Source organism: Actinacidiphila paucisporea, from assembly GCF_900142575.1.
GTDB classification, from domain to species: Bacteria; Actinomycetota; Actinomycetes; order Streptomycetales; family Streptomycetaceae; genus Actinacidiphila; species Actinacidiphila paucisporea.
In genome coordinates this window covers 1-57,671 of the sequence record NZ_FRBI01000032.1, presented here as the reverse complement: position 1 = coordinate 57,671, position 57,671 = coordinate 1, and the positions used below count along the sequence as shown (strand labels likewise).

The window sequence follows — 57,671 nt, the reverse complement described above, 5'->3', positions numbered from 1 at the left end:
GCACGCGCCCCCGAGATGCGCAACATCGCCCGCCGGGCCTTCACCGAGCCCGCCGCGATGGACATCTTCCCGCCCGAGGACCGGGAGACACAGGCCCGCAGCCAGGTCGCGAACCTGCGCGCGGTGCTCGCCGCCCGCCCCGACGACCCGCGGGCCGCCGGCCTGGTCGCCGAACTGCGGGCGGCCAGCGAGCTGTTCGCCCGGCTGTGGAGCGAGCACGAGGTCGCGGTGCGGCGCTCGGACACCAAGCGCATCAGGCATCCGGTCGTGGGGGACATGGAGCTGGACTGCGAGGTGCTGCTCAGCTCCGGGCACGACCAGCGGCTGATCGTCTACACCGCCCGCCCCGGCACCGACGCCTACGAGCGACTGCAACTCCTGCGGGTGGTCGGCCTGCAGGACCTGTCGGTCGGTTGAACGCGGCGCGCGCGACGGTCGACTCCCCTTCCAGGGGCGCGAGGTGGCGGCGCGCGTGTGCCATGGCGTAATCCCGCGGAATGAATTGCCCGTTGCGGGCTCCCCGAGGGGTGGGACGCGCCGGTAACGTGGTTCTCGGTTCGGCGGGCGCGATTCCCCCGTGCGCGTCCGCCGAACTCTTCCTCTGACCTGCCGCGATGTGGCCATTCCCGCGGCAAACCGCAACCCTGCGCCGACCGCGTGACCCGCCGGGCGCGCGCGACCCGGCCGCCCGGCCACGCCGCCTACGTTGAGACCCCACGGGTCGACGGGCGGCGAGGAGCGGGGCACATGGTGCGCGGAGTGGGCTGGACAGTGCACGGCGACGGCCGTAGCCCGGCGCCGGGGGCGGTGGTACGTCCCGACGAGCGGCTCAGCTGGGGCCGCACGCTGGGACTCGGCGCCCAGCACGTGGTCGCGATGTTCGGCGCCACCTTCGTCGCCCCGGTCCTGATGGGCCTCGACCCGAACCTCGCCGTCCTGATGTCCGGCGTCGCCACCGCGCTCTTCCTGCTGGTCACCGGCGGGCGGGTGCCCAGCTACCTGGGCAGCAGCCTGGCCTTCGTCGGCGTGGCCGGCAGCATCCGCGCCCAGGGGGGCGACAGCGCCACCCTCACCGGGGCGCTGCTGGTGGTCGGCGCGGTGCTCCTCGGCTGCGGCCTGGCCGTCAAGGCGCTCGGCCCGCGCGTCGTGCACGCGGTCCTGCCGCCCGCGGTCACCGGCGCCGTGGTGCTGCTGATCGGCTTCAACCTCGCCCCGGTGGCCGCCAAGACCTACTGGCCGCAGGACCAGTGGACGGCGCTGCTCACCCTGCTCTTCACCGGCTTCGCCCTGGTGGCGCTGCGCGGCTTCTGGGGCCGGATCGCGATCTTCCTCGGGCTGCTGTTCGGCTACGCGGTCTCCTGGCTCTTCGACCGCGTCTTCGGCCGCATCGGCGTGAAGGACACCCCCACCGGGCACACCGGCGGCCACTGGCGGCTCGACCTGCACGAGGTCGGCGGCGCCCCCTGGTTCGGCTGGCCCAGCACCCACGCACCCGCCTTCGACGGGTCCGCCGTCCTGGTCGCGCTGCCGGTGGTGATCGTGCTCATCGCGGAGAACGCCGGACACGTCAAGGCGGTGGGGGAGATGACCGGCGACCGGCTCGACGCGGTGCTCGGCACCGCGATCGCCGCCGACGGCGGCACGACCGTACTGGCCACCGCGCTCGGCGGCCCCGCCACCACCACCTACGCCGAGAACATCGGCGTGATGGCCGCGACGCGGATCTACTCCACCGCCGCCTACTGGGCGGCCGCCGCCTTCGCGATCCTCTTCGGCCTGTGCCCCAAGTTCGGCGCCGTCATCGCGGCGATCCCCGGCGGGGTGCTCGGCGGCATCACCGTCATCCTCTACGGCATGATCGGCCTGCTCGGCGCCAGGATCTGGGTGGAGAACTCCGTCGACCTCGGCAACCCGCTCAACCTGGTCCCGATCGCCGGCGGCGTCGTGGCGGGCATCGGCGACGTCACCCTGCGGATCACCGACACCTTCTCGCTGACCGGTATCGCGCTCGGCACCATCCTGGTTCTGGCCGGCTACCACGCACTGCGCCTGGTCGCCCCCACCCACCTGCGCGAAACGGGGGCGCCGGGCGGCGGGTGACACCGGACCGGCTCCCACTCCGGTCGGGGTCGCCCGCCGCCCGGCGGGCTCAGTCGGCGGCCACGGGGGCCGGCGCGGGCGGGCCCGCCACCTTCGCGGAGGCCGGCCTGAGGACCCCGGCCCCCACCACCAGACCCAGCGTCAGCACGGTGACCAGGGCGAAGGACGCGGTCAGCGAACTGGCACCGGCGATCCCGCCGATCGCCGCGGGAGCCACCAGACCCGAGGTGTACGTGACGGTGGCGACACCGGCGATGGCCTGGCTCGGATTCTGCCCGCTGCGCCCGGCCGCCGCGAAGCACAGCGGCACCACCACGGATATACCCACTCCGATCAGCGCGAAGCCGGCGATCGCCGGGACCGGCGCGTGCGCCAGCACCACCAGCAGCCCGCCCGTGGTGGCGATCATTCCGCCGACCCTGACCGCGGTGACCGCGCCCAGCCGGCGTACGGCGAAGTCGCCCAGCAGCCGGGCCGTCGCCATCGTGCAGGAGAAGGCCGTGTACGCGAGGGCCGCCACCGCGGGGGAGGCGTTGGCGATGTCCCGCAGGTAGACCGCGCACCAGTCGGCGGTGCCGCCCTCGGCGAAGACCCCGCAGAAGCCGATCGCCCCGATCACCAGCGCCGTACGCGGCGGCAGCGCGAACCTCGGCGGCGCGTCCTCTTCGGGCGCCGGATGCAGATCGGGCACCTTGGCGCACACCAGGAAGCCGGTCAGCACCAGCGCGCCGGCCATCACGCCCAGATGGACCCGGCCGTCGAGCCCGGCGTGCGCGGCCGGCACGCCGATCGCGGCTCCCGCCAGGGTGCCCACGCTCCACATCCCATGCAGCCCGGACATGATCGACTTGCCCTTGTGCTCCTCGACGGCCACCCCGACGGCGTTCATCACCACGTCCGCCATACCCGCGCTGCCGCCGAAGACCAGCAGCGCCACGCACAGCCACGGCAGCCCCGGCGACAGGGCGGGCAGCGCCAGCGCCGCGCACCACATCCCGAGCAGCAGCCGCAGCGCGGTCCGCGACCCGAGCCGGTGCATCAGCCGCCCGGCCAGCGGCATCGTCAGCATCGAGCCCACCGCGGGGCACACCAGCGCGAGCCCCAGGGCGCCCGCGCTGAGCCCGAGATGGTCCTTGATCCACGGAATCCGGGTGGCGAACGTGCCCGACACCGCGCCGTGCACGGCGAAGACGGTGGCGATGGCCACATGGGCCGTACGGACCTTGGCGGGCGACCACCCGACGTCTGGAGCACTCATGAGCCGTAAACTATCAGGAAGCCTGCCTGAAAGTTAGCCATCAACGGCCACCGGTCTGGAAGGATCGCCCGCATGACCGCCACCCGCGCGCAACCCGGCAGGAACGCCTCCCCGCGTACGGCCAGGGCCATCAACGACCGGCTCGCCCTGCGGCTGCTCCAGGAGGAAGGGCCGCTCACCGCCGCGCAGTTGAAGGAACTGACCGGCATGTCCCGGCCCAGCGTCGCCGACCTCGTCGAACGCCTCCAGGACTCCGGCCTGATCGAGGTCGTCGGCGAGTCGGGCGCCGCCAGGCGCGGCCCCAACGCCCGGGTCTACGGCATCGTCGCCGACCGCGCGCACGTCGCCGGGCTCGACGTCCGCATCGACAGTATCGGCGTCGAGATCGCCGACCTCCTCGGCCGCACCCTGTCCCGAGCCGAACTGGCGGTCCCCGCCGACGCCGACCCCGCCCGCACCATCGAGGACGGCATCGCCCTCCTCCTCGGCGCCGCCGGCGGCACCCCCCTGCACACCGTCGCCTGCGGCGCCCCCGGCCTGATCAACCCGGTCACCGGCCGGCTCACCGTCACCGGCGAGCTGCCCACCTGGCACGGCGACCTCGTCGACGAGGTACGCAGCCGGCTCGGCGTCCCCGTCCTGCTGGAGAACGAGGTCAATCTCGCCGCCGTCGCCGAGCAGCGGGTGCGCGGGGCCGCCGAGGGCGACACCTTCGTCCTGCTCTGGATCGGCGGCGGCGTCGGCGCCGCCCTCGTCCTCGACGGCCGCCTGCGGCGCGGCAATTCCGGCGGCGCCGGCGAGGTCGGCTTCCTCCCCCTCTCCCACTCAGGACGCATCCCCAGCTCCACGAACTGCGACGACGGCTTCCACGGCCTCGCCGGCAGCCGGGCCGTCTGCGAGCTGGCCCGCGCGCACGGTCTGCCCGTCCCCGGCTCCGACGCGGCCGCAGCCGCCGCCGCCGTCCGGGCCGGCACCCCCGCCTTCCGCTCCGAACTCGCCGCACGCATCGCCCTCGGCGCCGCCGCCGTCTGCGCCGTGCTCGACCCCGGCCAGGTCGTCCTGGCCGGCGAGGTCGGCTCCGCCGGAGGCCAGGACCTCGCGGACCGGGTCTCGGCGACCCTCGCCCGCCTCTCCCCTCTGCGCACCGACGTCCGCCCCACCGCCGTCCCCACCGGCCCCATCCTCCGCGGCGCCGTCATCACGGCGATGGACTCCGCCCAACAGGCCCTCTTCCCGCCTTCGGCGTGACCCCTGCACCACCGTCGGCGAGTGCACGCCCGTGCGGGGTTTGCCCGCGCCTGGCGGCGCGGGAGCGATGGTCGGTGCCCCCGAAGCGGCACCGACCCACCCACCACCGGCACCCGCACCCGACCAACCACCCGCACGGGTGGGGCGGGCGGGCAAAAACACCCACCCGGCCAACAGCCAAAACCCGAACCCCCTGGAGCCCAGCATGGAACCCGTGGCAGACTGGACCCCGTACCAGTGACGTTTGCGCACTCCGGGGTCGGTGTAATTCCGAACCGGCGGTTATAGTCCGCGACCCGTCCGCAACCAGCGGCCGGTTGACCAGGTGAAATTCCTGGACCGACGGTGAAAGTCCGGATGGGAGGCAGTGCGCGGCGGGCGTTCACACCGGTGCGCCGCCTTGTGGCGGGCCGCTCAGGCCCGCGTGACCGCGGTGCGTCACCGGATGTGCAGACGTCCGCTCGCCCCGGAGTCCGTGCCCGATGCGGCAGGAGGACCCGGTGGCCACCACCACAGAGATCGATGCGATGCGCCGAGCCGTCGCGCTCTCGGCTCGCGCGCTCGGCGCCACCGCCCCCAACCCCGTCGTCGGCTGTGTGATCCTCGACACGGCGGGCGCCGTCGTGGGCGAGGGCTGGCACCGCAAGGCCGGCGGCCCGCACGCCGAGGTGCACGCGCTGCGCGCGGCCGGCGAGGCGGCCCGCGGCGGCACCGCCGTGGTCACGCTGGAGCCGTGCAACCACACCGGCAGGACCGGCCCGTGCGCCCAGGCGCTGATCGAGGCCGGGGTGGCGCGGGTGGTGCACGCGGTGTCGGACCCGAGCGCGGCCGCGTCCGGCGGCGCGGCGACGCTGCGGGCGGCGGGCGTCGACGTCGAGGGCGGGGTACTGGCGGCCGAGGCCGAGGCGGTCAACGTCGCATGGCTGACCTCGGTGCGACAGGGGCGCCCGTTCGTGCGCTGGAAGTACGCGGCCACACTGGACGGCCGGATCGCGGCCGCCGACGGGACCAGCCGCTGGATCACGTCGCCGCAGTCCCGCGCGGACGTGCACCGGCTGCGCGCGGAGGCGGACGCCGTGGTGGTCGGCTCGGGCACGCTGCTGGCCGACGACCCGCATCTCGCGGTGCGCGGCATCGAGGGCGCGGTCCAGCCCCTGCGGGTGGTGGTGGACTCCCGGGCACGGATCACCACGAAGGCCCGCGTCCTGGACGGGGCGGCGCCGACCCTGGTCGCGGTGTCCAAGGACGCCGACACGGCCCACCTGCCGGGTGTGGACGTCGTACGCCTCCCGTACGCGGCAGCCGGGCCGACCGAGCCCCTGACCACCGCGGCCGGTCCCGCCGAGCCCACGACCACCGCGGCCGGTAGCGCCCCGGCCGCTACCGCCCCCCGCGGCCTGGACGTTCCGGCGCTGCTGGCCGAACTGCACGCCCGCGGCGTCCGCTCGGTCCTCCTGGAGGGCGGCCCGACTCTCGCCGGCGCGTTCGTGAAGGCGGGAGCCGTGGACGCGGTCCTCGGCTACCTGGCCCCGGCGCTGCTCGGCGCCGGCCCCACCGCCCTCGGCGACGCAGGAATCAGCACCATCGCGCAGGCGTTGCGGCTCGACGTGACCGACATCGCCCGCCTCGGGCCCGACCTGCGCATCACCGCCGTACCCGCCGGCCCGGACGGTCCCGCCGTACCCGCCAGTCCCGCCGTCCCCACTGCCGCACAGGAGAAGTGACGTGTTCACCGGAATCGTCGAAGAACTGGGTGAGATCACCGCGGTCGAGGACCAGAACGAGGCCTCCCGCTTCACCGTACGGGGCCCGGTCGTGACCGAGGGCGCCAAGCACGGCGACTCGATCGCGGTGAACGGCGTGTGCCTGACCGTGGTCGAGCACGGCGGCGGCACCTTCACCGCCGACGTGATGGCCGAGACGCTGAAGCGGTCCAGCCTGGGCGCGCTGCGGCCCGGCTCGCGGGTCAACCTGGAGCGCCCGATGGCGCTCGGCGGGCGGCTCGGCGGGCATCTGGTGCAGGGTCATGTGGACGGTACCGGCACGGTGCTCGAGCGGATCCCGGCCGAGCACTGGGAGATCGTGAAGGTCTCGCTGCCCGCCGAGCTGAGCCGCTACGTGGTGGAGAAGGGCTCGATCACCGTCGACGGCATCAGCCTGACCGTCGTGGACGCGGCGGCCGACCACTTCACCGTCAGCCTCATCCCGACCACCCTCGCGCTGACCACGCTGGGCATCAAGCAGCCCGGCGACCCGGTGAACCTCGAAGTCGACGTCATCGCCAAATACGTCGAGCGCATGATGACGCCGGGCCTGCCCGGCGGCACCCTGGGGGACCCGCGATGAGCAGCGCACTGCACTGGCTGGACAGCGAGGCCTTCACGGCCTTCGACCAGCACGTCATCTGGTCCGACATGATCGGCAACCTGCTGGGCCTGGGCGCCCTCGCGCTGGGCTGGCGGCGGGCGATGCTGACCTGGCCGGTCCAGCTGCTCTCCGGAGTCGTGCTGGTGGCGGCCTTCTGGTCGGCACACCTCGGCGGCGGCGTCGGCAAGCAGTTCGTGGTCATCACCGTCGCGGTGTGGGGGTGGTACCGGTGGCGTCGCGGCCGGGACGGCGGCGGGCAACTGGCCATCAGGTTCGCCACCTGGCGCGAGCGCGCGGTGCTGGTGGCGGCCACCGCGGTCGGCACCGTCGCGGTCGCCTCGCTCTTCCTGGCCTACCCGAAGCTGTCCTGGAACCCGTGGCCGGACGCGTACATCTTCGTCGGCACGCTGGCCGCGATGTACGCGCAGGCCCGCGGCTGGGTGGAGTTCTGGTTCGCCTGGCTCGCCGTCGACCTGGTCGGGGTGCCGCTGAACTTCCACAGCGGCCTGCCGTTCTCCGGCCTGGTCTACATCGTCTACTTCGTCCTGGTGATCGCCGGGATGTACGCCTGGTGGCAGCAGACCCGCAGGGCCGTACCGGCCGCGGACCGGCAGTCCCAGGCGAAGCCGAGCACCACCGCCGCGGAAGGAGTGACGGCATGAGTGCCGTGACCGCACTGCAGGACGACTGGTACGACGAGGCCGACCTCGGGCTCGACCCGGTGGAGCGGGCCATCGCCGAGATCGCCGCGGGGCGCCCGATCGTGGTCGTCGACGACGAGAACCGGGAGAACGAGGGCGACCTGGTGGTCGCCGCGGAGAAGATCACCCCGGAGATCGTGGCCTTCATGATGACGGAGTGCCGCGGGCTGATCTGCGTCCCCCTGGAGCCGCCGGACGTCGACCGGCTCGACCTGCCGCAGATGGTGGACACCAACACCGAGTCGATGCGCACCGCCTTCACCGTGTCGGTGGACGCCGGTGCCGCGCACGGGGTGACCACCGGGATCTCCGCGGCCGACCGGGCCGCCACCATCCGGCTGCTGGCCGAGCCGACGTCGGTGGCCGCCGACTTCGTACGCCCCGGGCACGTCTTCCCGCTGCGGGCCAGGACCGGCGGGGTGCTGGTGCGCGCCGGGCACACCGAGGCGGGCGTGGACCTGGCCAGGCTGGCGGGGCTGCGGCCCGCCGCGGCCATCGTGGAGATCGCCCGCGAGGACGGCACGATGGCACGGCTGCCCGAGCTGGTGCCCTTCGCGCGCAAGCACGGCCTGGCCATCATCTCCATCGAGGACCTGATCGCCTACCGCCGCTCGGCGGAGCCCACCGTCCGCCGGGAGGCGGCGACCACGCTGCCCACCGCCTTCGGCGACTTCCGCGCCTACGGCTACCGCAGCACCGCCGACGGCGTCGAGCACATCGCGCTGGTCGCCGGCGACGTCGGTGACGGCACCGACGTGCTGGTGCGGGTGCACTCGGAGTGCCTGACCGGCGACGTCTTCGGCTCGCAGCGCTGCGACTGCGGCCCGCAGCTGCAGGGCGCGCTGCGCCGGGTCGCCGAGGAGGGCCGCGGGGTGGTGCTCTACCTGCGCGGCCACGAGGGCCGCGGCATCGGGCTGCTGCCCAAGCTGCGGGCGTACGAACTGCAGGAGCGCGGCCGGGACACCCTGGACGCCAACCTCGAACTGGGCCTGCCCGCCGACGCCCGCGACTACGGGGTGGCCGCGCAGATCCTCACCGACCTCGGGGTGCGTTCGCTGCGGCTGATCACCAACAACCCCGCGAAGACCGGCGCGCTGGTCAGGCACGGCCTCGACGTGCTCGGCCGGGAGCCGATGCCGGTCGGCGCCGGGGAGCACAATCTGCGGTACCTGCGGACCAAGCGCGACCGGATGGGCCACGACCTGCCCTGGCTGGAGACCGCGGGCCGCACCCACTCGGCCGTCGGCACCGCCGGCGGCAGCACAGGCACTGAGCACCGAGGAGAGAAGTGAGCGGTAAGGGCGCCCCCGAGCTGACGGTCAAGAACTGCGGCGACCTGCGGGTCGCGGTGATCGCGGCCCAGTGGCACGACCAGGTGATGGACGGCCTCGTGGACGGGGCGATGCGCGCCCTGCACGACCTCGGGATCGAGGAGCCGACCCTGCTGCGGGTGCCCGGCAGCTTCGAACTGCCGGTCGTCGCCCGGGCGGTGGCGGGCCGCGGCTACGACGCGGTGGTGGCACTCGGGGTGATCATCCGCGGCGGCACCCCGCACTTCGAGTACGTCTCGCACGGCGTCACCGCGGGCCTGACGCAGGTCAGCGTGGACAGCGGTGTCCCCGTCGGCTTCGGCGTGCTCACCTGCGACACCGAGGAGCAGGCGCTGGACCGGGCCGGACTTCCCGGGTCGAACGAGGACAAGGGGCACGAGGCGGTCACCGCGGCGGTGGCGACCGCGGCGGTGATCCGCTCACTATCCGAACCGTGGCGCTGAACGGCGGGCGGTTCCCCGTAGGCTAGGACCACCATGGCCAACAAGACATTCGAGCAGCTCTTCACCGAGCTGCAGCACAAGGCCGCCACCGGCGACCCCAGCACGTCACGCACCGCCGAGCTGGTCGGCAAGGGCGTGCATGCGATCGGCAAGAAGGTGGTCGAGGAGGCCGCCGAGGTGTGGATGGCAGCCGAGTACGAAGGCGCCGACGCCACCGCCGAGGAGATCTCCCAACTGCTGTACCACGTTCAGGTGATGATGGTCGCCCGCGGCATCTCCCTGGACGACGTCTACGCCCACCTGTGAGCCGTACGGCCCGCGCACCGCGTGCACGGGCCGTACGCCCGCGCCCGGAACCCCACGAACCCGCCCCACAGCGAAGGAACCCGACCCCATGCTGCGCATCGCCGTCCCGAACAAGGGCTCACTGTCCGGACCCGCGGCGGCCATGCTCCATGAGGCCGGATACCGGCAGCGCAAGGAGTCCAAGGAGCTGGTGCTCTTCGACAGCGCCAACGACGTGGAGTTCTTCTACCTGCGCCCCCGCGACATCGCCATCTACGTCAGCTCCGGCCGCCTCGACATCGGCATCACCGGGCGCGACCTGCTGCTGGACTCCGCGGCCGGCGCCGAGGAGATCCTGCAGCTCGGCTTCGCCCGCTCCACCTTCCACTACGCCGCCAGGCCCGGCACCGCGCAGGGCGTCGCCGACCTCGCCGGCATGACGGTGGCGACGTCCTACGAAGGCGTCGTCGAGAAGCACCTCGCCGACCACGGTGTGGCCGCCACCGTCGTCCACCTCGACGGCGCCGTCGAGACCGCCATCCAGCTCGGCGTGGCCCAGGTCATCGCCGACGTGGTGGAGACCGGCACCTCGCTGCGCAACGCGGGCCTGGAGACCTTCGGCGAGCCGATCATGGCCTCCGAGGCGGTCGTCGTCCGCCCCACCGGCGCCTCCACCGACGACCCCGAAGTGCAGAAGTTCCTGCGCCGCCTCCAGGGCGTCCTGGTCGCCAGGCGCTACGTGATGATGGACTACGACATCCGCGCCGAGCACGTCGACCAGGCCGTCGCCCTGACCCCCGGCCTGGAGTCGCCGACCGTCTCCCCGCTGCACCACGAGGGCTGGGTCGCGGTCCGCGCCATGGTCCCCACCAGCGACGCCCAGCGCATCATGGACGAGCTGTACGAGCTGGGCGCCCGGGCCATCCTCACCACCGGCATCCACGCCGCCCGGCTGTGAACCCCGCCGACGACGACCGAGCCCTGGCCGCCGTCGCGCGGCTGCCGGTCACCTTCCGACCGCTGCTCACCCGTGTGGTGCTGCTCACCATGGGGACGCTGCTGCTCGCCGTGCTCAGCACGCTGGCCGTGGTGATGCCGCACGAGGGCGCGTCCCCGTGGACCACCGGCGACCGGGTCACCATGGTGGTCGTCGGGGTGCTGGCCATGGCCCTGCTGACGCTGCTGAGCCGCCCCAAGGCGGTCGCCGAGGCCGACGGCCTCACCGTGGTCAACCTGACCGTGAAAAGGCGGCTGGCCTGGGCGGAGGTGCTCGCGGTACGGCTGCGGCCCGGCGACGCCTGGGTCCATCTGGACCTCGCCGACGGCACCACCCTGGCGGTCATGGGCATCCAGCCCGGTATCGCCAGGCAGCAGGCCCTCGACGACGCCCGGCGGCTGCGCGCTCTCGTCGAGGCACTCGGCGAGGCACCAGGCGACGGCCGGGGCGGCGGGTGAATTCCCCGCTGAAACGGGTGCCCGCCGTCCTTCGCGGCCGCGACCGCAATGATTACTCTGGATCCGGGCGGTGCCGTGACGGCGCCGCCCGCCGAACCGCCCGACCGACCGAGGAGTGACACTCACACCCCGATGGACGAACCGTCCGGTAGTACCTGCGCCGCCCCTCCCGCCCAGTCCCGTGGAGCGGCGGCCTCATGAGCACGTCACTGCTGCTGCTCGCAGCGGCCCTTGTCCTGATCCTCGCCAACGGCTTCTTCGTCGCCGCCGAATTCGGCCTGGTGACCGTGGAGCGCCCGGCCGCGGAACGCGCCGCCGCGGCAGGCGACCGCCGAGCGGCCGGCGTCGTCGCCGCCCTGCGCAGACTGTCCTTCCAGCTGTCCGGCACCCAGCTCGGCATCACCATCACCTCGCTGGTCGTCGGCATGCTCGCCGAACCCGCCCTCGCCGACCTGCTCACCGGGCCCGTCAGCGCCACCGGGATACCGGACGGCGCCGCCCCCGGTGTCGCGGTGGTGGCCGGGATGATGGCCGCCTCCGCCGTCCAGATGGTCATCGGCGAGCTGGTCCCGAAGAACTGGGCCGTCTCCAGGCCGCTGGCCGTCGCCCGGATGGTCGCAGGCCCGCAGCGGGCCTTCTCCCGGGCCTTCCGGCCGGTCATCGAACTGCTGAACACCGCCGCCAACCACCTGGTGCGGATGCTCGGCGTGGAGCCCGCCGACGAGCTGGCCTCCGCCCGCACCCCCACCGAGCTGGTCTCGCTCGCCCGGCACTCCGCGCAGGCCGGCGCCCTCGAACAGGACACCGCCGACCTGTTCGTCCGCGCCCTGTCCCTGGGCGACCTCACCGCGGAGAACGTGATGACGCCCCGGGTCAGGGTCAGCGCCCTGGAGGACACCGCCACCGCGGCCGACGTCCTCAACCTCACCCGCGCCACCGGCCTGTCCCGCTTCCCGGTCTACCGGGCCCGCCTGGACGACATCGTCGGCATGGTCCACCTCAAGGACGCCCTCGCTGTCCCCGCCGAGCTGCGCGACCGCACCGCGGTCAGCCGGATCGCGGTCGTCCCGCTGCTGGTGCCCGAGACGCTGGCCGCCCAGCCGCTGCTCGAACTGCTCCGCAGCCAGCAGCCCATCGCGGTGGTGGTCGACGAGTACGGCGGCACCGCCGGGGTGGTCACCCTGGAGGACATCGTCGAGGAACTGGTCGGCGAGGTCCGCGACGAGCACGACGCGGTCGACCTGCCCGACCTCGCCCAGGCCCCGCCGGATAACGGCCGGCCCGCCTGGGACGCCGACGGCGGCTGCCGTGTCGACACGCTGGCCCGTATCGGCCTGCACGCGCCCGAAGGCCCCTACGAGACGGTCGCGGGACTCGTCGCCGACCTGCTGGCCCGCATCCCCGAGGTCGGCGACACCGCCGAGCTGCCCGGCTGGCGGCTGCGGGTCTCCGACGTCGGGCACCACCGGGCCGAACGGGTCAGGATCGTGCGTACGGCGCCCGCCGCGGGGGAGGAGAGCGAGCGATGAGCGCACTGCAACTCCTCTTCGCCCTGCTCCTGGTCCTCGGCAACGGCTTCTTCGTCGGCGCCGAATTCGCCCTGGTCTCGGTCCGCCGCAGCCAGATCGAACCGCTGGCCCCGACACAGCGCAGGGCCAGGACCGTGCTCTACGGCCTGGAGCACCTGCCGCAGATGATGGCCGCCGCGCAGTTCGGCGTCACCGTCTGCTCGCTGACGCTCGGCGCGGTCGCCGAACCCACCCTCGCGCACCTGCTGGAGCCGGTCTTCGCCGCCGCCCACGTGCCGGACGACCTGGTGCACGCGATCGGCTACGTGCTGGCGCTGGCGCTGGTGGTCTTCCTGCACCTGGTCATCGGCGAACTGGTGCCGAAGAACCTGGCGATGGCCGACCCGGAGAAGACCGCGCTGTGGCTCAGCCCCGGACTCGTCGGCTTCGCCCGGGTCTTCCGCCCGGTGATCGTGGTGCTCGGCGCCAGCGCGCGGCTGATCCTGCGCGCCTGCGGTGTCGAGCCCAAGGACGAGGTCGACTCGGTCTTCACCAGCGCCGAGCTGACCGTGCTGGTGGAGGACGCCAGAAGGGCCGGGCTGCTGGACTCCGACGAGCAGGAGCGCCTGGAGGACGCGCTGGAGCTGGGCACCCGCCCGGTCACCGAGGTGCTGCTCACCCCGGACCAGCTGATCACCCTGTCCCCGACGGCGACCGCTCGCGAGGTCGAGGAGCTGACCGTACGCACCGGCTACTCGCGCTTCCCGGTCGCCGCCGACCCCGAAGCCGGCTATCTGGGCTACCTGCACGTCAAGGACGTCCTGGACCTGGAGGACCAGGACCGCCCGGTGCCGCAGCGGCTGTGGCGCCCGATCACCACGCTGCGCGCCGACCTGCCGCTGGACGACGCGCTGACCTCGATGCGGCGGGCCGCGTCCCACCTGGCGGCGGTCGCCGACCCCGCCGGGCGGGTGCTGGGGCTGGTCGCCCTGGAGGACGTGCTGGAAATGCTCGTCGGCGAGGTCCGCGATCCCTCGCACCGCCCGGTGCCCGGCGAACTGGTCCGCTGACGCCCGCGCCCGGTCCGGCCTACTCGGCCGGGTCGGGCGGCGGGATGCCGGGCCCGCGTCCCGACAGCACCTCGCCGTAGGCCTGCATCAGGTCGGGCAGCCGCAGCGTCGACAACTCCTCGCGGCTGGGCGTCGTCGGATACTCCGACAGCCGCAGATCGCGGTAGGCGCAGCTCTTCTCGTACAGCGTGCGCAGCAGCCGCCCGTTGCCCAGCTCGTCGATCCATCCCTGGTCCACGACATGGCCGCTGATCGCCCCCAGCTCCTCCAGCGCCTCGTCGTCCCACTGGTCGCCGTTCTCCGCGGCCAGCACCTGGCCGATCCGGGTCAGCTCCGGCGGGCGGTAGCTGGGGAAGTCCACCCGGGTGGTGAAGCGCGAGCTGAGGCCGGGGTTCGCCGCCAGCAGCCGGTCCATGCCCTCGGGGTAGCCGGCCAGGATGACCACCAGGCGGTCCCGATTGTCCTCGGCGCGCTTGAGCAGCACCTGCAGGGCCTCGTCGCCGTACGCGTCGCCCTTGCTGTAGCCGGAGTTGGACAGCGCGTAGGCCTCGTCCACGAACAGCACGCCGCCGAGGGCGGAGTCGATCAGCTCGTTGGCCTTCACCGCGGTCTGCCCGAGGAATTCGCCGACCAGGTCGGAGCGCTGCGCCTCCACCAGGTGGTCGCCGCCCAGCAGGCCGAGGGCGTAGAAGACCCGGCCCAATATGCGGGCCACCGTGGTCTTGCCGGTGCCGGAAGGGCCGGAGAAGACGAAGTGCCGCTTCGGCGGCTGCACCGGCAGGCCCTGGCCGGCCCGCAGCCGCGCCATCCGCAGCTGCGCGGACAGCGCCTTGACCTGCCGCTTGACCGGCTCCAGGCCGACCATGCCGTCCAGCTCGGCCAGCGCCTGGGCCAGCAGCACCGGATCCGAGCCGCCGAGCGGCAGCTGGGCGGGCAGCGCGCCGGTCAGCGGGGCGGCGGCCCGGTCGCGTATGTCGTCGTCCAGCGCGCCCGCGGACGCCAGCAGCGCGTCGTCCAGCTCGGCGCTGCCCGGCGGGCGGCCGTCGCCGGGCTCCGGGTAGAGGGCCGCGTCCAGGTCCCCGGCGCCCTCCGGCACCGCCTGCCCGGCACCGGCCAGCGACACGGCGGTGGCCAGGCCCGCGCTCTCGTCCAGGCCGTCGTCGGTCTCGTGGATCGCGGCCAGCCGCGCGGCGGTGTCCATGAACGCCGGGTCCACCCGGTGCACCGCCCGGTAGAGCGGTACGGCCGCCGCGGTCCGCCCGGTGCCCTCGTACGCGCGGGCCAGCCAGTAGCGCAGCTCCTTGCGCTGCGGCTGCTCGCTGCGGCACCGCATCAGGGCAGCGGCCAGCAGCGGCTCCGCCTGCCCGCACATCTCCAGGCGCACTCGGGCCATACCGCCGAACAGGCCCGCCTCGATGCCCAGCAGCGGGTCGCCGAGCAGCGGCTCGGTGTGCCGCACCAGGTGCTCCCAGTCCTTCACCAGATACGCCCGGCAGGCGTGCAGGAAGCGCACCTGCGGGTCGGTGTCGACCGGCGGGCAGTCCGCCAGCGCCCGGTCCAGCTCGGCGACATGGCGGCCGTCCAGCCAGTGCGAGGCGTGCGCGAGCAGCAGGTCCCTGCTGGTCTCCAGCACCGGCTGCACCCACCAGCCGAGCCAGTACCACGAGTTGAGGGTGCGCCGGTGGGCGGCGCGCTGCTCGCCGAAGCGGTCCCGGTGCCGGTACATCTGGAGCAGCGCGGTGGCGGTGTCGGCCCGCAGGGCGTGCAGTCCCAGCCAGGCGTCGGCCATCCCCGGGTCCATGCGCACCGCGGCCTTGAACTCCTCCTCGGCCTGGACGTAGGCGCCCATGGTGTACGCGTCGATGCCGCGCAGCCATGCGAGATCGGCCGGGGCGCCCGCGCGGTCGGTGCCGAAGTCCATCTAGTCCCCACCCATCGTTCCCCCGCGCCCCTCGCCGCCGCCCGCGCCAACCGCCGTGCGGCGCGCGGGAGTTGAACCAGGGCGGCGGCACCCCATGCCCCCGCCCCACACCCTCCGGCATCGTACCCGCGAACAGGTCGCCACCGTAGAGCGCGTTTTCCTGCGGAGCTTCGAGCTGACGTGCCACTCGCGGTGGCTCTGCCCCCGCGCTCGCCGTCGCGCCGTCCTCCCCCAGCGCTTCGCCTGGGGGTGCCCCCACCCAGCGCTTCGCCTGGGGGTGCCCCCACCCAGCGCTTCGCCTGGGGGTGCCCCCACCCAGCGCTTCGCCTGGGGGTGCCCCCACGCGCCCCTGAATACACCCACCCTCTCCCCAGAGGGCACCCCAACAGGGGCGCGGGGAACTGCGCGCCCAGCCGCGGTGCACCGTGAGTAGCGACGTCACTGCAAGTGGCAATCACCCGAGGGGCGCAGGGGTGCAGGAGGCGCGGAGCGCGGTGGTGCGGGTGGGGGCGCCGGGCAAGACGAAGCCCCCGGTCACGGGGGAACAACCGGGGGCTCCGTGCTACGTGGCGGCCTTCCGGGACCGCTTGGTTGAAAACGTAATTGCTCCGCGCGGAGCGGTCAAGTGCGTCACCCGGCGTGACCGTTCGGGTTGGGAGCGACGCGATATCCGGTGGGTGTCTGGTGGACCAGGAGGTCCGCGAAGGGCCGCGTCGGGTCGTGCGCGAAGTGCTCGTCCTCCGCCGCCGACCACCCGGTCCAGAAGTGCTCGAGACCGGGGCCGTCCCGGCGGATCCCGCGCCGCCGGGCGGTCGCCGGGTCGACCTCCAGCCACAGGGACAGGGCCAGGGAGGGGCGCAGGGCGCGCTGCCCGGTGCCGACCCCTTCGAGCAGGACCACCGGCGCCGCCGGGACGAGCCGCTCGCCGGCGAAGCGCCGCGCGGTCCAGTCGTAGACCCGGTGCCTGGCGTCCCGGCCCTCGCGGAAAGGCGCCAGCACCTCGGCGACGAGCCGCTCCGTCCAGCCGAACGGCTCCTCGTGGGTGGCCAGATCGTCGGTGTGCAGCACCGGAAGGCCGCCGGCCTCCTCCGCCAGCCGCGCGGCGAGCGTGGACTTGCCGGCGCCCGCGTGGCCGTCGACGGCCACCAGGCGCACCGGGCCGCAGGACGGCGGCAGCAGGTCCAGCCTGCGGGCGAGTTCCCGCAGCGAGAGCGGCGGGTGCCCCGCCGGGGGGGTTGCGTCCATGAACGGCGAGCATAGGGCCGCCCGTACGGCGGCCCGGTGAGCGCCGGGCCGTGGGAGGTCGCGGGATCGGACGGCGCCGCCGTCTACCGTGGTCGGTGTGACCGACTCAACCGACGCACGCGACCCGCTCCACCCCGCCGAGCGGCTGGAACTCGCCAGGAGGGCCACCGCCGACGCGGGGGTGGACGCGCTGCTGGTCTCGCCCGGCGCGGACCTGCGGTATCTGACCGGCTATCAGGCGCATCCGCTGGAGCGGCTGACCTGCCTGGTGGTGCCTGCGGAAGGGGACCCCTTCCTGGTGGTGCCCGCGCTGGAGCGGCCCGCCGCGCAGGCCTCTCCGGCAGGCGCTCTCGGCGTGGAGATCACCGGTTTCGCCGAGACGGCCGACGCGTACGAGCTGATCGCGCGCCGGCTGCCCGCGGGGGTGCGCCGCTTCGCCGTCGACAACCACATGTGGGCCGAGAAGCTGCTGGCCTTCCAGGCGGCGCTGCCCGACGCCCAGGCCAGCCTGGCCGGCGACGTGCTCACCGAGCTGCGGGTGCGCAAGAGCCCCGCCGAGGTGGCGGCGCTGCGCCGGGCGGGCGGTGCCATCGACCGGGTGCACCGCAGGATGGGGGAGTGGCTGCGGGCCGGGCGCACCGAGCGCGAGGTCGCCGGGGACATCGCGGAGGCCATCGTGGCGGCCGGCCACGCGGCGGTGGACTTCGTGATCGTCGGCTCCGGCCCGAACAGCGCGAGCCCCCACCACGAGGTGTCCGACCGGGTGATCCGCGCGGGCGACCCGGTGGTGGTCGACATCGGCGGCACCACGGCCGACGGCTACTGCTCGGACTCCACCCGCACCTACGCGGTCGGCGAGCCGCCCGCGGCCTTCCGCGAGCTGTACGAGGTGCTGCTGCGCGCGCAGACCGCGCAGACCGACGCGGTGCGGCCCGGCGTCACCGCCGAGCAACTGGACGCGGTCGGCCGGGACATCATCACCGCGGCCGGCTACGGCGAGCACTTCATCCACCGCACCGGGCACGGCATCGGCATGGAGACGCACGAGGAGCCGTACATCGTGGCGGGCAGCCGGCGGGTGCTCGCGCCGGGCATGGCCTTCTCGATCGAACCGGGCATCTACCTGCCCGGCACGTTCGGCGCGCGCATCGAGGACATCGCGGTGTGCACGCAAAGCGGCGGCGAGAGGCTGAATCTGACCGGGCGTGACCTGGTGGTCCTGCCCGGCTGAGCGCCACAGGAGCAGACCAATGTTGGTGGCGCCACGCGGCCGGAAAACCTGGTGGAAAGGGCTGCCGGGCTGCGATGGTGGTGCGACCCTGCCGCCTGGCGGCGCGCGGGGGTGTCCCGTACCCGACGAGGGAAAACGAGGGGATTCAGCCATGAGCAGTAACGCTCCCCGCCGTGCCGTGATCACCGCGGCGCTGGCCGCCGCCGCGGCCGCCGCGGCCGCCGCGACCACCGCCACCGCGCCGTTCGCGTCGGCCGCGCCGTCCGGCGCCGCCGCGCCCGGCGCCGTGCCGCAGCGGAGCGGCCCCGGCGCCCAGCCCGACAGCGCGCCGGTCGACTACCACGGCTGGACGAGCTTCGCCGACTGGCTGTTCGGCGCGCACGCGGGCACCCGCCCGGTGCCCGGCGCCCGGCCGGGCCTGGAGATCGGCCGGGCCACCGGCACGCTGGACTACACCGACCCGCACACCGGCATCACCGCCTCCTGGGAGTCGGCGTCCTGGACCTCCCCGCCGCGCAGCATCCCGCACCCGGCGAGCGAGCTGATCTCGTCGTGGAACGCGCACACCCCGGCGGGCACCTGGATCCAGGTGGAGCTGCTCGGCACCTACACCGACGGCACCGACACCCCGGCGTACGTCATGGGCCGCTGGACCGCGGGCGACGGCGACGAGGACATCCGGCGCACGTCGGTGGACGACCAGAGCGACGGCAAGAGCAGCATCTGGACCGACACCTTCGCCATCGACGACACGGCGGCCGGCCCGCTGCTCGCCTCGTACCGGCTGCGGCTGACGCTCTTCCGCAAGCCCGGCAGCAAGCTGACGCCGACGGTGTGGCGGCTCGGCGCGATGGCGTCGAACATCCCCGACCGCTTCACCGTGCCGGCCTCGGTGCCCGGCGAGGCGGCCGGCGTCGAGCTGCCGGTGCCCGCGTACTCGCAGAACATCCACAAGGGCCAGTACCCGCAGTACGACAACGGCGGCGAGGCCTGGTGCAGCCCGACGTCGTCCACGATGGTCATCGAGTACTGGGGCCGCGGCCCGACCGCGCAGCAGCTGTCCTGGGTCGACCCGTCGTACGCCGACCCGCAGGTCGACCAGGGTGCCCGCTACACCTACGACTACCAGTACGAGGGCTGCGGCAACTGGCCGTTCAACGCGGCCTACGCGGCCACGTACAAGGACATGCAGGGCGTCATCACCCGGCTGCGCTCGCTGAGCGACGTGGAGAAGCTGATCAAGGCCGGCATCCCGGTGATAACGTCCCAGTCCTTCCTCGCCTCCGAACTGGACGGCGCCGGCTACGGCACGTCGGGGCACCTGATGTGCCTGGTGGGCTTCACCGCGGAGGGCGACGTGGTCGCCAACGACCCGGCGAGCAGCAGCGACGCGGTGGTCCGCAACGTCTACAAGCGGTCGCAGTTCGAGACCATCTGGCTGCGTACGAAGCGGATCAACTCCACCGGCGGGGTCAGCGGCGGCACCGGCGGGGTCTGCTACCTGTACTTCCCCGCGAAGCCGAGCCCGGGGCAGCGGCGGGCGCTCGCGGCGGTCGGGGTGGTGTGAAAAGGGGGCGCTCCGGGCGCTCCTGACGTGCGGCGGCCCTCCGGGACCCGCTAATTGGTAGAGACCAATTTGTGGGTTGCTCTAAAGGTCTGGACCAACTCATTGACGGGTTCGTGTCAGCGCAGGATTCTGCTGGCACGTTCCCCCACAGGAGGTCCAGACGTGAAGCGTCTCCATGCACTGGGTTCCGGCGTGGCCGCCGCCGCCCTCGCCGTGGCCGGGCTCGGCGCGACCGCCGCGCTCGGCACCGGCCAGGCCAGCGGCGCCACGGTGTCGGCCAACGCGCTGAGCAATCAGTGGTACGCCGCCGCCCCTTACCTGATGCCGACCGACAACAACCCGCCGGACGCGACCGCGATCATGGACGCCACCGGCCTCAAGGCCTTCCAGCTCGCCTTCATCCTGGCCCCCAACGGCGGTGGCTGCAGCCCGACCTGGGGCGGCACCAGCGCGGTCTCCTCGGACACCGCGGTCGGCAACGTGATCTCGGCGATCCGTGCCAAGGGCGGTGACGTCTCGGTCTCCATCGGCGGCTACGGCGGCACCAAGCTCGGCCAGGCGTGTTCCGACGCGGCGTCCACTGCCGCCGCCTACCAGCAGGTCATCAACAAATACCAGCTCAAGGCGATGGACTTCGACCTGGAGGAGCCGGAGTACGAGAACACCGCCGCCGTCTCGCACGAGATCGGCGCCGCCAAGATCCTCCAGCAGAACAACCCCGGCCTGTTCATCTCGGTGACCACCGCGGGCACCGCGGCCGGCACCGGCTGGTTCGGCCAGCAGATGCTCAACGAGGCCAAGGCGCAGGGCTTCACACCCAACAACTTCTCCATCATGCCCTTCGACGGCGGCTTCAACGGCGCCGCGTCGCAGACCTCCGCGCTGACCGCCTTCAACGGGCTGCTCAAGACCACCTTCGGGTGGGACACCGCCACCGCGTACGCGCACGAGGGCTTCTCCGGCATGAACGGCCGCAGCGACTCGGGCGAGTACTTCTACCAGGCGGACTTCCAGACCGTGCTGGACTACGCGACCAGCCACGGCATGGGCCGCTTCACCTTCTGGTCGCTCAACCGGGACCGCCAGTGCAGCCCGCCGGACAACGGCACCACGTCCGGCACGTGCAGCAGCGTGGCGCAGCAGCCCTGGGACTTCGCGAAGTTCTCGGTGAAGTTCGCCGGCGTCACCCCGCCGACCAACCCGCCCACCACGCCGCCGACCACCACCCCGCCGACCACGCCGCCCGGCGGCGGCACCTGCACGGTCGCCGAGTGGAGCGCGTCCGCGGTCTACGTCAACGGCAACGAGGTCGCCCACAAGAGCCACAAGTGGAAGGCCAAGTGGTGGACCACCAACGAGGAGCCCGGCACCACCGGTGAGTGGGGCGTGTGGCAGGACGAGGGCGCCTGCTGACAGGCCAGTGATCTGGCCGAAAAACGATGGTGGACCCGTGGAGATCGTCGCCACGGGTCCACCATCGTTTCTGCGCTTGCCCTGCACCGTGTGCGCAAATTCGCCGTGGCGCGTTTTCGCACCTGTACATGCCGGTGCTTGTTGACCGAAAACGGACCTGGCTTCTCCAGTTGCGTGTTTCGCTCCGAACACGTGATCAGTAGCCTCACAGAGTAAGCGGCCCACCGTCCGCGAGAGTTGACTCCGGACGCGCACACCCCGGCCCCACGACCTGGAGACTCCCACTGTGACCGACCGTCCTTCCTGGGCACCGCCCGGCATCGACATCACCGTGCCCAGCGTCTCGCGGGTCTACGACTACTACCTCGGCGGTTCGCACAACTTCGAGGTCGACCGGGAAGCGGCCAGGCACGTGCTCAAATCCGTGCCCGCGATGCCGAAAGTCGGCCAGGCCAACCGGGCGATGATGCGCCGCGCGGTGCGGTACGCGCTCGGGCGGGGCGTCGACCAGTTCCTCGACATCGGCTCCGGCATCCCGACCTTCGGCAACGTGCACGAGGTCGTCCACGCGCTGAACCCCGAGGCGAACGTCGTCTACGTCGACAACGACCCGGTCGCGGTCGCCCACAGCAAGGCGGTGCTCGACGGCAACGAGCACGCCACCATCGCCACCGCCGACCTGCGCGACCCGCACTCGGTCCTCGACCACCCCGAGACCCGGCGGATGCTGGACCTCGACCGCCCGGTCGCCCTGCTGCTGGTGGCGGTGCTGCACTTCCTCTCCGACGCCGACGACCCGCACGGCGTGGTCGCCACCCTGCGCGACGCCCTCGCGCCGGGCAGCGTGCTGGTGATCACCCACGCCACCCACACCCCGCACGACCGCTCGCTGGACGACGACATGCGCGCCGGCGCGGCGGTCTACCAGCGCACCAGCACACCGCTGGTCATGCGTCAGGTGCCCGAGGTGCGGCGCTTCTTCACCGGCTTCGAACTCGTCGAGCCCGGCGTCGTCCCGATGCCGCACTGGCGCCCCGACACCCCGCCGGGCGACGACATCGATCCAGCCGTGCTCACCGGGTTCGCCGGTGTGGGGCTCAAGGCGTGACCGAGCGACCGGCCGGCTCCGTGCGCGGGCAGGGCGGCATCGCGGTGGTGGAGGCGGACTGCCTCTCCCGGTTCGCCGCGATCTGGAGCCGGGCCATCTACCCGGTGACCGCCACCTCGATGACCAGGGCCGAGTTCGAGCAGCACCTGCTGCCGCTGGCCCGCACCCTGCGGGACGCGCTGCACGCGGAGCGCTTCGACCCGCGCGGCGCCGCCCGGGTCGGCGAAGGGCTGGTGGCCGCGCACTGCACCGACCCCGAGGCGCTGCCCAGCATCCTCGGCGTCATCGACGCCTACCTGGTGCTCTACTGCGGCCCGGTCCTCGACCTGCCCGCCGACGAGTGCCGTGTGCGCTGCTCGCGCCTCCAGCACGCGGTCGCCGTCGGCTTCTCGCAGGCGCTGCGCGAACGCACCCTGCACGAGCAGGAGTCGATATCCCGCGCCGCGCTGAACGCCAAGAGCGAGGCGGAGACCGCGCTGGCGGCCAGCGAGGCCCGCTTCCGCGCGGTCTTCGAGACCGCCGCGGTCGGCATCGGCATCGCCGACCTCGACGGCAACGTGCTGGAGACCAACGACGCGCTGACCCGGATGTTCGGCAGCGAGGCCTACGTCAGGCACCGCAGGGTCGGCGAGTGGACGCAGCTGGAGTCCGCCGCCGGCGACCCGGCGTCGCTCAACCGCGGCCTGGTGCGCGGCGACCGCGACCACTACGAGGTGGAGAAGGCCTTCCTGCGGGCGGACGGCTCGGTGCTGTGGGCCGACGTCCAGGTGTCGCTGCTGCGCGACGCCGACGGCTCGCCGCGCTACCAGCTCGCGCTGTTCGAGGACATCACCGAGCGCCGCCGGCTGCTGGAGCGGCTGCGCCACCAGGCCACCCACGACGCGCTCACCGGGCTGCCCAACCGGGCGCTGTTCTTCGAGCGCCTCGACCAGGCGCTCGCCGACCCGGCCCGCGACATCGGCGTGTGCTACCTCGACCTGGACGGCTTCAAAGCGGTCAACGACAGCCTCGGCCACGCGGTGGGCGACCGGCTGCTGGTCGCCGTCGCCGACCGGCTGCGCGGCTGCGTGGCCTCGCCCGACCAGCTGGTCGCCAGGATCGGCGGCGACGAGTTCGTCGCCGTCTACGCCGACCCGCCGAGCCAGGCCGCCGTCACCGAACTGGCCGCCCGCATCCTCAGGGCGCTCTCCGCCCCGGTGCTGCTCGACGACCGCCAGCTGCCCGTGCACGGCAGCATCGGCATCGTGCACGGCCAGGTCGGCACCCGCGGTCCCGCCGACGTGCTGCGCAGCGCCGACATCACGATGTACCGCGCCAAAGAGCGCGGCGGGAACCGCTACGAGGTCGCCGACCCCGACGCCGACGCCCGCGCCATCACCCGGCACGGGCTGACCAACCAGCTGCCCAGCGCGCTGCGGCACGGCGAGTTCTTCGTCGAATACCAGCCACTGATCGGCCTGGAGGACGGTGCCGTGCTGGGGGCCGAGGCGCTGGTGCGCTGGCTCCACCCGGTGCACGGGGTGCTCGGTCCTGACCAGTTCATCCCGCTCGCCGAGAGCACCGGGCAGATCGTGCCGCTCGGCCGCTGGGTGCTCCAACAGGCCGCACAGCAGGCCCGCGACTGGCATGACCTGCAGTTCACCGGCCCGGCGCCGCGGATCAACGTCAACCTCTCACCGGTGCAGCTGAGCCATCCCGACCTGGTCGCCGAGGTCGTCGCGGTGCTGGAGGAGACCCGCCTGCAGCCCAGCGCGCTGTGCCTGGAGGTCACCGAGAGCGCTCTGATCGGCGCCGACGAGGACGCGCTCAAGCCGCTGCGCCGGATCGCCGACCTCGGGGTGGCGATAGCGCTGGACGACTTCGGCACCGGATACTCCAACCTGTCGTCGCTGCGATGGCTTCCGGTCAGTGTGCTCAAGCTCGACCGGTCCTTCACCCGCGGCATGCGGCAGCACCCCGCCGACCCGGTCGAGATGAAGATCGTGGAGGGCATCGTCTCGCTCGCCCACACCCTCAACCTCACCGTGACCGTCGAGGGCGTCGAGACCCGCACCCAGGCCGAGCACCTGCGCGCCCTGGGCTGCGACACCGCCCAGGGCTGGTATTACGGCAAGGCGGGCCCCGCCGACCAGCTGCACACCCTGACCCTGGCCGACGCGAGCTGACCCGCCCCGGGGGCCGCACCCGCCTCCCGTACCGGCCGTGCTGCGCGGGCGGTCACGGGCGCTGTGATGGAATCCCCTGGTAGCCACCGCATCCGGACCAGGGGGTTCCACTGAGTACCGCAGCCGCAGAGACCCTGTCCGTGGCCGCGCTGCTCATCGTGCTGGGCTTCGCCGTGATCCGGCCGCACGGCTGGCCCGAGGCCGTGGCCGCGGTGCCGGCGGCGGTGCTGCTCACCGCGGTCGGCGCGGTGCCGCTGCCGGCCGCCTGGGGCCAGATCAAGGAACTGGCGCCGGTCGTCGGCTTCCTGGCCGCCGTGCTGGTGCTGGCCGAGCTGTGCGCCGACGACGGGCTCTTCACCGCCGCGGGCGACGCCATCGCGCAGGCCTGCCACGGCGAACCGCAGCGGCTGCTCGCCGGCGTCTTCGCGGTCGCCGCCGTGGTGACCGCGGTGCTCAGCCTGGACGCCACCGTCGTCCTGCTCACCCCGGTCGTCATCGCGACCGCCGCCCGGGCAGGCGCCCGGCCCCGCCCGCACGTCTACGCCTGCGCGCACCTGGCCAACTCCGCCTCGCTGCTGCTGCCGGTCTCCAACCTCACCAACCTGCTGGCCTTCACCGCCGCCGGGGTGACCTTCACCCGGTTCGCGCTGCTGATGGCCGTGCCGTGGCTGCTCGCCGTCGGCATCGAATACGTCATCTTCCGCCGGTTCTTCACCGCCGACCTCGCCGTCACCGAGCACCCGCCCGAGCGCGGCGAACCGCCCGCCGTGCCGGTCTTCACCCTGGTGGTGCTCGGTCTGACGCTGGCCGGCTTCGCGATCACCTCGCTGGGCGGGATCAACCCGGCCTGGGCGGCGCTGGCCGGCGCGCTGGTGCTCGGCGTACGGGCGCTGCACCGCCGCCGGGCCACCGTGGGCGGGCTGGTGGCCGCGGCGGGGCCGCTGTTCTGCCTGTTCGTACTCGCGCTCGGCGTCGTCGTCGAGGCGGTGGTACGCAACGGTCTGTCGGACGCGGCGGACGCCATCCTGCCGTCCGGCAGCAGCCTGCCCGCACTGCTCGGGACGGCCGCCTTCGCCGCCCTGCTGGCCAACGTCATCAACAACCTGCCCGCCGTGCTCGCCCTGCTGCCGCTGGCCGAGACCGGCGGCGCCGGGCCGGTGCTCGCCGTGCTCATCGGTGTGAACCTCGGTCCCAACCTCAGCTACGCCGGATCGCTCGCCACGCTGCTGTGGCGGCGGGTGCTCCAGGACCACGGCACGGACGCCTCGCTGCGCACCTTCACCCGGCTGGGCCTGCTCACCGTGCCGCCGACGCTGGTGGCGTCCACCGTCGCCCTGTGGGCGGGCCTGCGGCTCACCGGCACCTGACGCCGGCCCCGGGGGCCCGTCCGGCGCCTGCGGGGTGGTCGGCGCCCCCGGGGGCCCGCACGCCGGTGGACCACCGCGAAAGGCACCGGTGACGGGGCGTCGCCCCATCGGGCATACTCCAACCCGCCGGTCGTGTTGATCAACCCGTGCCGTGATCCGGTACGGGAGCTTCGTGTCCGGGTATGCCCATCGGACGGCACCGCCCACCCACGGTGAGATGCCGCCGTCGCCCCCGAGAGGGAGGAGTGCGCCGCATGCAGACCTACGGCCCGCAGCCGGTGTCCCGCCAACTGCCCACCGAGGAGGCGCGGGACCTGCTCGCGCTCACCCGGGACCTGGCCCAGCGGGAGATCGCCCCCGCCGCGGCCGCCGAGGAGGACGCCGGGCGCTTCCCGCGCGAGACGTTCACCCTGATCGGCGAGGCCGGACTGCTCGGCCTGCCCTATCCGGAGGAAGACGGCGGCGGAGGCCAGCCGTACGAGGTGTACCTCCAGGTCCTGGAAGAACTGGCGGCGGCCCGGCTGACCGTCGGCCTCGGGGTCAGCGTCCACACCCTGTCCTGCCACGCCGTGGCCCACTACGGCAGCAAGGAGCAGCGCGCCGAGCACCTCCCCGCCATGCTCGGCGGCACGCTGCTCGGCGCCTACTGCCTCTCCGAGCCGACCTCGGGCTCCGACGCCGCCGCCCTGCGCACCCGGGCGGTGCGCGACGGCGACGACTGGACCATCGACGGCACGAAGTCCTGGATCACCCACGGCGGCGTCGCCGACTTCTACACGGTGCTGGCCCGCAGCGGCGGCGAGGGCGCGCACGGCATCTCGGCGTATCTCGTACCGGGCGACGCCCCCGGCCTGTCGGCGGCCGTGCCGGAACGGAAGATGGGCCTGAAGGGCTCACCGACCGCGCAGGTCCACTTCGACGCCGTCCGGGTGCCCGACACCCGCCGCGTCGGCGACCTCGGCCAGGGCTTCGCCATCGCGCTCGACGCCCTGGACTCCGGGCGGCTCGGCATCGCCGCGTGCGCCACCGGACTGGCGCAGGCCGCCCTGAACACGGCGCTCGGCTACGTCCTGGAGCGGCGGCAGTTCGACCGGCCCGTCGCCGACTTCCAGGGCCTGCGCTTCATGCTCGCCGACATGGCCACCAGGATCGAGGCCGGCCGGGCGCTCTACCTGGCCGCGGCCCGGCTGCGGGACACCGGGCAGCCCTTCTCCGCGCGGGCCGCCATGGCGAAGCTCTTCTGCACCGACACCGCGATGCAGGTGACCACCGACGCCGTGCAGCTGCTCGGCGGCTACGGCTACACCGCGGACTTCCCGGCCGAGCGCTACATGCGGGAGGCGAAGGTGCTGCAGATCGTGGAGGGCACCAACCAGATCCAGCGGATGGTGGTCGCCCGCCATCTGGCCGGGCCCGAGTCCAGGGGCTGACCCGAGACGCGGGCGCGGTCACGCGAGGCCGGCGCCGTCCACGCCGGCCGGGCGCTGCGATCAGGCCGCGAGCCGCTGCTCGGGCATGTGGATGGGCCGCGTCTCGGGGCCGCCGACGTGCGAGAACGGCTGCGTACGCCAGTCGAGGCCGGCGGGCAGCGTCAGCAGCGCCGCCAGCTCCCGCTGCGCGTCCGCGCCGGCGGCACCGTCGGCCGGGCGGGCGTCGGCCACCGCGCGGCCGGAGCCGGTGCACACGGTCAGGCCGAACGGATTCCACGGCGTCGGGCACAGGGCGTGCTGCGGCAGCTGCTCCTCGTCGGTGAAGACCGCGATGGGCCGCCCGCAGTCCGGGCAGGACAGCCGGACGACGTCGCCGAAGTCCTCCTCGAAGGCCTCGTCGGCGTCCATGAGGTCGTCCGACGCGTCGGCGTCGGAATCCGCCGGCTCACCGGCGGGGAAGGCGAACGCGGCGTCGCGTTCGTGACCCTCCTGGAACGCCGGCCTGATCCGCTCGCTGCGGCTGTGGCGCACATGGTTACGCATGCTGCGTCTCCCCCTCGGGTGGGATGCCCTTCATCGGGTCGGCCCGGCATCACGCCAGCGGCCATAGCGAGCACTTCCCGCCACGCTACGCGGGTAACCACGCCATAGCGGGCAGACCGGTCCACTCGATGTGGCCTTCGTCACACCGGCCCGGATGGCTGGTTCATGCGCCCCCGCCGTGCGCCCGCGCACCCCCCTGCGCCCCCGCGCGGCTCCTTGCCCCGCGGCCGGATAAGGTGCCAACCGGCGAGGCCAGGACAGGTCCGCCGGAAGTGGAAGCGTGACGTGATGCAAAGCAACTGGGCCGGAAACCTGGCCTTCTCCGCGGCCGAAGTACGCCGACCTGCCACCGTCGCCGAGCTGCGGTCGCTGGTCGCCGCCGGCCGCCGCGCCAAAGCACTCGGCAGTGCCCACTCCTTCAGCGACATCGCCGACACCGACGGCACCCTGATCGAACTGTCCGGGCTGCCGCCCGAGATCGACATCGACACCGCCGCCCGCAGCGTCCGGGTCGCCGCCGGCGTGCGCTACGCGGAACTGGCCGCGCACCTGCACGCCCGAGGCTTCGCGCTGCCCAACATGGCGTCCCTGCCGCACATCTCCGTCGGCGGCTCCGTCGCCACCGGCACCCACGGCTCCGGCGACGCCAACGGCGGCCTGGCCACCTCCGTCTCCGGCATCGACCTGGTCACCGCCGACGGCGGCATCCACACCATGAGCCGGGCCGCCGACGGCGACACCTTCGACGGCTCCGTCGTCGCGCTCGGCGCCCTCGGCATCGTCACCCACCTCACCCTGGACCTGCGGCCCGCCTACGAGATCCGCCAGCGGGTCCTCACCGGCCTCGAACTCGCCGACGCCACCGCGAACTTCGACGCGATCACCTCGGCCGCGTACAGCGTCAGCCTCTTCACCGACTGGCGCGGCCCGCGCTTCACCCAGGTGTGGCTCAAGCAGCTCGCCGACGCCCCCGGCGCGGACTTCCCGTGGGCCAAGCCCGCCGAGTCCAAGATGCACCCGGTGCCCGGCGTCGATCCCGTCCACTGCACCGAGCAGTTCGATGTGCCGGGCCCCTGGCACGAGCGCCTGCCGCACTTCCGGCCCGGCTTCACGCCCAGCAGCGGCGAGGAGCTGCAGTCCGAGTACCTGGTGCCGCGCACTCACGCGGTCGCCGCGCTGACCGCCCTCGACGCCATGCGCGGGACCATCGCGCCCGTCCTGCAGGTCTGCGAGGTCCGCACGGTCGCCGCCGACCGGCTCTGGCTCAGCCCCGCGCAGGGCCGCGACACCGTCGCCCTGCACTTCACCTGGATCAAGGACACCGCCCGCGTCCTGCCGGTCCTGACCGCCCTCGAAGGCGCCCTGGCCCCCTACGAGCCCCGCCCGCACTGGGGCAAGCTCTTCACCACCGCCCCCGCCGAGGTCCGCGCCCGCTACCCCCGGATGCCGGACTTCCTCTCCCTGGCCGCCGCCACCGACCCAGCCCGCACCTTCTCCAACGGCTTCCTCGACCGAATGCTCCACGCATGACCGAAACCACCGGCGTGCCGGTAAGGTCGTCGGCTGTGGAAGAGCTGGATCGTCAGATCGTGGAGCTGCTCATGGCCGACGGGCGCATGAGCTACACGGACCTGGGCAAGGCCACGGGCCTTTCCACCTCCGCGGTCCACCAGCGGGTCCGCCGGCTCGAACAGCGGGGCGTCATCCGCGGATACGCCGCGATCGTCGACGCCGAGGCCGTCGGGCTCCCGCTGACCGCGTTCATCTCCGTCAAGCCGTTCGATCCGAGCGCGCCGGACGACATCCCCGAGCGGCTCGCCGAGGTCCCCGAGATCGAGGCGTGCCATTCCGTGGCGGGCGACGAGAACTACATCCTGAAGGTCCGCGTCTCCACGCCGAGCGAGCTCGAACACCTCCTCGCTCGGGTCAGGACCCTCGCGGGTGTCTCCACCCGCACCACGGTCGTCCTCTCGACCCCGTACGAGTCGCGCCCACCGCGCCTCTAACCCCCGTGCGGGGGCGAATCTTTCTGCCCCTGGCGGTGCGTTGCTTGCCTGCGGCCGCGTCGTGGTTGCGCGCGCAGTTCCCCGCGCCCCTGGGGGATTGCCTCTTGCGGTGCGTTGCTTCTCTGCGGCCGCGTCGTGGCTGGCCGCGCCGTTCTCCCCCAGAGCTTCGCCTGGGGGTACCCCCACGCGCCCCATTTGGCCTGCGTCCGCTCACGCCCAGCGTTGCGCCGCGTGGGAGCGCCGAAGAGCCGCGAAAGCCAGGGGCGCGGGGAACTGCGCGCTAAGCCACGATGGCGCCGCAGGCAAGCGACGCACCGCAGGGAGCAGGGACCTCGGGGGCGCGGGGAACTGCGCGCGCAACCACGTCGGCGGATCAGGGGATCGCCCACCGCAAGGGGCAACCCCTCAGGGGCGCGGGAACTGCGCGACAAGCCACGACGCGGCCGCAGGCAAGCGACGCACCGCAAGGGGCAGGGACCTCGGGGGCGCGGGGAACTGCGCGCGCAACCACGTCGGCGGATCAGGGGATCGCCCACCGCAAGGGGCAACCCCCCAGGGGCGCGTGGGGGTACCCCCAGGCGAAGCTCTGGGGGAGAACTGCGCGACAAGCCACGACGCGGCCGCAGGCAAGCGACGCACCGCAAGGGGCACGGACCCCGGGGGCGCGGGGCTCCCCCCAACGCGAAGCTCCGGGGAGGACGGACCGCCTCGTCGGGGGCGCACCGCGCGGGAAAGGGGCTGGTCGGGGGCCACCCCCGAGGCCGGGGGCGCGCCCGGGGAGGGGGAGACTGGGGGGATGCGCCCCAGTTCTGGTGAGACCAGGCCCTCGTCGGAGGGCAACCCACGCAGCAGGACCGTCATGCTGCGTGCCGGCTTCGTGTACACGCCGAGCGACCCGTTCGCGACAGCGATCGTCGTGGACGGCGACACCGTCGCCTGGGTCGGCGAGGAGGCCGCCGCCGACTCCTTCGCCGACGGCGTGGACGAGGTCGTCGACCTCGACGGAGCCCTGGTCACACCGGCGTTCACGGACGCCCACGTGCACACCACCGCCACGGGGCTGGCCCTGACCGGCCTGGACCTGACCGGCGCCGCGAACCTGGCGGAGGCGCTGGAGAGGACCGCCGGGTACGCGGCATCGCACGCCGCCGACCGCGTACTGCTCGGGCACGGGTGGGACGAGAGCCGCTGGCCGGAGCGGCGGCCGCCGACGCGGACGGAGTTGGACCGGGCGACGGGGGGCCGCCCGCTGTACCTGTCGCGCACCGACGTGCACAGCGCGGCCGTCAGCAGCGGCCTGGCCGCCCTCGTACCGGACCTGGCGGGCCTGGCCGGCCACGACCCGCAGGGGCCGCTGACGCGGGACGCCCACCATGCCGTGCGGCGGGCCGCGTACGCCGCCGTGACGCCCGCCCAGCGCGAGGCGGCCCAGCGGGCGGCACTGCGGCACGCGGCCGCGCAGGGCATCGGCTCGGTGCACGAGTGCGCCGGCCCCGACATCTCCTCGCAGGAAGACCTGACGGGCCTGCTGGCGCTCGCCGCGGCCGGCGACGGGCCGCGGGTGCTCGGCTACTGGGCCGAGCCGGTCCGCGAGGCCGCGGACCTGGACCGCGTTCGCGACCTCGGCGCGGTCGGCGCCGCGGGCGACCTGTTCGTGGACGGCTCGCTCGGCTCGCACACCGCGTGCCTGCACGCGCCCTACGCCGACGACGCCGCCGTCTCGGGCGTGTCGTACCTGGACGGCGAGACCATCGCCCGCCACCTGCTGCTATGCACGCAGGCCGGCGTGCAGGCCGGTTTCCACGCCATCGGGGACGCGGCCGTCGACGCCGTCGTGGCGGGGGTGCGGGCCGCCGCCGAGGCGGTGGGCCTGGACCGGGTGCGGGCCCTGCGGCACCGCGTCGAGCACGCCGAACTGCTGACCGGCGCCGCCATCGCGGCCTTCGCCGAATTCGGCCTGGTCGCCTCCGTGCAGCCCGCCTTCGACGCGGCCTGGGGCGGCCCGGACGGGATGTACGCGGCCAGGCTCGGCGCCGAGCGGGCCGCGGCGCTCAACCCGTATGCGGCGCTGACCCGCGCGGGCGTGCCGCTCGCGCTCGGCTCGGACAGCCCGGTCACCCCGCTCGACCCGTGGGGCGCGGTGCGGGCCGCCGCCTTCCACCGGACGCCCGCGCACCGCATCTCCGCCCGCGCCGCCTTCACCGGGCACACCAGGGGCGGTTGGCGCGCGGTCGGCCGGGACGACGCGGGCGTCCTGGTGCCCGGCGCGCCGGCGGACTACGTGGTGTGGCGGGTCGGCGACCTGGTCGTCCAGGCTCCCGACGAGCGGGTCGCCAACTGGTCGACCGACCCGCGCTCCGGCACCCCGGGCCTGCCCGATCTGACTCCGGGCGGTGAGCTGCCGACCGCGCTGCGTACGGTCGTCGGCGGCCGTACGGTGCACACGCGCCCGAACGGGTGACCGGCGGCGGCGTCGGATGCGGCCGAACGGTGCGCGCTCGGGCGGCAGCGGCGTGTCGCTTGCCGCCCGGCCGGTCCGCACTGACCTGCTGATTTGGTGAAACCCCGCAGGTCAAAGGGCTGTTGACAGTGGCCGGTCGAGGGCGAGTAGGTTCGGCGAAGTCCACCACAGGACGTCGAACCGGGGGCCCTCCGCGGTCGCGTCGACCGCCGCTGGGCCATGGGGTGTCGCGCCGCACGTGCACGCCGCCACTGGCAGCCAGGTCCAGCGCGCGACGCAGAACGCGGCTCGCCAGTGGGCCTCTCCGCCCGTGAGGGTACGGAGGGTGAGCGCCGCCCGATCGGCAGGTGTGACCCGGGAAGGGCCCGGACGCCCAGTAGACAACGGCTTTGGTCGACCCGCAGCCAGCGGTTCCCAGGTCGGCCCGAAGGGCGTTCGGGCCCGTTCCGCAGCAGCGCGGGCGGAGAGCGCCGGCTTTGGGCCCGGCGCGGTGGGATGGGAAGCTTTGCCCATCCGCGGCTCGCCCTCGCGTCATCACGGGGTACGGTCGCCTTCACCACCCTCCACCTGCAGGAAGGCCGCGACCGTGCGCCTGCGCCCCGAAACCGCTCCCGCGGCGCCCCCGGCCGAACCCGGCGTGCCCGAAACGGTGCCCGGCGGCCCGCTGGACGCACCGGAGCCCGCGGCGCCCCGCGCCTCGCGGCGCCGACGGTTCGGCGCCCTCGCCCGCAGGTCCGCGCCCAGCAGCGCGGTCGCCGCGGCGAGCGGCCTGGCACTGGCCGCCGCCTTCCCGCCGTACGACCTGTGGCCGCTGTCGCTGGTCGCGGTCGCCGCGCTGTCGCTGCTGACGCGCGGCAGGACCGTACGCCAGGGCGCCTGGCTCGGCTTCGCCTTCGGCTGGCCCTTCTTCATCTGGCTGCTGCAGTGGCTGCACACCGTCGGGTGGGACGCCGTGGTGGGCCTGGCAGCGATCGAGGCGGGCTTCCTCGCCGTGCTGGGCGGCTGCCTGGTGCTGGGCCAGCGGCTGCCCGGGGGGCCGCTGTGGGCGGCCTGCCTGTGGGTGACCGAGGAACTGGCCAGGGACCGGCTGCCCTTCGGCGGCTTCCCCTGGGGCCGGCTCGCCTTCGCCAACACCGGCTCCCCGTACACCCCGCTGGCCGCGCTCGGCGGCGCCCCGCTGGTGACCTTCGCGGTGGCGCTCAGCGGCACTGCGCTGGCAGCTGCCGCGCTGTCGGCGGTACGCCTCTACCGCGCCCGGGAACGGAGCCCCCGGGCCGTGCTGCCCGCCGCCGGGGCCCTCGTACTGTCCGCGGCGGTCCTGCTGGCCGGCCTGCTCGTACCGGTGCCGACGAACGCCACCGACCACGTACGGATCGCCGTCGTGCAGGGCAACGTCCAGCAGCCCGGTCTGCACTTCCTCGGCCGCCCGATGATGATCCTGGACAACCACGTCAAGGCCACCCTGAAGCTCGCCGCCGACATCAAGGCGGGCCGGGTGCCCAAGCCCGACCTGGTGCTGTGGCCGGAGAACTCCTCAGACCTCGACCCGTTCTCGAACCCGGCCGCGTACGACAAGATCACCGAGGCCGTCCAGGCGGTCGGCGTACCGGTGCTGGTGGGTGTCCTGGTGGACGGCCCGGACGCCGACCACGTGCAGAACGAGGGCATCGTCTGGGACCCGGTCAAGGGCCCGGGCGCGCACTACACCAAGCAGCACCCGGTGCCGTTCGGCGAATACGTGCCCTTCCGCAAGGAACTGACCAAGGTCATCAGCCGGCTCGACGAGATCCCCCGCGACTTCTACCCCGGCAGGACCACCGGTGTGCTGCAGATCGGCCCCGCCAGGCTCGGCGACGTGATCTGCTTCGAGGTCGCCTACGACGGCATCGTGCGCGACACCGTCAACGCCGGGGCGCGGGCCATCGTCGTCCAGACGAACAACGCCACCTACGGCAGGACCGGGCAGCCCGAGCAGCAGCTCGCCATGTCCAGGCTGCGCGCGATCGAGCACGGGCGGGCCGTCGTCACCGCCGCGACCAGCGGGATCAGTGCGATCGTCGGCCCTGATGGCAAGATCGAACAGCGCAGCAGGGAATTCACCCAGCAGGTGCTGAACGCCGACATCCCGCTGCGCGACGGCACGACGATCGCCGATCGCGTCGGTGCGGCACCCGAGTGGACCCTCGCTATGGTGGGGCTTCTGTCCTGTGCGGTCGCCATCGCACTCGGCAGGCGGGACCGTACCCGCACCACGAAAGGACAAGAACAGCAGTGAACGACGGCGAGCAGCGGAGCTTCGGGCCGCTCGGCAGGGTCCTGGTCATCATCCCGACCTACAACGAGGCCGAGAACGTGGTGCCGATCGTGCGGCGGGTACGGGCCGCGGTCCCGGACGCCGACGTCCTGGTCGCCGATGACAACAGCCCCGACGGCACCGGCAAGTTGGCCGACGACCTGTCCGCCGCCGACCCGTCGGTGCGCGTCCTGCACCGCAAGGGCAAGGAAGGGCTCGGCGCCGCCTACCTGGCCGGCTTCCGCTGGGGCATCGACAACGGCTACGACGTGCTGGTCGAGATGGACGCCGACGGCTCGCACCAGCCCGAGGAGCTGCCCCGGCTGCTGACCGCCCTCAAGAGCGCCGACCTGGTGCTCGGCTCGCGCTGGATCCCCGGCGGCCGGGTGGTGAACTGGCCCAAGAGCCGCGAGTTCATCTCCCGTGGCGGCAGCACGTACTCCCGGCTGATGCTCGGTGTGACCATCCGCGACGTCACCGGCGGCTACCGCGCCTTCCGCAAGGAGACCCTGCTCGGCCTCGGCATGGACGACGTCGCCTCCGCCGGGTACTGCTTCCAGGTCGACCTCGCCTGGCGCGCGGTCAAGGCCGGCTTCCACGTGGTGGAGGTGCCGATCACCTTCGTGGAACGCGAGCGCGGCGACAGCAAGATGAGCCGCACCATCGTCGCCGAGGCCCTGCTGCGGGTCACCGCGTGGGGCATCAGCTCCCGGACCGGCCGGATCTCCGGCGGCAAGCCGGCCGTCGCCCGCGAGGGCGAGGCCGACTCCGACGCGGAGGGCGACCGCGACCCCGACCCGCAGACCGGCCCGCACGTCGGCGAACCGGCCGACGGCGAGACCGGCAGCGCCCTCACCGCGGAGGCCGGGCGGCCGTCCCCGTCGTAGGCCCCGGGCCGCGGGTGTCGGGCGTCGGGGCTAGCCCAGGATGTTCACCGCCCGCGCCACCACCAGCACCACGGTCAGCAGGGACACCGCGGACTGCGCGAGCATCAGCGCCTTCGCCCACCGCGTTATCGGCATCACGTCGGTGGGGCTGAACGCCGTGGAATTGGTGAAGGACAGGTAGAAGTAGTCGAAGAAGGCCGGTTCCCAGCGCGGCGGGGCCAGCTCCGGCGACTGCATCTGGACGAAGAGGAAGTCCGGCACGTCCCGCTCGCCCTGGGCGCGGGCGGCCGGACCGCCGCGGTCCAGCTCCCAGTACAGCAGCGCGAAGATCACCATGTTCGTCAGCCAGATCCCGCCGCCGATCAGCAGCAGCGCCCCGGCCGCGGCGGTCTCCGTGCCGCGGATCAGACCGGTCACCAGGCGTACCGCCGAATAGGCGTTGGCGCCGCCGATCACCAGGGCGAGCCCGAGCTCCAGGAACCGCAGCGGACGCGAGTCGCGCTCGATGCGGTGCGGGTTGCCCACCACCAGCGCCACCAGCAGCGCCAGCTCCACCGTCGGCATCAGCCAGCGCGGATGCGCCGCGAGCCGGGCCGGCAGCGTCAGCTGGATCACCACCACGGCTATCACCGCCGCCGTGGAGGCCCAGCGCGGCTCGCCTCGGGTCACCCGGCGCCAGGCCGGCGACGGAGTGTGCCCGGTTTCCTGCGGATACTGCGGATCGTGCGTCACGTGCCACATCGTGTCGTCACGGCACCTCCCGAGTCCACCGAGGTCAGGGCCCGCCGACCCGGCCTTTACCCGCTCTTTGGCACACTTGAGCTATGACGACGAGCAGCCCGCCCCCCGTCCGCCCGCGCCCCGCGCAGCCGCGGCGGCGCTCCCGCGCCAGGACCGTGGTGCCGCTGGTGATCGCGGCCTGGGCGGTGCTGGAGATCTGGCTGCTGACGGTGGTCGCCTCGGCCACCAGCGGCCTGGTCGTGTTGCTCTGCATCGTCGCCGGCTTCGTGTTCGGCGCCGCGGCCGTCAAGCGCGCCGGCCGCAGCGCCTGGCGGAATCTGGCCGCCACCATGCAGCAGCCGGGCGCGGAGCAGGGTGCCGTGGCCCCCGTTCCGGCCGGCGGCGGGCGCACCGGCCTGCACATGCTGGGCGGGATGCTGCTGATCATCCCCGGCTTCGTCTCCGACGCGGTCGGGCTGCTCCTGCTCTTCCCGCCGACCCGCAAGCTGATCGGCTCGCTGGCCGAGCGGGCCGCGGCCCGCTCGCTGCGCCGCCACCCGGCCGCCGCCGACCCCGGCTCGCTCGGCGACCTCTTCCAGCAGGCGCAGCAGGCCGGTGAGCAGACCCGTATCCACCGCCCGGACGGCAAGGTCATCCAGGGCGAGGTCGTCGACCGGGACCGGCACGGGCAGGACTGAGGTACGGGCAGGACTGAGGTACGAGGGACCCGCAGGACCGAGGCACGACAAAACCGCCCGGCGGAAAACGCAACGCTGCGTTCCGCGCCGGGCGGGATGGTCGGGACCGCCCCCGGACGTCACCCGGGGGAGCGGGGTCAAGCGGTCTTGCGGTTGTCGCGCGGATGCACCGCGATGTTCATCGCCCCGGAGCGCAGGACGGCCAGCCTTTCGGCAAGGACCTCCTCCAACTCCTCCAGCGTGCGGCGCTCCATGAGCATGTCCCAGTGCGTGCGCGCGGGCTTGGTGGTCTTCTCCTCCGGGCCCTCTCCGTCCACCAGGAGCGCGGTCTGGCCGCATGCGCGGCACTCCCACTCCGGAGGAATCTCGGCCTCGACCGAAAACGGCATCTCAAAACGATGTCCGTTCCGGCATGCGTACTCAACGGTCTGGCGCGGGGCCAGATCGATACCGCGGTCGGTCTCGTAGCTGGTGGCCCCGAGTCGCGTGCCGCGGAGAGCTCGCTCACTCATGAATCGTGCCTCCCGGGCTTGGTCGCCCACAGGACAGGTGTCGCTGTCGTCGTCATCCGGTCAACGTCCGGTCGGCGGTGAAGATTCCCGATGAGGGATATGCGTCGCCCGTCGTGTCGCCCCTGTTTGTACCCACCGGCGCCCGCTTTGTCACATCTGAGGGGAGATGTCACCCGGCGTTGTCATATCTTTCGCGTGCAGTAACGGTCAAGCTAGGGGGCCAACCGCGTACACTACCGGTCCGCACCGCCGGAGGCTAAATCGTGTCCGCCACCGCGCGTTCCCGCGGCACTGGCGCCGCCGATGTCCCGGCGCGGGTGTGGCTACCCCCCGAGGAGCCACCGAAAACCCGCAGGAAGAACTGCGCGAGCGGGCCGATCGCCAGCGCGTAGAGCACGGTGCCGACGCCGACGCCGCCGCCGAGCAGGAAGCCCGCGGCGAGCACGGTCAGTTCGACGCCGGTGCGGATCAGCCGCAAGGAGCGCCCCGTCCTGCGGTGCAGGCCCGTCATCAGCCCGTCCCGCGGCCCCGGCCCGAAGCGGGCAGCGATGTACAGACCGGTCGCGACCCCGTTGAAGAGCACCCCGCACAGCAGCAGCGGTACCCGGGCGCCGAGCGCCTCCACGTGCGGGACCACCGCGCAGGTCACGTCGATCGAGGCGCCCACCAGGACGACGTTGGACACCGTGCCCAGGCCCGGACGCTGCCGCATCGGCCACCACAGCAGCAGCACCGCCGCACCGACGAGAATGGAGACGGTGCCGATGCTGATCCCGGTGTGCCGGGACAGGCCCTGGTGGAAGACGTCCCACGGGTCCAGGCCGAGGTCGGCGCGGATCATCAGGGCGTCGGTCACTCCGTAGAGGACGAGGCCGGCGTAGAGCTTGACGAGGCGGTCCACCGGCAAGGGGCCGCGTGAACGGAAGACCTGCCGGGAAGTCGGCTCGGACGTCGGCCGGGGTGGCCGGGAAATCGGACGGGACGGAAACGGGCGAAACGGTGACAACGGGAACCCCCCTGGCGGTCATGCGGGTGCGCATGCCACTGTGTGGCCTGTAAGGGGTAGTGATCCAGGGCCAATCCGTGGAAGGTGGACTGAATTCATGTCGCAGTGGACTGCGTCGGTCAGTGCGGCGCATCTGGCCCGGCTGCTGGAACCGGGCCCGGCTTCCGGCGGAGGCGGCCGCAAACTCCCCGCCTACCGCGGACTGGCCGACGGCGTACGGCTGCTGGTACTCGAAGGCCGCGTCCAGGTCGCGGCCCGGCTGCCCGCGGAAAGGGAGCTGGCGCTCGCGCTCGGGGTGAGCAGGACCACCGTCGCGGCGGCGTACGAGGCGCTGCGGGCCGAGGGCTTCGCGCGGTCCCGGCGCGGCGCCGGCAGCTGGACGGCGATCCCCGAGGGCCACGTCCTGCCCTCGCGCAGCCTCGAACCGCTGCCGCCGGACGCCGCAGGATCGGTCATCGACCTCGGCTGCGCCGCGCTGCCCGCGCCCGAACCGTGGCTGACCCGGGCCATGCAGGGCGCACTCGCCGAACTGCCCGCCTACGCCGCCACCCACGGCGACTTCCCCGCCGGCCTGCCGGTGCTGCGCGAGGCCATCGCCGACCGCTACACCGCCCGCGGCGTGCCCACCATGCCCGAGCAGATCATGGTCACCACCGGCGCGATGGGGGCGATAGGGGCGGCGGCCCGGCGGGTGGCCGGCTTCGGCGAACGCGTCGCCGTCGAATCGCCCAGCTACGCCAACGTCCTCGAACTCTTCCGCGAGACCGGCGCACGGCTGGTGCCGGTCGCGCTGCGCGAAGGCCTGGGCGGCTGGGACATGGACGCGTGGCGCCGGGTCCTGCGGGACGCGGCGCCACGGATGGCGTACGTCATGCCGGACTACCACAACCCCACCGGCACGCTCATCGGCGACGAGCAGCGGCGCGAGCTGGTCGAGGCCGCGAGGGCCGCGGGCACGGTCGTCGTGGCCGACGAGACGATGGCCGAACTCACCCTGGACGGTGATGATCCTGGGGTACGTCCGATGGCCGCGTTCGACCGCGGCGGGACCGTGATGACGGTCGGCTCCGCCAGCAAGGCCGTCTGGGCCGGGCTGCGGATCGGCTGGGTCAGGTCCACGCCCGACGTCGTACGCCGGCTGGTCTCCGCCCGCGCCTACCTCGACCTCGGCTCGCCGGTCGTCGACCAGCTCGCCGTCGCCTGGCTGCTGCGCGGCGGCGGCTGGGACCAGGCGCTCGCCACCCGCCGGCAGCGGGCCCGCGAATGCCGCGACGACCTCGCGGCGGCGCTGCGCGAGCACACGCCCGACTGGGACTTCACGGTGCCGCGCGGCGGCATGACGATGTGGGTGCGCACGGGTGACGTGTCCGGCTCACGGGTCGCCGTGGCCGGCGAACGCCTCGGCGTCCGCGTCCCCTCCGGCCCCCGCTTCGGCGTCGACGGCGCCTTCGAGTCCTACGTCCGCATCCCCTTCACGGTCAGCGGCACGATGGCGGTGGAATCAGCCAATCGGCTCGCCGCCGCGGCTGATCTCGTGCGTTCCGGCGCCGCGCCGGATGCCGAATCCACGGGCCTCTTCGTGGCTTAGCCCCCACCCCGGTTCCCCTTGACAGGGAGCCTCCCCGGGGCGCGGGGAACTGCGCGCTCAGCCGGTCAGCGGCGGTGGTCCGGATCGGACCGGGCAGCCCCTTTCGGGCGGTGGCGACGTGCAGCCGGTCGACGGCTGGTCGCGCAGTTCCCCGCGCCCCTGGGGTGGTGGCGGTGGGTGGGTCACCTTTGGCAGGGGGTGCCTGTCAGGGGCGCGGGGAACTGCGCGCTCAGCCGGCCACCGGTCGGTGGTCCCGATCGGACCGGGCAGCCCGTTTCGGGCGGTGGCGACCCGCGCGCGGGTGGCGGGTCAGGTCAGGTCGGCCACTGTCCGGATGACGGCGTCCTTGCGGAGGGAGGACGGCTCCGGGGCAGGGAGGGGAGCCGGGTCGGGCTCCGCCGCTGGTGGGAGGCTGCCGGGGAGGAGAGTGAGGACGGCTTCGCGGTGGGGGGCGGGGGCCTCGTCGTCGTAGGGGTCGGGGGTGGACGGCACCTGGAGGCGCAGGACGGGGCCGGTGCCGAGCCGGGCGTACCCCCGGCCCGGGGGCACCTCCGCGGCCGGGGTGGTGCGCTGGGCGGCGCCCAGGACCGCCTCGACGTGCTCGGGGGCGAGCCGGCCGAGCACGACCCGCGCCCGGGTGTGGGCGATCACCACCGGCGCAAGCGCCTCCGTCGCGTCGAGCTGGTCGGCGACGGCCACGGCGACGCTCGCCGCGCGCCCGTGCCGCAGCGGCACGTCGAGGAGCAGCTGCGGGTCGGGTCGCCCCTCCGCGAGGGCGAGCTGGCTCAGGGCGGTCGGGCGGTCGACCAGGATCCACAGCGGGCGGCGCGCGTCCTCGTCCACCGGGCGGCCCTCCTGCCGGGCGCGGTTGACCGCGATGAGCCGGCGTTCGGTCTCGTGCGCGGCCCATTCCAGCGTGGCGGACGCGCCGAGCAGCCCGTCCTCGACGGCGAGCACTCCGGGGCGCCCGGTCAGGCACGCGTATTCCCCCGTGCCGCTGCCGTCCACGATGACGACGTCGCCGTGCACCAGCGACTGCAGCGCGATGGACCGCAGCAGGCTGGTCGTCCCGGTGCCGGGCTGGCCGAGCGCCAGCAGGTGCGGTTCGGTGGAGCGCGACCCGGTGCGCCACACCACCGGCGGCGCGTCGCGGGTCTCCTCGCCGCCCCCGGCGACCGGCACGGTCCGCGGTACGGCCTCGGCGTCGGTGAAGCCGAGCACCGTCTCGCCGGGCGCGGTGACGAAGCGCTGGGCGACGATGTCGGTGGGCAGCGGCGGCAGCGCGGTGAGGGTGAGGTGGTTCTCCTCCTCGTTCCAGTCGAAGCGGTATTCCCTGCCCCGCCCGGCCTTGGCGTGCAGCAGCTGCTCGACCCGGGCGCGCGACTCGGCCTCGCCGTCGGTGAAGTACGCCGGGTAGCGCAGGTGCAGCCGCACCAGCCGGCCGCCCTCGAAGTCGAAGGAGGTGAACGCCTTCGCCCAGCTGCCGTCGTAGGTGTAGAGCGGCGCCGGGTCGGCGGGGTCGGACAGGTACGGCACCAGTGCCTCGTACAGCGACTGGAGCCGCCCGGCCTCCGCCTCGCCGGGGCCGGCTGCCGCGCCCGCGCCGCGGTCCCGGCCCATCCAGGCCGCGGACGCGATCACCGCGACGACGGCCAGCAGCGGCCCGTACGGCATCATCACCAGGACCACCGCCCCCGCGGCGGCCAGCAGCAGCGCGGGACCGCGCCGGTCCTTGGGGGTGCGGCCCCACCACCCGCCGGTCCAGGCCGCCTGCCGCCGCATGCCGCGGGCGATGGTGATGACCGGGTGGAGGACGTCGGAGGCGCCGTCGGCGGCGCTGCGCGCCAGGTCGCGACCGCGGACGAGCGTCGGTCGGCTGCTCAGGATGCTGGGGAGGGGACGCCTGGCCACGGTTGCTCCATGGGGTGGTTCGGGTGCGGGGAACCGCGGGGGACGCGCGGCGGTGCAGCGGGGGAGGGGCGGGACGGCGGTGGGGTGGGGACCGAAAGCGGACCCGGGAGCGGGGCGACCGCTCCCGGGCCTGCGCGTGGCATGCGCCGTGCCGTCCGCGGGACGGCCGGCTAGGGTCTGTCGTTCGGATCTCCGCGGCGTCGCGGCGCCCGGCACGCACATCTGCCGCGTTGTCGTCAGTCGACGACGGCTCCGCGTCGCCTCCTTCCTCCGCCTTGCAGCTGCACGCACCGAGCACCGCTCCTTCCTCCACGGAGATCCAGACGACAGGCCCTAGATCCTGATCCCGCCCAGCAGGCCGGCCAGGCTCGCGCCGCCCGCCGTGATGCTCGGGGCGATGGCGGTGCTGGCGAGGTAGAAGCCGAAGAGGGCGCTGACGATGCCGTGGGACACCTTCAGCCCGTCTTTGCGGAAGAACAGGAAGACGATGACGCCGAGCAGAACGACGCCGGAGATCGACAGGATCATGGGCTTTCTCCTGGGTGATGGGGACGGTCACCATGAGTTCTTCCAGGGTCACAAGAAGTCATGATTCGTGCGCGGTGGCAAATGGGTGATTTGTAGAGGATTTCCCCCAGGTGAGTGGGCTCCCCGGGAGTGCGAGCGGCCCAGGAGTCCGGCGGGGGCCCTTGCCCGTGTCGCCCGATCGGGCGACACGGGCAAGGGCCCCCGCCCGCCCGCCGCGCGGGCGGCCCGCTCCGGCAGGATGGCCCCGTGCAGCTCACCCCGATCACCTGGCCGCGGCTCGCGGAGGCCCTCGCCGAGCGGATCGCCGCGGTGCCGCCGCCCGCGGGGCCGTGGTGGCGTGTCGCGGTGGACGGCGCGCCCGCCGCCGGCACGGTGGAGCTCGCGGACGCGCTGGCCGCCGCACTGCCCGCGCTCGGCCACCCGGTGCTGAGGGTGCGGGCGCAGGACTTCTGGCGGCCCGCCTCGCAGCGCCTCGAATACGGCCACGAGGACGTGGACGCGTATTACCAGCTGTGGCTGGACACCGGGGCACTGCGCCGCGAGGTGCTCGACCCGCTCGGGCCCGGCGGCAGCGGGCGCGCCCTGCCGTCGCTGCGCGACCCCGGCACCGACCGCTCCACCCGGGCGGACTACGTGGCGCTGGCGCCCGGCGGCGTCCTGGTGCTCGACGGCCCGCTGCTGCTCGGGCAGGGCCTGCCGCTGGACCTGACGGTCCATCTGCGGCTGTCGGAGGGCGCGCTGCGGCGGCGTACGGAGCCGGCCGAGCTGTGGACGCTGCCCGCTTACCAGCGGTACGCCCGCGAGGCGCTGCCGGAGGAGAGCGCCGACGTCCTGGTCCGCGCCGACGATCCGCGGCACCCGGCGTGGACCGGCTGACGCGGCCGCGGCTCACGGCGCGCCGTACCGCCTTGCCGTGGGGCTGCGCGCCCCGCTAGCGTCCTCGAACACCATGACTGTCGCCACCGCGCCGCTGACCGCCGAGCACATACCCCTGGCCGTGCAGCGCTACGACCGCTGGTTCTCGCGCGCCCGGCGTCCCCCCTCCCAGCGATCCTGGCTTGCCGACGGACCCGTGCGCGGCGACGAGCTGGTGGGCAGGCTGCACGCCGTCCCCGGCCTTGAGGCCTGCCGCGCCCTCGACGGCGACGGCAACCTGATCGGCTACCTCGCCGCCCATCCGGTCACCCTCGCTCCCGACGACCCCGCCTCGCTGCGCACCCACCCGCGCTCGGCCCTGGTGCCCTACGGCGGCCACGCGCTGCCCGGCGGCCGCGAGACCGAGGTGCTGCGCTCGCTCTACGCCAAGGTCGCGGAGCGGCTGGTCGCCGACCGCCGCCTGGTCCACTACGTGCACGTGCCGGCCGGCGAGATCGCCACCGCCCCGTGGGCCGACCTCGGCTTCGGGCGCGAGCTGGTGCACGGGCTGATGGCGGTCAAGGCCAGGGGCCGCCAGCCGCGCGGCGTCGAGGGCCTCGGCATCCGCAGGGCGGGTCCCGGCGACCTGCCGCAGGTGGGCAGGATGGCCGCGGAGTCCTCCCGGCGGCAGCGCGAGTCCGCGATGTTCCAGCCGCAGCCGGAGGGCGCGCTCGCCGCGCTGCGGCTGCACTATGCCGACGCGCTCGTCGACCCGCGCTGCGGCGCCTGGATCGCGTCCCGCAGGGGCGAGGAGATCGCCATGGTGCTGGTCGTGCCCGCCACCCCGGACCCGGTGACGCCGGAGTCGTGCGTCGAACTGGCCGAGGCGTACGTGGAGCCCTCCGCGCGCGGCGAGGGTGTCAGCCGGGTGCTGCTGGCGACCGCGCTGGCGTGGGCGTACGACAACGGCCACCGCTACATCTCGGCCCGCTGGCACTCCGCCTCCCCGCTCGCGGCGGGGCACTGGCCCGCGGTCGGTTTCCGGCCGGTGGGCTACCGGCTCAGCCGGGTGCTCGACGCGCGGATCGGCGGAGCGCCAGGAAGCTACTGACGGGGCACCATTCGTAAATGTGAAGGTAAGTGAAACCCCGGTGCAAATCGGGCATTTCGCGGTGGCGTACGTCACGGTCGGGCCCCTGCGTGACGGGTGTCACCGGGGGAACACGGTCCGCCTTCCCCGCGACACCCGCTGTTTCCGACCCGGCCCGTTTCTCACCCTTTGTGCACGAGGGTCGCGCTCCCGGTGACCGGTGCGCACACGTACCGGCGCCCCCGGATGGCGAGGAGTAACCGCCGGTACGGGCGAAATGGTGCGGCATGCCGCGTTTGGTTGCCCGCCGCTCCCGGCGTCGTCTAGCTTCGCCGTACCGCGGGCAGCACGTCCGCGGCAGCCGCCGGGCGGGACGCCGAATCCTGCCGCCGCCCGGTCACGGGAACAGTCGAGCATTCAGGGCAGGAGCGGGGGACCCAGGTAAGCCGCCGTCCGGGAACACCGGACGGCTCGGGGTGAAGCCGTGCCCGCCGCCCGCGCATCGCACAGCGCGGCGGCGGCGGACCGCGGCCGGGCATCTCCTGCCCGAACCCGACAGCTCACCTCGCAGGCGTAGGAGAGGAATTCCCCCATGCCCGCAAAGGGACAGCACCGCAAGCCCCGCTCGCTCAGCCGCCTCACCAAGGTGTGCATCGCCGCGGGCACCGGAGGCGCCGCCCTCGCGCTGCCGCTGGTCTCCGTCGCCCACGCGTCGGCCGCCGAGCCGGCCAAGGCGCCCACCGCCGTCTCCGCCAAGGCGCAGTACACCGTGGTCCGCGGCGACACGCTGGCGAAGATCGCCACCGCCCACCACGTCAAGGGCGGCTGGAAGTCGCTCTACAAGGCCAACAAGAAGGTCATCGGCGGCAACCCGAGCCTGATCCGCCCCGGCATGCACCTCACGCTGAACACCGCCGTGGTCAAGGCCGCCCCCGCCCCCGCCAAGAAGGCCGCCCCGGCCCCGGCGAAGCAGGCCGCCCCCGCGGCGGCCGTCAAGCAGGCCACCCCCGCCGCGGCCGTCACGAAGGCCGTCAGCTCCTCCGGCTACACCAAGCCGGTCGGCGACGCCGCCATCGGCACCCCTTACCACGCCCAGGGCTCCAACTGGTCCTCCGGCTACCACACCGGCGTCGACTTCCTGGTCTGGAGCGGCACCCCGGTCCACTCGGTCGCCGCGGGCACCGTCGTCCACGCCGGCGCGGACGGCTCCTACGGCAACGACGTGGTCATCAAGCACGCCGACGGCAAGTACACCCTGTACGGCCACCTGACCAACCCGGTCGTCTCGGTCGGCCAGACCGTCACCGCCGGCCAGGAGATCGGCATATCGGGCGCCACCGGCAACGTCACCGGCCCGCACCTGCACTTCGAGGTCCGCACCACCCCGGACTACGGCTCGGACATCGACCCGGTCGCCTACCTCGCCGCGCACGGCGTCACCGTCTGACCGCACACGACGGCCCGAGGCCGCCGAACCCGACGTGCCCGCCCGGCCTTCACCGCCGGGCGGGCACCGTCTTTTCCCGGGCTACCCGAAGATCCCGGCCAGTTCGCCGCGGGAGACCACGCCGAGCTTCGGATACGCCTTGTAGAGGTGGTAGCCGACCGTCCGCGGGCTCAGGAACAGCCGGGCCGCGATGTCCTTGTTCGACAGGCCCTCCGCGGCCAGCCGGACGATCTGCGACTCCTGCGGGGTGAGCCCCGCCTCCGCCTCCACCGGGCCGCTCTCCCGGCCCGCCTCGGGCAGCGCGCCGCCCGCCGCGCCCAACTCGCCCCGCGCCCGGTCCGCCCACGGGTGCGCGCCGAGCCGCTCGAAGGCGTCCAGCGCGGCCCGCAGCCGCACCCGCGCCTCGTTCTTGCGCCGCGCCCTGCGCAGCCACTCGCCGTACAGCAGGTCGGTGCGGGCCGACTCCATGGCCCGCCGGTGCGGGTCGTGGGCGTCCAGCGCCTGCCGGAAGTACGCCTCCGCGTCCGCGTCCGGCGCCCGCAGCGCCCGGCAGCGGGCCACCAGCGCCGCCGCCCAGTCCTGCCCCGACCGCGCCGCCCACGCCTCGAACCGGGCGAGGGCCGCGTCGGCCCGCCCCGGCACCCCGAGCCGTACCGCGGCCTCCACCAGGTCGGGGACGCTGCGGGTCGCGCAGATGTGGTGCCGCACCGACTCCTCGCCGAGCAGCGCGAGCCGGTCGAGCGCCGCCTGCGCGCGGCCGAGCCCCAGGTCGAGCAGGCCCTGCGACCAGTACGCCCACGGTGCGCCCGGCGCCATCGCCGTCCCCGAGCCGCCCGCGAGCGCCGCGTCCACCAGGCGGCGGCACTCCTCCTCGTCACCGCGCACCGCGGCGATGTGCGCCAGGGCGCTGCTCAACTGGCTCACCCACTGGCGCTGCCCGGTGTCCGCGGCGATCCGCAGCGCTTCGGCGGCCGTCTCCGCCGCGTCGTCGTAGCGGCCGTCGAAGATCTCCGCCTCCGCGCGGAAGAACATGATCGTGGTGAGCCGCCCCACCCCGCCGCTCTCCCGGCTCTCCGCGGCCAGCGCCGTGGTCAGCTCGTGCGACTGCGCGTCCTGCCCGAGGGTCAGGCCCACCCCGCAGAGCATGACCAGGTCTCGCGGGTCCACCCGCCCGCCGCGTGCCGACCGCGCCGCCTCCGCGGCCGCGCCGACGGCCGGCGGGACCCGCCCTGCCGCCGCCCGGCCCAGCGCCCCGGTCAGGAACGCCGCCACCGGCAGGATCGGCGCGTCCGCGGGCAGCGGCAGCGCCGCCAGCCGGTCGACGGTGTCCGCGACCTCGTCCGCCCCGAGATACCAGGCGGTGTGCGTGGCCTGCACCAGCATCCGCGCCGCCCGCGCCGGATCGCTTCCCGCGACGAGCCCGGCGCCTTCGATGAGCAGCCGGTGCGCGCCGGGGAAGTCCCCCTCCCAGAAGTCCGCGAGCCCGCGCACATGGAGGGCCCGCGCCGTCGCCCGCGCGGCGGGATCGACGGGGGGCCCGGCGCCCGGCGCGGGCGGCCGGTGCGGTCCGGCGCCGGCCGCCGTGCGACCGGGTCCGGTGGCGTCCCCGCCGCCGGGCGTGTCCGGTGCGTGCGGCCCGAGGGCCCCGCGCCCGCCCCCTGCGGGCGGTGCGCCGGCGGGGCCGGCGGCCGCCGCGCGGGCGGCCTGCTCCGCGAAGGCGCGGGCGCGGGGGATCTCGCCGGCCTCGGAGGCGGCCTCGGCGGCCAGCAGGAGGCGGCGCAGGCGGGCGCCGGGGTCGGTGCTCAGGCGGGCGGCGCGGTCGTACGCGGCCGCCGCCGCGGTGTGGCCGCTGCGCTCGCCGGCGCGGACCGCGGTCTGTTCCAGGGCGGTCGCCACGTCCTCGTCGGGGCCGGTCGCGGCGGCGGCCAGGTGCCAGGCCCGGTGGTCCGCCTCGCGCTCCGGGTCGGCGGCCCGGGCCAGCGCCCGGTGGGCGGCGAGGCGGTCGGGCAGCGCGGCCCGCTGGTGGATCGCGGCCCGCACCAGCGGGTGGCGGAACCGCAGCGCGGTGCCGTCCACCGTCACCAGCCCGGTGTCCTGCGCGGGCGGCAGGTCCGCGACGCCCGCGCCGAGGTCGGCCGCCGCCCGCAGGATCGTGGCCAGCTCGCCGGTGTGGTCCGCGGCGGCCACCAGCAGCAGCGTCTGGGTGGCTTGCGGCAGGTGGCTGACCCGGCCGTGGAAGGCCAGTTGCAGCCGGCTGGTCAGCGGCAGCGTGTGCGGCGCCCCGGCGTCGGAGTCGCGCAGCCCGACCGGCAGTTCCAGCAGAGCCAGCGGATTGCCCCGCGCCTCGGCCAGGACCCGGCGGCGGACCGGCTCGGCGAGCGGCCCCGCCCGGTCGGCGAGCAGCGCGGCGGCCGCCGCCTCGTCCAGCGCCGCCGGCCGCAGCACCGGAAGTCCCGGCGCGGTGAAGGCCCCCTCGCCGTCCCGCGCGGCGAAGACCAGCGCGACGCCCTCCGAGTCCAGCCGGCGGGCCGCGAAGAGCAACGCGTCGGTGGACGCCCGGTCCAGCCACTGGGCGTCGTCCACGACGCACAGCAGCGGCCCGACCCCGGCGTACTCCGACAGCAGCGACAGCACCGCGAGCCCGACGAACATCGGCTCGCCCGCGCCCTCCGTCGCCAGTCCGAACGCCGCCCGCAGCGCCCGCCGTTGCGGCCCGGGCAGCGCGTCCAGCGCCCCCATCGCAGGACGCAGCAGCAACTGCAAGGCGGCGAAGGGCAGTTCCGCCTCGAACTCGACCCCCGAGCCGCGTACCACCGTCATGCCGCCGGCCGCGGCCACCAGATCGTCGAGCAGCGCGGTCTTGCCGATCCCGGCCTCACCGCGCAGCACCAGCACCCCGCTTCGGCCGGCCCGCGCGCCATCGAGCAGCACGCGCAGCGCCGCCGCTTCCCCGTCCCGTCCGTGCAGCATGCCCAGCACGCTAACCGATCTCCTGGCGGCCGCCGTTCGCGCCGAGCCCCTGCCGGATCGAGGACTCCACCGGCGAGTAGGCGCCGTCGGCCCGCTCCAACTCCAGCGGCACCGCCGGGTAGAGCGGCGGCTGCGCCAGGAAGCGGGGCGCGGTGCCGTGGTGGGGCTGCGCCGCGTGCACCAGGAAGGGGTGGCACAAGAAGACGTCGCCGGCCTGCCCGGTGGCGAGTACCTCCGGGCGATGGCGCGTGGCGTCGACCATGGCGGGCGCGATCTCCAGGATCGACACGCCGGCGTCACCGTACGGGGCCAGCAGCACGGGCATGTCCAGGTGCGAGCCGGCGCGGATCCTGGTCGGCGCGTCGACCTCGGAGACGTCGGTGAACAGGAACAGCATCAGCAACGCCCTTTCCCGGGACCGCACGTTGGCGAAATACCAGGTCTCACCGTCGGGCAGATAGCCGCCGTCGATGTGCCAGCCGGCGTCGTCCGGCTCCACCTCGTGCGGGAAGCGCAGGGGGAAGGAGCCCAGCGACGGCCGCGGCGCCCAGCGTCCCGGCCCCACCAGCACGTCGAACGCGGCATGCAGGGCCGGGGTGTTGGCCGCGGCGACGAAGGGCGGCTGCGCCATGCCGCCGACCCAGTGCACCGGCTCGGTCCACGTCGCCGGGTCGTCCGGGTCGCACCCGGTCTCCTTCCACAGCAGCGCCTCGCACTCCCGTGCGGTCGCCCTGGGAAATGCCCCCTCGATCTTGACGAAGCCGTCACGCAGGAAGGCCCGCGCCATCGCCGTACCGCCGTCATCCCCCACGTGCGCGTCCATGGGCCCGATCATCACGCGGCCGAGCCGCCGCGGGCCACCGGATTTCGACCGGCGAGTGCGCGTCAGCCGTGGGCGGGGAGGGTGCCCTGCACCTGGCGCAGGAAGGCCGCGTTGTCCGGCGACTTGCGCAGCTTGTCCAGCAGTACGTCGAGGCCGGACTGCGCGTCCCGGCCGTGCAGCACCTGGCGCAGCCCGCGCATCACCGGCAACTCCGCCGCCGTCAGCAGCAGTTCCTCGCGCCGGGTGCCGGACGCCGTCACGTCGACGGCCGGGAAGACCCGCCGCTCGGCCAGTGAGCGGTCCAGGTGCAGCTCCATGTTGCCGGTGCCCTTCAACTCCTCGTAGTAGAAGTTGTCGGCGCGCGACCCGGTGTCGACCAGCGCGGTCGCCAGAATGGTCAGCGAACCGCCCTCCTCGGCCAGCCGCGCCGCGCCGAACAGCCGCTTCGGCCCGGCCAGCGCGGCGGCGTCCACACCGCCGGAGAGCGTACGGCCGCTGCTCGCGCCCGCCGTGTTGTGCGCCCGGCACAGCCGGGTCAGCGAGTCCAGCAGGATCACCACGTCCTGCCCCTGCTCCACCAGCCGCTTGGCCCGCTCCACCGCCAGCTCCGCCAGCGCGATGTGCTCCTTCGCGGGCCGGTCGAAGGTCGAGGAGAGCACCTCGCCGCGCACGCTGCGCCGCATGTCGGTGACCTCCTCGGGGCGTTCGTCCAGCAGCACCACCATCAGGTGGCACTCCGGGTGGTTGGCGGCGATCGCCGCCGCGATGCTCTGCAGCAGGACGGTCTTGCCCGCCTTCGGCGGGGCCACGATCAGCCCGCGCTGGCCCTTGCCGATCGGCGTGACCAGGTCCATCAGCCGCCCGGACAGCGCGCCCGAGCCCTTGAGCAGCCCGCTCTCCAGCCGCAGCCGCTCGCGGGGGTGGAGCGGCGTCAGGTCGGCGAAGTGCCGCCTGCCGTGCTGGGCGGGCGCGCCGTTGACCAGCAGGACGTCGCCGAGGGCGCCCGGCCGTAGGGTCGTGCCCTCCACCAGGTCGCCCTTGCGCAGCCCCGCCTTGCGGATCTGCGCGGCGGAGACCTGGACGTCGCCGGGCGACGGGTGCCACCCGGAGGTGCGCAGGCGGCCCTGGCCGCCGGCGCCGTGGATGTCGAGGACACCCGCCACCAGGGCGGATGTCTGCGGCCGTACGTCCGGCCGTTCGAGAGTGTCGGTCATGAGAGGTCGTCCTTTCGCGGACGGAGGAGGAGTGTGCGGCGGGAGCGGACAGATCACGCTCCGCGGACCGCGGACATCGCCCGGTGGCCCGGGCCGTGGCGGAAGACCACGGCGCTGGGCGCGAACCGGTGCGCATGCGCTGCGCTTGAGCTTGCGCAAGAGTGAAGAGGATCACCGAGCCGGAGGCGACTGCCGTCGGGCGGTGGGATTTCTGAACGAGCACCGGCGCCGCTGAAAAGAGGGCGCAGACAGATGCTGTAGGTACTGTAGCACGTCCCCCGTGCCGCTCAGCGGTTCCGGCCGCCGCCGGTCTTGCGCCGCAGCAGCACGACGGACGCGGCCGCCACCACGGCGAGCCCGCCGCCGACGTACCAGGCGCGGGCCGACGCGTTCGAGGAATGCGCGGCCGGCGCCGGCGCCGGCTTCTGCTCCGCCGGCTCGTGCTGCTGCTTCGCCGGTGCCGGGGCCTGCGCTGGGATGCCCTTGAGGTGGTAGGCGGTCGGTGCGGCGTTCAGGGTGCCCACGGAGGTGGTGTGCCCCGCGGCGGCGAATCCCCAGTCCAGGAGCTTGCCCGCCTCGGTGTAGACGGCCTGCGGCAGGCCCGACTGCGGGTTCATCACGGTGACGATGAGCGTCCTGCCCTGCCGGGTCGCGGCGGCGATCAGCGTGTTGCCGGCGTTGGTGGTGTAGCCGTTCTTCACCCCGATCAGCCCCGGGTACGGGTGGACGCCGCCCGCGCCGGTCAGCAGCCGGTTGGTGTTCTGGATGCCGTACGACTTCACGTACCCGCCGTGCGTGTCGAAGCCGCCGGGGAATTCCGCGCTCGCCGTCGAGGCGTAGGCGGTGAAGTCGCGGTTCGCCAGGCCCGCGCGGGCGAACAGCGCCAGGTCGTAGGCGGAGGAGACCTGGCCGGGGTTGTCGTAGCCGTCCGGGGAGACGACATGGGTGTCGTCCGCGCCCAGCATCCGCGCCTTGGCCTGCATCTGGGCGACCGTCAGCGGCACGGAGCCGTTCATGTGCGCCAGGACGTGCACGGCGTCGTTGCCCGAGGCGAGGAAGACACCGCGCCACAGGTCGGCGACGGTGTACGTCTGCCCGGCCTGCACCCCGACCAGGCTGCTGCCGGCGCCGATGCCGGCCAGGTCCTCGTCGGTGACCTTGCGGGTCTCGCCGGCGGGGAAGCGGGGGAGCACGGTCACCGCGAAGAGCGTCTTGAGGGTGGACGCGGGCGGCAGTCGGCGGTGCGCGTCCTTCGCGGCGAGGACCTGGCCGGTCCTGGCGTCCGACACCGTCCACGACAGGGCGCTGATGCCGGACGGCAGCCTCGGCGCGCCCTCGTCGCGCTGCACCTGCACGCCGGGTTCGCCGAGCTGCGCCCCGCCGACCTGCGAGTCCCCGGCCGCGTGGGCCGGCACCGCGAGCACGGCCAGACAGCACCCGACGCCGAAGACGGCGGCGACGCGGCGGCGGACACGGGTGGCTGCACGGCGGTTGCTCATACGCTCACCGTATGAACGCCGGTGCCCTCCGGGCGCGGTGACGAGGCCCATCCGGGGCCGCACTCCCACCCCCGAGTGAACCACTGCTCCGACCAGCCCACCCCCTCCGGGGGCGCTTCCCCTTGCGCACGGGGGTGCGCTTCCGCTGGGCGCGGTGGGCATGCGGTTTCCCTTCGGCAAGGGGGTGCCCCCGGGGGCGCGGGGAACGGCGCGCGCAACCGGTCACTGGCCGGTGGTCCGGCACGGACCGAACAGCCCCTTCGGGATGGTGGCGGCGTGCAGCTTGTCGACGGTTGGTCGCGCCGTTCCCCGCGCCCCTGTGGGGCGCCGTCTTGCGCGGGGGGTGCCCCCGGGGGCGCGGGGAACGGCGCGCGCAACCGGTCACTGGCCGGTGGTCCGGATCGGACCGAACAGCCCCTTCGGGACGGTGGCGGCGTACAGCTTGTCGACGGCCGGCCCCCGCCCCTGGGGGGCACCTCCTGCCGAAGGGGGACCGTTGGTCAGGAGAGGAGGGCGGACAGCAGGCGGTAGGACTCGAGAAGCCGACGGCGGTCGTACGTGCTGGTGGTCACCAGGAATTCCGCCGCCCCGCTCCGCAGCAGCAGGGACTCCAGGGCCGGTGCGACCTCGGAGGGTGTGCCGGCCAGGTGCCCGGCGGCCAGGGCCGCCGAGAAGGCGGACCGTTCGCGGTCGGTCATCGCCGTGGACTCGACCGTCTCGGCGGCCACGAGCGGGGGGAAGACGCCGTGCGTGCGGGAGTAGGCCGTCGACCAGGCCTCGGGCAGCAGCAGGCGGTGGGCCGCCCCGGCCGTGGGGGCGACGGCGACCGTGCCGGAGAGGACGACGTAGGGGGCGGCGGCCCAGGGCGAGGGGCGGAAGGCGGCACGGTAGCGCTCGACCGCCCGCAGCATCGCGTCCTCGCCGCGCACCGCCGCGATGACCAGCGGCAGCCCGAGCGCCGCCGCGAGGTCCGCGCCGCTGCCGGTGGCCAGCAGGAAGGGCGCGGGCCGCAGGCCCTCCGCCGGGAGGGCGTGCACCCCGCGGTGGGCGGTCTGCTCGCCGGTGAACCAGCCGAGCACTTCCGCCACCTGCTCGCCGAACGCCTCGGCCGCGTCCTTGCCGCGGCCCAGCGCCCGCCGTACCCCGTCGGTGAAACCGACCGAGCGGCCGAGGCCCATGTCGATCCGGCCGGGGAAGAGCGATTCCAGTACGCCGAACTGCTCGGCGACCACCAGCGGCTGGTGGTTGGGCAGCATCACCCCGCCGGTGCCCACCCGGATCCGCGAGGTGGCCGCGGCGACCGCGGCGGCCAGCACCGTGGGGGCCGAGCCGGCGACGCCGGGCACGCTGTGGTGCTCGGAGACCCAGAAGCGGTGGAAGCCGAGGGCTTCGGCCTCCCGTGCGAGGGCCACCGTCTCGCGCAGGGCGCGCGGGCCGTCCTCGCCTTCCCTGATCCTCGACCGGTCGAGGATCGAGAACGGCGTGTCGCGCAGTACGGAACTCACCCTTCTTCCAACACCCGCCCGCGCCGGTGATTCCCCGCCTGCGCAGGTCGGCGTAGCGGGGGCGTACGCGCGCCGTGCGCTCTTGTGGCACGCCCGGGGCGGGCCTACTCTGTGCGCGGCCCGGCAATTCGGGCGTTCGGCAAGCCCGGGTCGCGGAGCGCGGCGCCGGCCGGTCCCGGGAGAGGACTCGTCTCATGCCCTTACGCGGACGCCACCGCCGTTACCGCCCCAGCAGGGTCTCCCAGGCCTCGCTGACCGTCACCGCCGGCGGGGCGGGCCTCGCGCTCCCGCTGATCGGGCTGAGCAGCGCGCACGCGGAGTCGGCGGGGGTGTGGGACAAGGTCGCCAACTGCGAGTCGTCGGGCAACTGGCACGTCAACACCGGCAACGGCTACTACGGCGGCCTGCAGTTCACCGCCTCCACCTGGAAGTCCTTCGGCGGCGGCTCCTACGCGGCGCGTGCCGACCTGGCGACGAAGAACCAGCAGATCGCGGTGGCCGAGAAGGTGCTGCGCAGCCAGGGCCCGGGCGCCTGGCCGGTCTGCTCGGTGCGGGCCGGGCTCACCCGGCAGGCGGCCGACGCGTCGCACAAGGTGCACGTGCCCGCGGCGAAGATCCGCCCCGTGCCGGCGCACACCGCCCACGTGGCCAAGACCCCGGTGAAAGCGCACGCGAAGGCCCCGGCCAAGGCCGCCGCGAAGACCCCGGCGAAGACGGCCGCGCACGACCGCTACACGGTCGTCCCCGGCGACACGCTGTCCGGGATCGCCGCCGACCAGCACGTCGGCGGCGGCTGGCCGAAGCTCTACGCCGACAACCGCGGGGTCGTCGGCAGCGACCCCGACCTGATCCTGCCCGGCCAGCGCCTCGCGCTGACCGCACCGCGGACCGCACCGCTGACGGCGCCCGCGAAGACCGTGCAGAAGACCGCCAGGAAGCCCGCGCCCAAGGCGGCTCCGAAGGCTCCGGCGCACGAGGCCGCAGGGAAGAAGCCCGCCACCGCCGTCTCGGTGCACACCAAGCCGGCCGCCGCCCCGCACCGCGGCGGTTTCACGCTGCCGGTGCACGCCTCGCTCGGCACGCCGTACCACGCGTCGGGCAGCCACTGGGCCAGCGGCTACCACACCGGCATGGACTTCCTGGTCCCCACGGGCACCGCCGTCCACTCGGTGGCCGCGGGCAAGGTCGTCACGGCCGGCTGGGGCGGCTCGTACGGCTACCAGGTGGTGATCAGGCACGCGGACGGCCACTACAGCCAGTACGGCCACCTGTCGCAGATAGCGGTCAAGGTCGGACAGCAGGTCAACGAGGGCCAGCGGATCGCGCGTTCCGGCGCGACCGGGAATGTCACCGGGCCGCACCTGCACTTCGAGATCAGGACCGGGCCGGTCTACGGCGACGACATCGACCCGCTGCGCTACCTGCGCGCTCACGGCGTGTCGGTCTGACCGTCCGCCCGTCCCGCACGCCCGGCGTACGCGGTCAGCGGCGGCAGCAGCGCGGTGAGCCAGCACCCGGCGAACAGCCAGCCGCCGACCACGTCCGACGGCCAGTGCACGCCCAGGTAGACGCGGGTGCAGCCGACCGCCAGGGCCGCCAGGCCGCAGAGCGCGGCCGCCGCCCGGCCACGGGCGCCGGGCAGGGCCCGCAGCAGGCCCCAGGCGAGCAGCCCGGCGGCGATCGCGCTGGAGGCGGTGTGCCCGGAGGGGAAGGAGTAGCCCGACGCGTGGGCTGCCCAGTCCGCGGCGGGCGGCCTGGCGCGGTGCAGTGCCGTCACGAGCAGGGTGCGCAGCGTCTGGCCGACCAGCAGCACCAGCACGGCGAGCAGCGCCACCAGCGGCCCCTGCCCGGCGGTACGCGTTCTGCCGCCGCCGGCCAGCCAGCCGCCGAGTGCGGCGGCCAGGTAGGGCCAGGGCCCCGTCCCCGCGTCCGTGACGGCCCGCGCGGCGGTGGCCGCGCCGTGCGGGCGGTGTCCGACCGACCAGCGGTGCGGCCCGGTGTCGAAGCCGTACGGCGTGCCGTGCCGGGCCAGCACCAGCCAGGCCAGCAGGACGAAGGCGACGGCGAAGGTGGCGGGTGGCAGCAGCCGGGACCAGCGGAGGCGGACGGTCATCGCGCGGGTGGTCCCCTTCCCGGCACCTGGCACGCGGCCGGGAACGCCGGCTGCGGCGGTGATTGACTACAGGTCTGTAGTCAGACTACCCCCGCAACCGGCGTGTACCGCTTGTGCCGCCCTGCTGTTACGGCCGGGCCGTCGGCACGTTCTCGTGGACCTTCAGCGGGTCCGTCACCGCGACCGGCTCCAGGATCCGCTCGATCCTCGCCATCACCTCGGCGTCCAGCCGGACACCGGAGGCCTTGGCGTTCTCCGCGACCTGCTCGGGGCGGGACGCGCCGACGATCGCGGCGGAGACGTTGGGGTTCTGGAGCACCCAGGCGACCGCGAGCTGGGCCAGGGACAGGCCGGCGTCGTCGGCCAGCGGCTTCAGCTCCTGGACGCGTTCCAGCAGGTCGTCCCGCATCCAGCGGCTGATCATGCCGGCGCCGCCCTTGTCGTCGGTGGCGCGGGAGCCGGCCGGCGGCTGCTGACCCGGCAGGTACTTGCCGGTGAGCACGCCCTGGGCGACCGGCGAGAAGACGATCTGGCCGAGGCCCAGCTCCTGCGAGGTCGGGACGACCTCGCCCTCGATGATCCGCCACAGCGCGGAATACTGCGGCTGGTTGGACACCAGCGGGATGCGCAGCTCGCGCGCCAGCGCGTGGCCGCGGCGGATCTGGTCCGCGGTCCACTCCGAGACGCCGATGTAGTGCGCCTTGCCGGAGTGCACGACGTCGGCGAAGGCCTCCATCGTCTCCTCCAGGGGCGTGAACCGGTCGTAGCGGTGCGCCTGGTAGACGTCGACGTGGTCCGTCTGGAGCCGTCGCAGCGAGTTGTCGATCGACTCCAGGATGTGCTTGCGCGACAGGCCCCGGTCGTTGCGACCGGGGCCCGTGGGCCAGAAGACCTTGGTCAGGATCTCCAGGTTCTCGCGGCGCTCACCCTTGAGCGCCCGGCCCAGTACGGACTCGGCGCGGGTCTGCGCGTAGACGTCGGCGGTGTCGAAGGTGGTGATGCCGACGTCCAGGGCGGCCCGGACGCAGGCGGTCGCCGCGTCCTCCTCCACCTGTGATCCGTGGGTGAGCCAGTTTCCGTAGGCGATCTCGCTGACGATCAGGCCGCTGCGGCCGAGGTGACGGTATTCCATGGTCATCGACCTTAATCGTCACCCCGGCGCGCGGTGAAGGCGCCCAGGACCCGGGCGGGCCGGGTGCTGGGGCCTGTCGTGTGGATCTCCGCGGCGTCGCGGCGCCCGGCACGCACATCTGCCGCGTTGTCGTCAGTCGACGACGGCTCCGCGTCGCCTCCTTCCTCCGCCTTGCAGCTGCACGCACCGAGCACCGCTCCTTCCTCCACGGAGATCCGAACGACAGGCCCTAGGAGGTGTAGGCCTCCAGTTCGGAGAGTTGGGCTGCGGGCCAGCCGGTGTTGCCGGTGACGGTGAGGCGCAGGTAGCGGGTGCTGGTGGGGGTCAGGGTGATGGTGGCGGTGTTGCCGGTGGCGGGGTTGAGGGTGTAGCCGGCGGAGGGTTTGAGGGTGGTCCAGGTGCTGTTGTTGGTGGAGCCGAGTACGGAGAGGGTTTCGGTGCGGGTGGCCCAGGCGGTGGCGGGGGGCAGTTTGATCACGACGCGGCCGACGGTCTGTGCGGAGCCGAGGTCGACGGTGATGGACTGCGGGAAGGCGTTGTTGGTCGACTCCCAGTAGGTGCTCGCGTTGCCGTCGACGGCGTTGGCGGCGGTGTAGACGTCGGCGTGGCCGGTGTCGGTCACGCTGCGGCCGCGCGCCAGGTTGCCGCTCGCCGGCG

The 57,671-nt window shown here is 74.0% G+C and carries 48 protein-coding genes and 2 riboswitches (1 of these 50 running past the window's edge); of the genes, 31 read left to right on the top strand and 17 right to left on the bottom strand.

Features of this window, described 5'->3' with window-relative positions; genetic code table 11:
• Positions 1 to 417, top strand: partial view of a helix-turn-helix transcriptional regulator gene (locus BUE44_RS31390; RefSeq protein WP_073502412.1) — the end only. It extends 426 nt beyond the left edge of the window; only the last 417 of its 843 coding nucleotides appear in the window; the start codon falls outside the window, past its left edge; it ends in the stop codon at positions 415 to 417.
• Positions 418 to 747: 330 nt separating this feature from the next.
• Positions 748 to 2,100, top strand: coding sequence for a uracil-xanthine permease family protein (locus BUE44_RS31385; protein ID WP_073502411.1), 1,353 nt, complete (start codon positions 748 to 750; stop codon positions 2,098 to 2,100).
• Positions 2,101 to 2,149: 49 nt separating this feature from the next.
• Here BUE44_RS31385 and BUE44_RS31380 read toward each other — a convergent pair whose 3' ends face one another.
• Positions 2,150 to 3,358, bottom strand: coding sequence for an MFS transporter (locus BUE44_RS31380; RefSeq protein ID WP_073502410.1), 1,209 nt, complete (start codon positions 3,356 to 3,358; stop codon positions 2,150 to 2,152).
• Between the two features lie 72 nt (positions 3,359 to 3,430).
• Between BUE44_RS31380 and BUE44_RS31375 the strand changes: the two genes are divergently transcribed.
• The 11 genes from BUE44_RS31375 (at position 3,431) to BUE44_RS31325 (ending at position 13,766) form a co-directional block, all read left to right on the top strand.
• Complete coding sequence (locus tag BUE44_RS31375; RefSeq protein WP_073502409.1) at positions 3,431 to 4,606, top strand: ROK family transcriptional regulator; 1,176 nt, start codon at positions 3,431 to 3,433, stop codon at positions 4,604 to 4,606.
• 244 nt (positions 4,607 to 4,850) lie between these two features.
• Positions 4,851 to 4,981, top strand: a riboswitch (FMN riboswitch).
• 107 nt (positions 4,982 to 5,088) lie between these two features.
• Positions 5,089 to 6,330, top strand: a complete 1,242-nt coding sequence (ribD, locus tag BUE44_RS31370; RefSeq protein WP_407640080.1) for a bifunctional diaminohydroxyphosphoribosylaminopyrimidine deaminase/5-amino-6-(5-phosphoribosylamino)uracil reductase RibD — start codon at positions 5,089 to 5,091, stop codon at positions 6,328 to 6,330.
• Position 6,331: 1 nt separating this feature from the next.
• Complete coding sequence (locus BUE44_RS31365) at positions 6,332 to 6,952, top strand: riboflavin synthase (RefSeq protein ID WP_073502408.1); 621 nt, start codon at positions 6,332 to 6,334, stop codon at positions 6,950 to 6,952.
• Positions 6,949 to 7,635, top strand: a complete 687-nt coding sequence (locus BUE44_RS31360) for a nicotinamide mononucleotide transporter family protein (RefSeq protein ID WP_073502407.1) — start codon at positions 6,949 to 6,951, stop codon at positions 7,633 to 7,635. The genes BUE44_RS31365 and BUE44_RS31360 overlap by 4 nt, the downstream gene beginning before the upstream one ends.
• On the top strand, positions 7,632 to 8,966 hold the full coding sequence (locus tag BUE44_RS31355) for a bifunctional 3,4-dihydroxy-2-butanone-4-phosphate synthase/GTP cyclohydrolase II (RefSeq protein WP_073502406.1): 1,335 nt from the start codon (positions 7,632 to 7,634) through the stop codon (positions 8,964 to 8,966). Before BUE44_RS31360 ends, BUE44_RS31355 begins: the two co-directional genes overlap by 4 nt.
• Positions 8,963 to 9,448 (top strand): 6,7-dimethyl-8-ribityllumazine synthase, encoded by a 486-nt coding sequence (gene ribH / locus BUE44_RS31350; RefSeq protein WP_073502405.1) that lies wholly within the window; start codon positions 8,963 to 8,965, stop codon positions 9,446 to 9,448. The genes BUE44_RS31355 and ribH overlap by 4 nt, the downstream gene beginning before the upstream one ends.
• A gap of 33 nt (positions 9,449 to 9,481) precedes the next feature.
• Positions 9,482 to 9,754, top strand: a complete 273-nt coding sequence (locus BUE44_RS31345) for a phosphoribosyl-ATP diphosphatase (protein ID WP_073502404.1) — start codon at positions 9,482 to 9,484, stop codon at positions 9,752 to 9,754.
• Between the two features lie 88 nt (positions 9,755 to 9,842).
• Positions 9,843 to 10,691: an ATP phosphoribosyltransferase gene (gene hisG / locus BUE44_RS31340; protein ID WP_073502403.1), complete on the top strand. Its 849-nt coding sequence runs from the start codon at positions 9,843 to 9,845 to the stop codon at positions 10,689 to 10,691.
• A complete protein-coding gene (locus BUE44_RS31335; RefSeq protein ID WP_407640079.1) occupies positions 10,688 to 11,188 on the top strand; it encodes a PH domain-containing protein in 501 nt (166 codons plus the stop codon). Before hisG ends, BUE44_RS31335 begins: the two co-directional genes overlap by 4 nt.
• A gap of 197 nt (positions 11,189 to 11,385) precedes the next feature.
• Positions 11,386 to 12,717, top strand: coding sequence for a hemolysin family protein (locus tag BUE44_RS31330; RefSeq protein WP_073502402.1), 1,332 nt, complete (start codon positions 11,386 to 11,388; stop codon positions 12,715 to 12,717).
• Positions 12,714 to 13,766, top strand: a complete 1,053-nt coding sequence (locus BUE44_RS31325; RefSeq protein ID WP_073502401.1) for a hemolysin family protein — start codon at positions 12,714 to 12,716, stop codon at positions 13,764 to 13,766. Before BUE44_RS31330 ends, BUE44_RS31325 begins: the two co-directional genes overlap by 4 nt.
• 19 nt (positions 13,767 to 13,785) lie before the next feature.
• Here BUE44_RS31325 and BUE44_RS31320 read toward each other — a convergent pair whose 3' ends face one another.
• Together BUE44_RS31320 and BUE44_RS31315 are read right to left on the bottom strand one after the other, a co-directional pair.
• Positions 13,786 to 15,687, bottom strand: a complete 1,902-nt coding sequence (locus tag BUE44_RS31320) for an AAA family ATPase (protein ID WP_073502400.1) — start codon at positions 15,685 to 15,687, stop codon at positions 13,786 to 13,788.
• A 630-nt stretch (positions 15,688 to 16,317) separates the two neighbouring features.
• Positions 16,318 to 16,932: a uridine kinase family protein gene (locus BUE44_RS31315; protein WP_073502399.1), complete on the bottom strand. Its 615-nt coding sequence runs from the start codon at positions 16,930 to 16,932 to the stop codon at positions 16,318 to 16,320.
• 88 nt (positions 16,933 to 17,020) lie between these two features.
• Here BUE44_RS31315 and BUE44_RS31310 point away from each other — a divergent pair, with 88 nt between their 5' ends.
• From BUE44_RS31310 to BUE44_RS31280, 7 genes are all read left to right on the top strand, one after another.
• Positions 17,021 to 18,163 carry a M24 family metallopeptidase gene (locus BUE44_RS31310; protein WP_073502398.1) on the top strand — a complete coding sequence of 381 codons (1,143 nt, stop codon included), beginning with the start codon at positions 17,021 to 17,023 and terminating at the stop codon, positions 18,161 to 18,163.
• A gap of 151 nt (positions 18,164 to 18,314) precedes the next feature.
• Entirely contained in the window at positions 18,315 to 19,730 is a 1,416-nt protein-coding gene (locus BUE44_RS31305) for a peptidase C39 family protein (protein WP_073502397.1), read from the top strand.
• Between the two features lie 162 nt (positions 19,731 to 19,892).
• Positions 19,893 to 21,143: a chitinase gene (locus BUE44_RS31300; protein ID WP_200804578.1), complete on the top strand. Its 1,251-nt coding sequence runs from the start codon at positions 19,893 to 19,895 to the stop codon at positions 21,141 to 21,143.
• A gap of 286 nt (positions 21,144 to 21,429) precedes the next feature.
• Positions 21,430 to 22,251: an SAM-dependent methyltransferase gene (locus BUE44_RS31295; protein ID WP_073502396.1), complete on the top strand. Its 822-nt coding sequence runs from the start codon at positions 21,430 to 21,432 to the stop codon at positions 22,249 to 22,251.
• A complete protein-coding gene (locus tag BUE44_RS31290) occupies positions 22,248 to 24,416 on the top strand; it encodes a putative bifunctional diguanylate cyclase/phosphodiesterase (protein WP_073502395.1) in 2,169 nt (722 codons plus the stop codon). Before BUE44_RS31295 ends, BUE44_RS31290 begins: the two co-directional genes overlap by 4 nt.
• A 110-nt stretch (positions 24,417 to 24,526) precedes the next feature.
• Complete coding sequence (locus BUE44_RS31285) at positions 24,527 to 25,783, top strand: SLC13 family permease (RefSeq protein WP_073502394.1); 1,257 nt, start codon at positions 24,527 to 24,529, stop codon at positions 25,781 to 25,783.
• A gap of 254 nt (positions 25,784 to 26,037) precedes the next feature.
• The gene (locus BUE44_RS31280) at positions 26,038 to 27,213 is read left to right on the top strand and encodes an acyl-CoA dehydrogenase family protein (RefSeq protein ID WP_073502393.1); all 1,176 of its coding nucleotides are present in this window, start codon (positions 26,038 to 26,040) and stop codon (positions 27,211 to 27,213) included.
• A 60-nt stretch (positions 27,214 to 27,273) separates the two neighbouring features.
• On the opposite strand, the gene BUE44_RS31275 is transcribed toward BUE44_RS31280, so the two are convergent.
• A complete protein-coding gene (locus BUE44_RS31275) occupies positions 27,274 to 27,756 on the bottom strand; it encodes a hypothetical protein (RefSeq protein ID WP_200804577.1) in 483 nt (160 codons plus the stop codon).
• A gap of 288 nt (positions 27,757 to 28,044) precedes the next feature.
• On the opposite strand from BUE44_RS31275, the gene BUE44_RS31270 reads away from it, so the two are divergent.
• The 5 genes from BUE44_RS31270 to BUE44_RS31250 all read left to right on the top strand — a co-directional run bounded on the left by BUE44_RS31270 (position 28,045) and on the right by BUE44_RS31250 (position 35,403).
• The gene (locus BUE44_RS31270; protein WP_073502392.1) at positions 28,045 to 29,286 is read left to right on the top strand and encodes a D-arabinono-1,4-lactone oxidase; all 1,242 of its coding nucleotides are present in this window, start codon (positions 28,045 to 28,047) and stop codon (positions 29,284 to 29,286) included.
• A 35-nt stretch (positions 29,287 to 29,321) separates the two neighbouring features.
• Entirely contained in the window at positions 29,322 to 29,762 is a 441-nt protein-coding gene (locus BUE44_RS31265; protein ID WP_073502391.1) for an Lrp/AsnC family transcriptional regulator, read from the top strand.
• A gap of 796 nt (positions 29,763 to 30,558) precedes the next feature.
• Complete coding sequence (locus tag BUE44_RS31260) at positions 30,559 to 32,223, top strand: amidohydrolase (RefSeq protein WP_073502390.1); 1,665 nt, start codon at positions 30,559 to 30,561, stop codon at positions 32,221 to 32,223.
• Between the two features lie 586 nt (positions 32,224 to 32,809).
• Positions 32,810 to 34,498 carry an apolipoprotein N-acyltransferase gene (gene lnt / locus BUE44_RS31255; RefSeq protein WP_407640078.1) on the top strand — a complete coding sequence of 563 codons (1,689 nt, stop codon included), beginning with the start codon at positions 32,810 to 32,812 and terminating at the stop codon, positions 34,496 to 34,498.
• On the top strand, positions 34,495 to 35,403 hold the full coding sequence (locus tag BUE44_RS31250; protein WP_079190246.1) for a polyprenol monophosphomannose synthase: 909 nt from the start codon (positions 34,495 to 34,497) through the stop codon (positions 35,401 to 35,403). Before lnt ends, BUE44_RS31250 begins: the two co-directional genes overlap by 4 nt.
• 30 nt (positions 35,404 to 35,433) lie before the next feature.
• Here the strand turns inward: BUE44_RS31250 and BUE44_RS31245 are convergent, their stop codons facing one another.
• Complete coding sequence (locus BUE44_RS31245) at positions 35,434 to 36,135, bottom strand: hypothetical protein (RefSeq protein WP_235002643.1); 702 nt, start codon at positions 36,133 to 36,135, stop codon at positions 35,434 to 35,436.
• Between the two features lie 92 nt (positions 36,136 to 36,227).
• Between BUE44_RS31245 and fxsA the strand changes: the two genes are divergently transcribed.
• Entirely contained in the window at positions 36,228 to 36,821 is a 594-nt protein-coding gene (gene fxsA, locus BUE44_RS31240) for an FxsA family membrane protein (RefSeq protein WP_073502388.1), read from the top strand.
• Positions 36,822 to 36,958: 137 nt separating this feature from the next.
• On the opposite strand, the gene BUE44_RS31235 is transcribed toward fxsA, so the two are convergent.
• On the bottom strand, positions 36,959 to 37,333 hold the full coding sequence (locus BUE44_RS31235) for an RNA polymerase-binding protein RbpA (RefSeq protein ID WP_031517570.1): 375 nt from the start codon (positions 37,331 to 37,333) through the stop codon (positions 36,959 to 36,961).
• Between the two features lie 256 nt (positions 37,334 to 37,589).
• Complete coding sequence (gene yczE / locus BUE44_RS31230) at positions 37,590 to 38,240, bottom strand: membrane protein YczE (RefSeq protein WP_456049217.1); 651 nt, start codon at positions 38,238 to 38,240, stop codon at positions 37,590 to 37,592.
• A 196-nt stretch (positions 38,241 to 38,436) separates the two neighbouring features.
• On the opposite strand from yczE, the gene yczR reads away from it, so the two are divergent.
• Complete coding sequence (gene yczR / locus BUE44_RS31225; protein WP_073502386.1) at positions 38,437 to 39,927, top strand: MocR-like transcription factor YczR; 1,491 nt, start codon at positions 38,437 to 38,439, stop codon at positions 39,925 to 39,927.
• A 309-nt stretch (positions 39,928 to 40,236) separates the two neighbouring features.
• Here yczR and BUE44_RS31220 read toward each other — a convergent pair whose 3' ends face one another.
• Together BUE44_RS31220 and BUE44_RS31215 are read right to left on the bottom strand one after the other, a co-directional pair.
• Positions 40,237 to 41,838, bottom strand: a complete 1,602-nt coding sequence (locus tag BUE44_RS31220) for a hypothetical protein (RefSeq protein ID WP_073502385.1) — start codon at positions 41,836 to 41,838, stop codon at positions 40,237 to 40,239.
• 333 nt (positions 41,839 to 42,171) lie between these two features.
• Positions 42,172 to 42,366, bottom strand: coding sequence for a hypothetical protein (locus BUE44_RS31215; RefSeq protein ID WP_073502384.1), 195 nt, complete (start codon positions 42,364 to 42,366; stop codon positions 42,172 to 42,174).
• Positions 42,367 to 42,612: 246 nt separating this feature from the next.
• Here BUE44_RS31215 and BUE44_RS31210 point away from each other — a divergent pair, with 246 nt between their 5' ends.
• From BUE44_RS31210 to BUE44_RS31200, 3 genes are all read left to right on the top strand, one after another.
• Positions 42,613 to 43,242, top strand: coding sequence for a nucleoside/nucleotide kinase family protein (locus tag BUE44_RS31210; protein WP_073502383.1), 630 nt, complete (start codon positions 42,613 to 42,615; stop codon positions 43,240 to 43,242).
• A gap of 73 nt (positions 43,243 to 43,315) precedes the next feature.
• The gene (locus BUE44_RS31205) at positions 43,316 to 44,332 is read left to right on the top strand and encodes a GNAT family N-acetyltransferase (RefSeq protein WP_073502382.1); all 1,017 of its coding nucleotides are present in this window, start codon (positions 43,316 to 43,318) and stop codon (positions 44,330 to 44,332) included.
• A 376-nt stretch (positions 44,333 to 44,708) separates the two neighbouring features.
• Positions 44,709 to 44,898, top strand: a riboswitch (cyclic di-AMP (ydaO/yuaA leader).
• 5 nt (positions 44,899 to 44,903) lie between these two features.
• Complete coding sequence (locus tag BUE44_RS31200) at positions 44,904 to 45,758, top strand: M23 family metallopeptidase (RefSeq protein WP_073502381.1); 855 nt, start codon at positions 44,904 to 44,906, stop codon at positions 45,756 to 45,758.
• Positions 45,759 to 45,839: 81 nt separating this feature from the next.
• Here BUE44_RS31200 and BUE44_RS39425 read toward each other — a convergent pair whose 3' ends face one another.
• The 5 genes from BUE44_RS39425 to BUE44_RS31175 all read right to left on the bottom strand — a co-directional run bounded on the left by BUE44_RS39425 (position 45,840) and on the right by BUE44_RS31175 (position 53,769).
• Positions 45,840 to 48,728: a helix-turn-helix transcriptional regulator gene (locus BUE44_RS39425; RefSeq protein WP_073502429.1), complete on the bottom strand. Its 2,889-nt coding sequence runs from the start codon at positions 48,726 to 48,728 to the stop codon at positions 45,840 to 45,842.
• A 10-nt stretch (positions 48,729 to 48,738) separates the two neighbouring features.
• A complete protein-coding gene (locus tag BUE44_RS31190; RefSeq protein ID WP_073502380.1) occupies positions 48,739 to 49,551 on the bottom strand; it encodes a phytanoyl-CoA dioxygenase family protein in 813 nt (270 codons plus the stop codon).
• A gap of 62 nt (positions 49,552 to 49,613) precedes the next feature.
• Positions 49,614 to 50,765 (bottom strand): transcription termination factor Rho, encoded by a 1,152-nt coding sequence (gene rho, locus BUE44_RS31185; RefSeq protein ID WP_073502379.1) that lies wholly within the window; start codon positions 50,763 to 50,765, stop codon positions 49,614 to 49,616.
• A 287-nt stretch (positions 50,766 to 51,052) separates the two neighbouring features.
• Positions 51,053 to 52,264, bottom strand: a complete 1,212-nt coding sequence (locus BUE44_RS31180) for a D-alanyl-D-alanine carboxypeptidase family protein (protein ID WP_107415899.1) — start codon at positions 52,262 to 52,264, stop codon at positions 51,053 to 51,055.
• A 500-nt stretch (positions 52,265 to 52,764) separates the two neighbouring features.
• Entirely contained in the window at positions 52,765 to 53,769 is a 1,005-nt protein-coding gene (locus BUE44_RS31175; RefSeq protein ID WP_073502378.1) for an MsnO8 family LLM class oxidoreductase, read from the bottom strand.
• Positions 53,770 to 53,963: 194 nt separating this feature from the next.
• Here BUE44_RS31175 and BUE44_RS31170 point away from each other — a divergent pair, with 194 nt between their 5' ends.
• Complete coding sequence (locus BUE44_RS31170; RefSeq protein ID WP_073502377.1) at positions 53,964 to 55,217, top strand: transglycosylase family protein; 1,254 nt, start codon at positions 53,964 to 53,966, stop codon at positions 55,215 to 55,217.
• Here BUE44_RS31170 and BUE44_RS31165 read toward each other — a convergent pair.
• The 3 genes from BUE44_RS31165 to BUE44_RS31150 all read right to left on the bottom strand — a co-directional run.
• Positions 55,199 to 55,882: a phosphatase PAP2 family protein gene (locus BUE44_RS31165; protein WP_079190244.1), complete on the bottom strand. Its 684-nt coding sequence runs from the start codon at positions 55,880 to 55,882 to the stop codon at positions 55,199 to 55,201. The genes BUE44_RS31170 and BUE44_RS31165 overlap by 19 nt on opposite strands.
• 127 nt (positions 55,883 to 56,009) lie before the next feature.
• Entirely contained in the window at positions 56,010 to 57,014 is a 1,005-nt protein-coding gene (locus tag BUE44_RS31160; RefSeq protein WP_073502427.1) for an aldo/keto reductase family protein, read from the bottom strand.
• Positions 57,015 to 57,243: 229 nt separating this feature from the next.
• Positions 57,244 to 57,671, bottom strand: a 428-nt coding sequence (locus BUE44_RS31150) for a discoidin domain-containing protein (protein ID WP_143172624.1), incomplete at its 5' end; no start/stop codon positions are given.

Coding starts and splice junctions, on each gene's coding strand:
- BUE44_RS31385 (WP_073502411.1), top strand. CDS start 748: ATGGTGCGCGGAGTGGGCTGGACAGTGCACGGCGACGGCCGTAGCCCG.
- BUE44_RS31380 (WP_073502410.1), bottom strand. CDS start 3,358: ATGAGTGCTCCAGACGTCGGGTGGTCGCCCGCCAAGGTCCGTACGGCC.
- BUE44_RS31375 (WP_073502409.1), top strand. CDS start 3,431: ATGACCGCCACCCGCGCGCAACCCGGCAGGAACGCCTCCCCGCGTACG.
- ribD (WP_407640080.1), top strand. CDS start 5,089: ATGCGGCAGGAGGACCCGGTGGCCACCACCACAGAGATCGATGCGATG.
- BUE44_RS31360 (WP_073502407.1), top strand. CDS start 6,949: ATGAGCAGCGCACTGCACTGGCTGGACAGCGAGGCCTTCACGGCCTTC.
- BUE44_RS31355 (WP_073502406.1), top strand. CDS start 7,632: ATGAGTGCCGTGACCGCACTGCAGGACGACTGGTACGACGAGGCCGAC.
- BUE44_RS31345 (WP_073502404.1), top strand. CDS start 9,482: ATGGCCAACAAGACATTCGAGCAGCTCTTCACCGAGCTGCAGCACAAG.
- hisG (WP_073502403.1), top strand. CDS start 9,843: ATGCTGCGCATCGCCGTCCCGAACAAGGGCTCACTGTCCGGACCCGCG.
- BUE44_RS31330 (WP_073502402.1), top strand. CDS start 11,386: ATGAGCACGTCACTGCTGCTGCTCGCAGCGGCCCTTGTCCTGATCCTC.
- BUE44_RS31325 (WP_073502401.1), top strand. CDS start 12,714: ATGAGCGCACTGCAACTCCTCTTCGCCCTGCTCCTGGTCCTCGGCAAC.
- BUE44_RS31320 (WP_073502400.1), bottom strand. CDS start 15,687: ATGGACTTCGGCACCGACCGCGCGGGCGCCCCGGCCGATCTCGCATGG.
- BUE44_RS31315 (WP_073502399.1), bottom strand. CDS start 16,932: ATGGACGCAACCCCCCCGGCGGGGCACCCGCCGCTCTCGCTGCGGGAA.
- BUE44_RS31305 (WP_073502397.1), top strand. CDS start 18,315: ATGAGCAGTAACGCTCCCCGCCGTGCCGTGATCACCGCGGCGCTGGCC.
- BUE44_RS31280 (WP_073502393.1), top strand. CDS start 26,038: ATGCAGACCTACGGCCCGCAGCCGGTGTCCCGCCAACTGCCCACCGAG.
- BUE44_RS31275 (WP_200804577.1), bottom strand. CDS start 27,756: ATGCGTAACCATGTGCGCCACAGCCGCAGCGAGCGGATCAGGCCGGCG.
- BUE44_RS31270 (WP_073502392.1), top strand. CDS start 28,045: ATGCAAAGCAACTGGGCCGGAAACCTGGCCTTCTCCGCGGCCGAAGTA.
- BUE44_RS31260 (WP_073502390.1), top strand. CDS start 30,559: ATGCGCCCCAGTTCTGGTGAGACCAGGCCCTCGTCGGAGGGCAACCCA.
- fxsA (WP_073502388.1), top strand. CDS start 36,228: ATGACGACGAGCAGCCCGCCCCCCGTCCGCCCGCGCCCCGCGCAGCCG.
- BUE44_RS31235 (WP_031517570.1), bottom strand. CDS start 37,333: ATGAGTGAGCGAGCTCTCCGCGGCACGCGACTCGGGGCCACCAGCTAC.
- yczR (WP_073502386.1), top strand. CDS start 38,437: ATGTCGCAGTGGACTGCGTCGGTCAGTGCGGCGCATCTGGCCCGGCTG.
- BUE44_RS31215 (WP_073502384.1), bottom strand. CDS start 42,366: ATGATCCTGTCGATCTCCGGCGTCGTTCTGCTCGGCGTCATCGTCTTC.
- BUE44_RS31205 (WP_073502382.1), top strand. CDS start 43,316: ATGACTGTCGCCACCGCGCCGCTGACCGCCGAGCACATACCCCTGGCC.
- BUE44_RS31200 (WP_073502381.1), top strand. CDS start 44,904: ATGCCCGCAAAGGGACAGCACCGCAAGCCCCGCTCGCTCAGCCGCCTC.
- BUE44_RS39425 (WP_073502429.1), bottom strand. CDS start 48,728: ATGCTGCACGGACGGGACGGGGAAGCGGCGGCGCTGCGCGTGCTGCTC.
- BUE44_RS31190 (WP_073502380.1), bottom strand. CDS start 49,551: ATGGACGCGCACGTGGGGGATGACGGCGGTACGGCGATGGCGCGGGCC.
- rho (WP_073502379.1), bottom strand. CDS start 50,765: ATGACCGACACTCTCGAACGGCCGGACGTACGGCCGCAGACATCCGCC.
- BUE44_RS31180 (WP_107415899.1), bottom strand. CDS start 52,264: ATGAGCAACCGCCGTGCAGCCACCCGTGTCCGCCGCCGCGTCGCCGCC.
- BUE44_RS31170 (WP_073502377.1), top strand. CDS start 53,964: ATGCCCTTACGCGGACGCCACCGCCGTTACCGCCCCAGCAGGGTCTCC.
- BUE44_RS31165 (WP_079190244.1), bottom strand. CDS start 55,882: ATGACCGTCCGCCTCCGCTGGTCCCGGCTGCTGCCACCCGCCACCTTC.
- BUE44_RS31160 (WP_073502427.1), bottom strand. CDS start 57,014: ATGGAATACCGTCACCTCGGCCGCAGCGGCCTGATCGTCAGCGAGATC.